This is a genomic window from Mesorhizobium sp. KACC 23794, assembly GCF_052180275.1.
In the GTDB taxonomy this organism is placed as follows: Bacteria; Pseudomonadota; Alphaproteobacteria; order Rhizobiales; family Rhizobiaceae; genus Kumtagia.
The window spans coordinates 169391-227061 of record NZ_CP197465.1 but is presented as its reverse complement, the minus strand read 5'-3'; the positions used below and the strand labels follow the sequence as shown (position 1 = coordinate 227061).

Below are 57671 nucleotides of genomic sequence, written 5' to 3'. Positions count from 1 at the left end.
AGGGCGATGGCGATAGCGTCTTCCCCGGCAAGCAACATCTTGTACGTTCTGTTATCGCGGGTTTCAGTGGCCGATGCTTGCGTTGGCGAGAGCAGGGCCGCCAATAAGCCTGCGGCCAGCAAGATTGCCGGCCGCAGGGCAGTTCCAAAAGGCGAGATCAGTATCAAGCAGACTTCTTCTTGTCGTCCTCGTCGATCTCCTCGAAGTCGGCGTCGACGACGTCGGACTCCTTGCCCATGTCGGCCTTGGCGTCGGCTTCCGCCGCGTCCTTCTGGGACGCTTCGTACATGGCCTGGCCGAGCTTCATCGAGACTTCGGCCAGCGTCTGCGACTTCGCCTGGATGGCGTCGGCGTCGTCGCCTTCGGCAGCCGTCTTCAGGGCGGCGATGGCGTCGGCGATCGCGGTGCGGTCGGCCTCCGAAACCTTCTCGCCATAGTCCTTCAGCGACTTCTCGGACGAATGCACCAGCGCCTCGGCCTGGTTCCTGGCCTCGACCAGCGCACGACGCTTCTTGTCGGCCTCGGCATTGGCCTCGGCGTCCTTCACCATCTTCTCGATGTCGGCATCGCTGAGACCGCCAGAAGCCTGGATGCGGATCTGGTGCTCCTTGCCGGTGCCCTTGTCCTTGGCCGTGACATTGACGATGCCGTTGGCGTCGATGTCGAACGAGACCTCGATCTGCGGTATACCGCGCGGCGCCGGCGGGATGCCGACCAGGTCGAACTGGCCGAGCGCCTTGTTGTCGGCCGCCATTTCGCGCTCGCCCTGGAAGACGCGGATGGTGACCGCGCCCTGGTTGTCCTCGGCGGTGGAGAAGGTCTGGCTCTTCTTGGTCGGGATCGTCGTGTTGCGCTCGATGAGGCGCGTGAACACGCCGCCCAGCGTCTCGATGCCCAGCGACAGCGGGGTCACGTCGAGCAGCAGCACGTCCTTGACGTCGCCCTGCAGAACACCGGCCTGGATCGCCGCACCTAGTGCCACCACCTCATCGGGGTTGACGCCCTTGTGCGGCTCCTTGCCGAAGAACTGCTTCACGATCTCCTGGATCTTCGGCATGCGGGTCATGCCGCCCACCAGAACCACTTCGTCGATCTCGCCGGCCTTCAAGCCGGCATCCTTGAGCGCCGCCTTGCAGGGATCGATCGTGCGCTGCACCAGATCGTCGACGAGCTGCTCGAACTTGGCGCGCGTCAGCTTCATCGTCAGGTGCTTCGGACCGGTCTGGTCGGCGGTGATGAAGGGCAGGTTGATCTCGGTCTGCGCAGACGAGGACAGCTCGATCTTGGCCTTTTCGGCGGCCTCCTTGAGGCGCTGCAAGGCGAGCTTGTCGTTCTTCAGGTCGATGCCCTGTTCCTTCTTGAACTCGTTGGCCAGGTACTCGACCAGGCGCATGTCGAAATCCTCGCCGCCGAGGAAGGTGTCGCCATTGGTCGACTTCACCTCGAACACGCCGTCGCCGATCTCCAGCACGGAAATGTCGAACGTGCCGCCGCCAAGGTCGTAGACGGCGATGGTCTTGCCGTCCTTCTTGTCGAGGCCGTAGGCGAGGGCGGCCGCCGTCGGCTCGTTGATGATGCGCAGCACTTCGAGGCCGGCGATCCTGCCGGCGTCCTTGGTGGCCTGGCGCTGGGCGTCGTTGAAATAGGCGGGAACGGTGATGACCGCCTTCTCGACCTTCTCGCCGAGATAGGCTTCCGCCGTCTCCTTCATCTTCTGCAGGATGGTCGCCGAAATCTGCGAGGGCGACTGCTTCTTGCCGGCGGCCTCGACCCAGGCGTCGCCATTGTCGCCCTTCACGATGTGATAGGGGACGAGCTTCTTGTCCTTCTCCGTCACCGGATCGTCGAAGCGGCGACCGATTAGGCGCTTTACCGCGAAGATGGTGTTTTCAGGGTTGGTCACCGCCTGGCGCTTTGCCGGCTGGCCGACCAGACGTTCGCCGTCGCCGGTGAAGGCGACGATGGAGGGCGTGGTGCGCGCGCCTTCCGCATTCTCGATGACCTTCGCGTCTTTTCCGTCCATGACGGCGACGCAGGAATTGGTCGTCCCCAAGTCGATGCCGATTACTTTTGCCATGTTCTAGTCTCTCCGTTTAGCAGGTTTTCAGGACCCATGAGGCGTTCCGACGAAAACCCCTGTCTTCAGGAAATTCGCCAGGCGGACCGTTGCAACGGCCGCCCGGCGGCTGTGGCGCGTATATAAGAAGAGCCATTTCGCCGCGCAAGCGTCGCAAAGGCGGCAACGAACGGGAAATATGGGCAAAAGGCCGGGCGTCCCCCATATTCAGCGTATGACCGACACGTCCACGATCGATCCGGCGGCGTTGCGCCGCCATCGCCTGGTGAACGCGCTGCATACGGGGCTGCTGGCCGCCGGCAGCCTGGCGCTGCTTGCCGTTACCGCCTGGGTTTTCGGCGGCTTTTTCGGCGTCGTGCTGGCGATAGCCTTCGGCGCGGCCTCGCTGGCGGCCATGCGCCGGGTCAGCCCTCAGATGGTGCTTTCCATGTACAAGGCAAAGCCGGTCTCGGAAGCGGAATTCCCGTCCGGCGTGCGCATCGTGCGCATGTTGGCCGAGCGCGCCAAGCTGCCGGCCCTGCCGCGCCTGCACATCATCCCTTCCCGCATGCTCAACGCCTTCGCCGTCGGCCGGCGCGAGGATTCCGTCATCGCCATCACGGATGCCTTGGCGCGGCGGCTGACGACCCGCGAGCTTGCCGCCGTGCTTGCGCATGAGATCAGCCATATCGCGCATGAGGACATCAAGGTAATGGCGCTGGCCGACATCGTCTCGCGCTTCACCTCGGTGATGTCGACCGTTGGCCTGTTCACGCTGTTCATCAATCTCGGCGGGATTTTCGGCGGCGTCGGCGAGCAGGTGCCGTGGCTGGCCGTGCTCGTGCTTCTCGCCGCTCCCACCGTCGGCGGGCTGCTGCAGATGGCACTGTCGCGCAGCCGCGAATTCGACGCCGATTTCGGCGCGGCGGTGCTGACCGGCGATCCCGATGCGCTGGCATCCGCGTTGCAGAAGCTGGAACACGCGCGAGGCCGGCTGTGGGAAGGCATCTTGCTTCCGGGCGGCCGCGTCCCCGACCCGTCGGTGCTGCGCACGCATCCGGCGACGAAAGACAGGCTGGAGCGGCTGGCGGCGCTGAAGGCCGAGATGGGCGCGCTGGCCGGCGAGGCGGCGATCGTGCTGCCCTCGACCTCGGTGCCCGCCCCGGTCATCCCCGTTCCGCGCCGTTCGATCGTGCCGCGCATCCATCGACATGGCGGCCGCCATGGGCCGCTCTACAGCGGGCTCATGGCGCCGCTGGCTGAGATCGACGACGATCCCGGCGGCAAGATTTTCCTGCACCAGCCGGACGGCGGGCCGCGCATCCGCCTGCTGCGCGGCCTCGTCTGGTGGTGACGGCGACAGGAACCGCAGGGGACAGTTTACTTAATTCCGCCTGCGTCAACCTTGCAACGCCGCGTCCTCCTGCGGAATTAAGTAAACTGTCCCCGGCACTTGCACCATCTCGGCCGCGAGCGTCCTCGAACCGATTTCGAGTTGTCCGGCGGATTGGATACTAAGCAGCGCCCGGTAAGGTGATCACGAAGCGTGCGCCCGAGGGGCTGTCGGCAAGCCCGATGGCGCCGTCATGCGCCTTCACCAGCGCCGCGACGATGCCCAGCCCCAACCCGGTGCCGCCGCTGTCGCGCCGGGTGGTGAAGAACGGCTCGAAGATGCGGCTCCGGTTGGCTGCCGGCACGCCGCTGCCGTCGTCATCGGCCAGGATCGTGACCGTACCCGCCCCGGACGCGGCCAGCCGGAAATGTTGTGCGCCATGGCGGGCCGAATTGTCGGCAAGGTTCCGCAGCAGGATCGCGGCATTCTCGGCCGACATGCGGAAGCGGATATTTTCGCCGGCCTCGATCTCGACGGCGAGCCTCGGCTCCGCGCCGAGCGCCGAAACCGCTTCGGCAAGCGAGGCGCTTTCGCCGCCGCTCACGGTGTTCTCGGCCCGTGCCAGCTCGATGAGGCGGCGCACTAGCCCGTTCAGCCGTTCCGTGTCGGCAACGATGTTGGCGTGAAACCGCCCCCGCGTCGCTTCGTCCATGCTGTCGCCGCCGTCGCGCAGCAGCTCGGCGGCGCCCTGGATGGCGGTCAGCGGCGATTTCAGCTCGTGCGAGACATGGGTGGCGAAGGTGCGGATCGTGTCGGAACGCGCTTGCAGCTTTCGCGCCATGTCGAGGAAGGCGCCGGCGAGCTCGGCCATCTCGCGCGTGCCGTGGTGGCTGAGCGGCCGGATCGCGTCGCGGTCGCCGGCGGCGATGCGCGCGGTCCGGTCCATCAGCTCGTACATCGGCCGGCTGACGGTGCGGATGAAGACGAAGGCGATGATCAGCGTGGCGGCGAGGATCGCGATGGCCGCCAGCGCCAGCTTGCCGCGCTCGCCGTAGAGATGTTTCACGACATTGCTCGGCGTGCGCGACATGTAGACGACGCCGGCGACGCGGTCGTCGACCACCACCGGCATCGCCACGAAGATGCGCAGCATGGTGCCGCGGCTCACCGAATAGAGTGGCGGCGTCGGCCTGTCGCGGATGCGCGAGCGCAGCCGGCTGGCATAACGGCCGGCAAGCGCGATGCGGACTTCCTCGGCCTCCGCCAGCGAGCGCCCGACCTCGCTGCCACCGGCGATCACCACGCCCGAGGGGTCGAGCAGCCGGAACCCGGCCAGCGTCGATTGCTGCGCAGTATCGAGTATTTCGGAGAATTTGGGACCGAGCGCGGCGAGGGCGGGGTCCGGAGTCCCAGGCGCCGAAGCAGGCCTTGGCGGCAGGATCGGATCGAGCGCCAGGTCCAGCCCCGGCTCGATCGGCCGCAGACGCTCCCCGCGTTCGGACGCCGATCTTTCCGGCACGGCGGCTCCCAGCGACGGAGCCGGCACGGCGGCCCGTACCTCTGCCGCGAAGGTGGCGGCGATGATCGCTCCTTGCCCGATCAACTCGCCCTCCGTCTGGCGGATCAGCTGATTCTCGTAGACCCGGAAGAAGAACAGGCCGGCCAGCGGCAGCGCCAGCACGGTCAGCAGGATGGCGAGCACCACGAAGCCAAGGCGCGGACGCCATTTGTCTCTCACGCGCCGCACCTGCCGAGCCGGAAGCCGACGCCATGCACGGTTTCCACCGCATCGCTACAGCCCGCAGCGGCGAATTTGGCGCGGATGTTGCGAATATGGCTGTCAACGGTGCGGTCGGAGATGTGGATGTTGGCGTGGCTGGCATCGACGATCTGGGACCGTGTCAGAACATAGGTCGGGCGGGCCAGCAACCGCTTGACGATGGAAAACTCGATCGCCGTGAAATCCAGGTCGATCTCGCCGAAACGCACGCTGCGCCGCGCCGGGCGCAGCGTCAGCCGGCCGAACACCATCGGCTCGTCGTCGTCGCCTTCCGGCTCCGGGCGGGCGCGCCGCAAGATGACGTTGACGCGGGCGATCAGCTCACGCGGGCTGAACGGCTTTGTCACATAGTCGTCGCCGCCCATTTCGAGGCCGAGGATACGGTCGATCTCCTCGTCGCGGGCCGACAGGAAAAGGATCGGCAGGCGCGACGTCTTGCGAAGTTCGCGGCAGACCTCCAGCCCGTCCATCTCCGGCATGCCGACATCGAGGATCATCAGGTCGGCAGGCGTCAGCTGGGCCTGGCGCAATGCCGCCGCGCCGTCGGCGACGGATTCGACGACCATGCCGGCCTTTTCCAGCGCGAAGCAGATGACCTCGCGGATATGCGGATCGTCGTCGGCGACAAGGATGCGATGAGCCATGGACGGTTTCTCAGCGGTCAGGACGAGGCAAAGGGTTCGCCGGGGCCGGTGGCGGCGGATTGCGTTCCAGATAGCGCGAAAGCCGCCAGCCGCGAAACGTCCATGCGCGCCATTCCGCGGTTTGCCTTGCGTGGTGCTTGGCCAGCCAGTCGCGATCCCGGCGTAGCGCCGCCAGGTCGAGGGTCCGCCACGGCGCCGCGCCGGCGATCAGAACATCGATCGCCGGCACCGCCGCCGGACCGAGCGAGACGAGATAGGACCGATCCAGCAACAATCCCCGACCGCTCAGTTCCAGGCTATGGCGGACGTTGTAGTCCGCGATCAGCCCTGCGAAATTGACGAAACAGCAGACATAAAGTGTCGATGAAAGCGTCAGAAGATTGGCGGTCATCAGCCATGAATTGGGCTTCTCCAGTGCGATGCGCGCCATGATCAGCACCAGGCCGGCTGCGACCAGCATCATCCAGACCAACGCCGCCACCCGCCAGTATGTCAGGGAGTAGATGCCGACATAGAGATCGAGCCGCAGGATCGACGAGAGCACGAGGACAACGTTCTGCGCGGTCCAGAGATAGACGAGGAGCCGGATCGGGCGGTCGGCGCTGGTCGTGCTGCCCGGATGCATCGAGACAAGCACGAAGCATGCGGCGAGCAGGGCGGTGGCGATCAGCGGATAGGCGCCGCGATGGGCGTACTCGGCATAGGTGAGCCCGTCGGGCAAGGCCACGCCGCCCCACAGATAGGCGCCGTCGAGAACGGTCTGCACCGCGAAGATCAGATTGAAGATGAGGAGCGCCCGCAGGATCGCGGCCCTGCCGAAAAGCGCCTCGCGCAATCGATCCAGCTGGGCGGCAGGCTTCGTCCGAGGTTGCACCGCCACAAGCGGACGAAAACGGATGTTCGGGGCGCGAGGCCGCAGGAAAGCCCAGACGCAGAGAGCGACAACGGTCCAGAAAAGCGCTCGCCAGACTCCGAGCAGTTCAAGCAACACCCAGGGATCGAGCAATGATAGCCAGTGCTCGACAACCGGATTGGCAATGCCGAACAGCGCGATAAAGACGGCGGCGAGCGAAAGCGGCATGATCCAGCCGATCACGCCGATCAGGCGAAGCGGGCTGCGGCCCAGCCGTTTCGACACTTTTCGCCAGCGGCGAACGTCCAAGGGAAAGCGGAACGGGGCGGCAAGCAGGAAAGCCGCGGCCTGCCGGGTCATGCTGGCCGAGCCGGTGCGCAGCCGCCGCGCCGATGCAAGCGCAAAGAGCGAGAGCGAGACCTGCGCCACCGATGCGGACAGCACGCTGACGGTCTCGGCCAGCGGCAGCAATCCGATGGGGATGAGCAGGCAGCAGGTGAACAGCGAGCGGTGGCGCGCCGGCGGGTTGGCCATGGCGATGCCTGCAAACAGCAGCGCGGCGAACAGCAGCAGTGATAATCCGGCAGGCTTGTCGAACAGCAGAAAATCGGCAGCCACCGTCAGCGCCATGGCCAGCCCGATCCGCGCGTGGAATCCGAGACCTGTTGCAGCCGTTCGCATCACGGCCGGCCGCCTGTTTCGGAGAGGCTGTCCAGCATGGTCGTGCGCCGCCGGGCGCATGGAGAAGAGGAAAATATGACCGCGTTTGGACCGAGCCTCGGCGAGGTTTCCAGCCACCAGCCGTCGGAGAGTATGGCTGCCGGCAGGCGGCGTTCGGGACGGATGGGTTGTGAACTGTTTTTCATGCCACGCTTGTGGCCACAGTTCATGGACAACCCGCGCCGCGCCCTCGCAGAGTTTCAGGCATTGCGTGCAGAAATCGTGCAGGGTCCGATGTCTGCAAAGACATGGCCCGCAGGCAAACGCCCGAGGATTCCACAGGTGCGAACGTTTGCAGCCGATCCTAAATCAGCACGTCAGTTCGACGGCCGGCTCGCGGGGTGGAGCGCATTGGGCCTGCGATTGATTTTCACCCTGGCGGGCAGGGATACTCCCCCGGGTCGCGACGGTCGAAGCCCTCGCAGGATATCCCCGGATTCGAGATATGCCATTGACAGAAGATGCGCGAGCAGGTCGCAGCGTTCAGCCTCTGCCAAGTCCTTCAATTCACGCAGAGCTGCGTGAATGCGAGCCAATTGCGTTCGTGTGTGATCCTTAAGATGAACATTCATCTGATACTCCCGCTTCTCCGTTCAGTTCCGCGGTCGCGCTAACCACATGGATACGCAGGACGCGGTTCCCTGGTTTCAGTTGCGAGGACAGGGCGTTCGCCGAACTTCTCCGATGGTGAAGATTGGCTTAACGTCGACAAGACCGAACGCCTTCCGGGGCGGCGTCAGCATGCAACGGGGCGACGGCAAAGGCTTTGGCTACTTCAGCGCAGCCCAGGTCAACGGGCTCCTACTGCCAGATGTTGATCGTCGCCAGCGTCCTCATCAGGTGATCCGAGACCAGTTCCTCGGCACGCTTGGCGTTGCGCGCGTCGATGGCGTCGACGATCGCCTTCAGGTCCTTGTGCGTCTGGCGACGCACGGCGTCCGGCGCCGGCTTGTCCGTATCATGGCCGTCGAACAGCACCGCGCGGCGGTCGTCCAGAATGCTGGCCATGATCTGCATCAGGAACTTGTTCCTGGTGCTGGCGAACATCTGCCGGTGCAGGGCGTAGATCTGCTCCTTGAAATCCTCCCATGTCGGGGCCGTGAGGATCAGCTCGAGGATGCGCCGCATCTCGGCGATCTCCTCGTCCTGCACCCGCGTCACCACCAGATGCATCATCGCCGGCTCGAACAGCAGGCGGCCCTCGACGATCTCGGCGAAGGAGGGCACCGCCTCGTGGTTGCCGATGCTGGTCTGGTCCATGCGGTCGAAGACGAGGTCGGCATCGTCTGTCAGATAGGTGCCGCTGCCGACGCGGCGCGACACCAGGCCTTGCCGCTCCATCATCGAAAGCGCGCTGCGCACCGCGGTGCGGCTGGTGTTGAGCTGCTGCGCCAGTTCGCGCTCGTTGGGCAGCTTGGCGCCCGGCACCATCAGCCCGTCGCGCATGCTGCGCAGCAGCGCCCGATAGACCAGCGACGGTGTCGCGCGCTCGTTGGTGGCGATAACAGTTAGTTGCGGCAGCTCTATATTCGAAGCCATGCGTGGGTTTCCCGGAGAGCGCCGCCTATGAGCAGAGTCGAGCCGATACTGTCAACCATTCGAGAGCAATCCGGATCGATCAGCGCACCACTTCGACAGGCATTCCGGTTTTCGCCGACTCCGCCAGCGCGTCGAGCACCGGAATGGCGTCGAAGGCTTCGCGGTAATCCTGCAGATAGGGCCTGCCCGTCAGGGTCGCCTTGATGAAGTGGTCGAGTTCGTCGGCGAGGTCGCCGACGATGCGGCCGTTGATCTCCGGCCACAGATGCGTATCGCCACCGGCGGTGCCGTGGTTTTCGACGGTGTAGAAACCCTGGTCCGCGCAATCGAGATAGGCTGCCGACTTCGTGCCGACGATCTCCAGCGACGAGCGGAACCCGTTCATCAGCCCGTCCGGCCACGCCCAGCTGTAGTCGATGCTGCCAATGGCGCCGTTCTCGAAATTGACCACGGCGTAGAGCGCATCTTCGTTGCCGGTACCGAGCATTTCAGTTTTCTGCGCATAGACGCGGGCGATCCGCGAGCGCGCGATCCACTGCATGGCGTCGATGTCGTGCACGCCCATGTAGAACAGGATCGAACTGGATGCGCCGAGGCGGCTTGCCGTCGAGCGGATGCCGTTGCGCTTGGCGCGGAGGTGGATCGGCGTGCCGAGCCGCTCCGGCGCGGCGGCGTGGAAGACCTGCACATAACGCGGGTCGAAGCGAAGGATGTGGCCGATCATCAGCCGCGAGCCGCTGGTTTCGACTGCCGCCACGATCCGCCTTGCCGTCGCCGTGTCATGCGCGAGCGGCTTCTCCAGCAGGATCGTCTTGCCGGCCCGCACGGCGGCGATGGCGGCTTGCTCATGCAGCCGGTCCGGCAGGCAGATGCTGACGGCATCGAGGCCAAGAGCGGCCAGCAGCGCCTCGATGTCTCCGAAACCTTGCGCGCCCGTCGACGCCGATACTGCGGCGATGCGCGCCGGATCGCGATCACAGACGCCGACCAGTTCGGCCGACAGGTGGTCGCTATAAATGCTGGCGTGGCGTGTCCCAAAAAAGCCGAGCCCGATGACGCCGATCTTGAGTACCTTGCTCATTTAGCCGGCTCCGGAATGGTCCAGCCGCGGAAATCCTCGATGAAGGCGGCAAGTTCGCTGGCCACTGCCTCGAAGAACGCTGCTCCCTTTTCAGGCGTGGCAAGCGTGGGATCGCCGAGCGTTCCGGTGGGCGAGAGATCGGCAAAATCGTGATAGACGCGGATCGCCGATCCGCCCAGCAGGTCGGTGGTCAGGTAGCGCGAGCCGGGGTCGGGATAGATTGTCTCCGCCCGGTCGATCTTCACCAGTTCGGGGCGGATGTGCTGCACCATTGCCGTCTCGAACTCGCAGGCATGGCCCATGCCGCCCGGCTCCGACTGCCGCAATTCCGCAATCGCCTCGCGCGCAAGCTGGAAATAGGTGAGCGCGGCGATGCGCGCCTCGCCGTAATGCTTGTGGCCGAGTGTGGAGGCCAGAACGTCGATGACGCCGCCGTTGCCGCCATGGCCGTTGACGATCAGGATTCGCCGGAAGCCGTGCCTGACCAGCGACGCGACGATATCCTCCGCCACCGCCATCAGCGTCTCGGCGCGCAAGGTGACGCTGCCGGGGAAGCGCATGTGATGCGCGGAAAACCCGTACCAGGGCGGCGGCAGCACGAGCGTGCCTGTGGCCTTCTCGGCCGCGGCCAGCGAGACCGCGTGCGCCAGCATCGTGTCGGTTCCCAGCGGCATATGGTTGCCATGCTGCTCGACCGAGCCCAGCGGCAGGATCAGCACCTTGCGGTCGCGGTCGAGCGCGTCCACTTCCGGAGAGGTCAGTTCCTCGAAGCGCATCATTTCACCGAAAAAGTTGCGGTCTTGAGATCGCACATCGCCATCAGGGCATGGCGGCCGCCGACCCGGCCGGTGCCGCTGTCCTTGCCCGACATGCCGCCGAACGGGATGTGCAATTCCCAGTAGTTCGACGTGTCGTTGATGTTGACGATGCCGGTGGGCATTTCCTCGATATAGCGGAAGGCGCGGTCGATATCCTGCGTGAACACGCTGGAGACCAGGCCGTAGCGGTTGTCGCCGGCGAGTTCGAAGGCTTGCTCGTCGCTGTCGATGACGATCAGCGGCGCCACCGGCCCGAACGTCTCTTCGGTGTTGATCAGCGCCTCGCGTGTCACGCCGGTTAGCACAGTGGGCTCGAAATAGAGGTCGGAGGGATGCCCGCCGGCCGGCTTGCCGCCGATCACCGGGCTTGCCCCGCGCCGAACGGCGTCCGCGACGTGGCTCGCCACCTTGGCCGCCACGCCGGCATTGTTGAGCGGCCCCATCGTCACGCCGTCCTTGCGCGGATCGCCCAGCACCACGCCGCGCGCTTCGGCGGCCATGCGCTCGGCGAATTCGTCATGCACCTTGCGATGCACCAGGATGCGCTCCGAGGACGAGCAGACCTGGCCGGCGTTGACGAAGCAGCCCGATGCTGTCGCCCTGGCCGCGCGGTCGAGGTCCGCGTCGTCGAGGATGACCACCGGTCCGTTGCCGCCGAGCTCCATAAGCTGCGGCTTGCCGGCGGCGCGCAGGCTGATCTGCTTGCCGGTCGCGGCACTTCCGGTGAAGCCGACGGCGTCCGTGCCGGGGTTGGAGACGATCTCGTCGCCGACGACCGCGCCGGCGCCCGTCACCAGATTGAGCACGCCCGGCGGCAGGTCCGCCTCCGCGATCGCCCGCATCAGAGCAACAGCCACCAGGGACGTGGTCGGCGCCGGCGTCCAGACGATGGTGTTGCCGGCAGCGAGGCCTGGCGCGATGTATTCGACCGGGATGTTCACCGGAAAATTCCAGGGCGTCACCACGGCATAGACGCCGCGCGGCCGGTAGAAGGTCATCACCCGCTTGCCCGGATCCTCGGTCGGGATCGTGTTGCCCTCCAAATATTTGACGAGGTCGGCGGCGAGGTTGAAGCCGTCCACCGATTTGCCGACTTCGAAGAACGCCTCGGCATAGGGTTTGCCCTGTTCCAGCGTCAGCAGCGCCGCTAGCTCCGCTTGCCGCCCGGCGATGGCCTCGCCGATCCGCCGCATCGTCTTGGCGCGGTCCCAGACGGACACTTTGCGCCAGCCGGCCTGCGCCTGGCGCGCCGCGGCTATGGCTTCGGTCGCCGCGCCGCGCGAACTCCAGGTCATGGCGCCGATCGCTGAGCCGTCGATCGGCGAATGCACCGTCTTGAACTCGCCATCGGCATCGCCCCGCCAGCGTCCGCCGATGAAATTCGTCTCGCTCATCAAATCGATCCGCTCATTCATAAAAAGGTTGCAAGTGATTTCGATTGGTTCGTATAGTTCGGCCCGGCAAGCCCAATGTCAACGATCAATTCGGGCGCCGCCGCATCGGTGGGGAACGCCGGGCGGCGGCTTCAAGAAGAGGATGGAACACAATGAGCATCAGGACATTTCTGGCCGCGTCCCTGCTGGCTTCGGGGGCTCTCGTCGCCCAGCCTGCTTTCGCGGAGGACATCAAGCTCGAATTCGTCGTCTGGAACTACTCGCTGGAGACGATCCAGGACAACATCAAGCTGTTCGAGCAGGCCAACCCCGGCATCAAGGTCAATGTCACCGACTATACATGGCCGGACTATCAGGACAGCATCGTCCTGCGCTTTCGCGGCAAGACACCCACGGATGTGATCTATGGTGGTCAGGATTGGTTGCCGGCCTGGGGCGCGGCTGGTTTCATCGCGCCGCTGGACTCGGTCGCGCCGGCGGCCGACCTCGATGCGCTGAAAGCCGACATCGCGGGTTTTGCCCTGACCGACGTGACCTACAAGGACAAGATCTACGGGCTGCCCTACTACGCCGACACCATCTCCTTCATCTACAACAAGAAAATCCTCGCCGACGCCGGCATCTCGGTGCCGTCGACGTGGGAGGAGGTGACTGCCGCCGCCGAGAAGCTGAAGGCAGGCGGCATGGAGCATCCGATCGTCTATGAGTACAATCAGGAGCTTCCGAATTTCTACGACGCCTTCGTCGCGCAAGCCTACGGCCGCGGCGCAGAATTGTTCGACAAGGACCTGAACCCGCTTTTCGCCGATCCGGACAACGAAGCCTACAAGCAATTGCAGTGGCTGGCCGACGCCTATGCCAAGGGTCTCGTGCAGTCCGAGACGCATGAGTCGAAGATCATCCCGGCGATGAACACCGGCAAGCACGCCTTCACCATCGTCTACACCTACGTGCTCGCCGCCCTCAACAACGCCGCCGACCAGCCGCGCGCCGGCGAATTCGCATTGGCGCCGATGCCGGGCTCGACGCATGCCACGCTGGGGTTCGCCAAGTCCTACGTGATCACCGCGCAAGCTGCCGCCGATCCGGCGCGGGCTGAGGCCGCCTGGAAATTCGTGAACTTCATGGCCGGCAAGCCCTACACCGTCGCCAAGCGCTGGGCGGTCGAGAAGGGCCTTGGCTTCGGCCAGTTGCCGCTGTTCCAGGACAAGGATGTTGTCGAGGCCTGGGGCAAATGGGCCGACGTGAAGGCGCTGGGCGACCAGGCGGCGATTGCCAAGGCCGGCACCTACACCGAATTCAGCTCCGTCTGGTCAGCCTATTTCCGCCCGCTGCTCGCCAAGGCGATGGTCGGCGAGGCGACGGTCGAGCAGACCATGAAGGACGGCGCCGAGCGCTGGAACCAGCTCAAGGAGCAGTTCGCCAATCGCTGACGATCGATGCAGTTTGGGAACTGGCGGCGCTTCGGCGTCGCCTGTACCTCCCTGCGAAGCTCGACAGATATCAGGACACAGCGGGCGGTATGTGGACCATAAATCGCTTTCCGGTCTTCTGGCTGCTTCCGGCGCTGCTGCCGGTGGCGCTGATGACGATCTATCCGGTCGCCTATGCGTTCTGGACCAGCCTGCATTCCGTCATGCTGCTTTTCCCGGACGAGCCGTTCGCCGGCCTCGACAATTACAAGCGGGTGATCACCAGCAACTATTTCCTCGATGCGCTCAGTAACTCTCTGGTCTTTACTCTCTTCACCGCGCCGATAGTGGTGGTCATCGGCACTCTGATCGCGCTGTTCCTGCAGCGCCGCTTCTTCGGGTCGCAGCTTGTGCGCTCGATCGTGCTGCTGCCCTGGGTGCTTCCGGGCGCCATCAGCGCGGTGCTGTGGATCTGGGTATTCCATCCAAGCTTCGGCGTGCTCAACGGCATCCTGCGCAACCTTCACCTGATCGACAGTTCGATCCCATGGCTGACCTCGCCGCGGCTGGCGTTGTTTGCGGTCGGCGTCGCCCATGTCTGGACACAGATCCCCTTCGCCGTCGTGCTGGTGATGGCCGCGCTGTCGGCGATCAATTCCGAGACGCTGGAAGCCGCGGCAATCGACTGCCGCAGCGCGCTGAAGCGTTTCCGCTACATCGTGTTTCCCGAGATCAAGTCGATGATCGTCGTGCTCACCGTCTACAACGCGCTGACCGCCTTCACGACCTACGACCTCGTCTACGCCATGACCGGCGGCGGGCCGGGAACGGCGACGACGCTGCTGTCCTTCCAGATCTGGCGCGAGAGCTTTTCCATGTATGATTTCGGCACCGGATCGGCGGTCGCATTCATCGTCGTCGCCATCTCGGCCTTGCTGATCGCCGCCATCACCCGCGCCCTGCCGTCCGACCTGTTCGCGAGCGAATGACATGCAGGGCCGGCTCAATCCGTTCGCGACCTTCCTTTTCGCCTCGCTGATCCTGCTCTTCACCGGTGGACCGGTCATCCTGTCGCTGATCGGCAGCGTGGTGCCGGACCGGGTGCTGCTCGATTCAAGCAAGCCGCTGTTCGGCGAGGGGCTGAATTTCGATACCTATCGCTACGTGTTCACCGGCCAGCTTCCGGATTCCTACCTGGCCGAGAATGCCAACCGCGCGATGATCTCGGATGCCGCGCGCCAGGTGCCGCAAAGCCTGCTCAACAGCGGCGTCATCGCTCTCTCATCGATGCTGCTCAACCTGCTGCTCGGCGCGCCGGCGGCCTTCATCTTCGCCCGTTATCTGTTCCCGGGCAAAAAACTCACCTTCATGTTCCTGATCCTCAGCCCGCTGGTTCCCGCCGTGGCGCTGGTCACCCCGATCTACATGATGCTCCAGGCGTTCGGCCTTGTCGGCACGCAGGCTGGCATCATCCTCGTGCATACGGCCAAGGCGCTGCCCTTCACGGTGCTTATCCTGTCGGTGTTCTTCCGAAAGATGCCGGCGGAGATTTTCGAGGCGGCGGTGCTGGACCATTGCAACCGGTTGCAGGCGTTCTTCCGCATCGCCCTGCCGCTGGCGTTGCCGTCGATCGGCGCGACCGGGCTGTTCGCCTTCATGCTCTCCTATTCGGAGTACATGTTCTCCATGGTGCTGTCCGGCGATGCGGCGACGCGGCCGGTGTCGGTGGTGATGGCGGCGCTCGCCCGCAACACCGACGTGTCCTGGAGCCTGCTCAACACCGCGATCTTCATCGCGATCGTGCCGACGCTGCTGCTGGTCGTCCTCGTCTGGCGGTTCGTCGTCGAAGGCCTGCTCAGCGGCGCCGTCAAGGGATAAAATCATGGCAGACGGCGACGGCGCCTATCATCCGCTGAAGACCCGCCCGCGGGGTGCGACGCAGCATGTCACCGCCGGCCCCTATTCGCCGGTGCTGGAGGTCGACGCGACAAAGCTGGTCGTCATCTCCGGCCAGGTGGCGATCGACATGGACGGCACGGTGCTAGGCGACACCATCGAGGAGCAGACGCGCGCCACGCTCGGCAATTGCGCCCGGCAACTGGCGACCGCCGGCTGCTCGCTGGCGGATGTGTTCAAGGTCAACATCTATCTTACGGACCTCAGCCAGTGGGCCTGTTTCAACGCCGTCTACGACGCGATGATGCCGGAGCCGCTTCCGGTGCGCACCGCGGTGCAGGCCGTCCTGCTACCGGGCTTCCTGGTCGAGATCGAGATGTGGGCCGTCAAGGCGAAGGATTGAGAATTGGCGTCTGTAGAACTCAGGAACCTCGTAAAATCCTTCGGCAGGGTCGAGGCCGTCCGCGACGTCTCGCTGACCGTCGAGGATCGCGAGCTGGTTGTTTTCGTCGGCCCATCCGGCTGCGGCAAGTCCACTTTGCTGCGCATGATCGCCGGCCTCGAGGAAATCACTTCCGGCGAGCTCTTCATCGGCGGCAAGCCGATGAGCAAGGTCGCGGCCGCCGATCGTGGCATCGCCATGGTGTTCCAGTCCTACGCGCTCTATCCGCACATGAGCGTCGCCGAGAACATGGGTTTCGCGCTGAAGATGCTTGGCACCGACAAGGCCGAGATCGACCGAAAGGTCGCCGAGGCAGCTGGCATCCTGCAGCTTGGCGAGCTGCTGGCCCGAAAGCCGAAGGAACTTTCCGGCGGCCAGCGTCAGCGCGTCGCCATCGGCCGTGCCATCGTGCGCAAACCGGATGTCTTCCTGTTCGACGAGCCGCTCTCCAATCTCGATGCCGGTCTTCGCGCCCAGATGCGGGTGGAGATCGCGAGGCTTCATGAACAGTTGCAGACGACGATGATCTACGTCACCCACGACCAGGTCGAGGCGATGACGCTGGCAGACCGCATCGTCATCCTCAACCAGGGCAGGATCGAGCAGCAGGGCTCGCCGCTCGAACTCTATGAGCGGCCGGCCAACCGCTTCGTCGCCGGCTTCCTCGGCCAGCCGAAGATGAATTTCATCCCCACCTCCGCCAGGCCTTCAGCCGCGGGAATGGCCTTGTCCGTCTTCTCGACCGACCGGATTGTTCTCACGCTCGACCGCAACGCCGCCATAACGCCCGGAGCGGCGATCGACCTGGGCGTTCGCCCCGACGCGATTTCCGTGTCCGCTGCCGAAGCTGCCGACGCGCTGCCTGGCCGGATTGTCGTTGTCGAACATCTCGGCGGCTCCAGCCTTCTCTATGTCCAGGCCGAGGGTGTGGACGGACTGATCACCGTCGAACAGCGCGGCAAGACGCTGTTCACGGTCGGCCAGGCGGTTCATCTGCGTTTCGACCTTGCCGGTGTTCACCTCTTCGATCAGGGGGGAACGCGCATTTCCTGACGAAGCATGCCTCGCGACATTGCGGCTGCGCCGCTCAGGGCGCCGCCATCAGGCGGATCGCCGCATAGAGCATCGCGACATAGGTCAGCTGGTGCAACATCTGGTCGCCGCCATGCATCGCCCAGTAGAGCCGTGTCGTCGGACCGCAATGGGTTTGCGCCGACAGCTTGGCCTTGCCGAAGTCGATGACGTAGTGGACCACGAATTCGGCTGCGGCGAGAACGATGATCGGGATGAGACCTAAACCTGCTATCGCCAGCACCGGCAGCGATCCGATCGCGTGCAGCCCGGCATGGGCATAGCCTCCAGGCGAGTGCATGTCGCCCTTGCCGCGCAGGATCCATGATGTCTGGAGCAGATAGTCGGCGACGAAATGCTTCACCTGGAAGCAGACCAGCACCGCGATCAGCGTATCGGTCGGCATGCCATCCCTCCATGGCCGCACGGCGTCAGGGAGGTGCGGGGATCGCAACCGGCATCGCCTTGCCACACGTCATCGTAATGCGAACTGCGCTTCTGTCCATCGTTCGTTGGTCGCCTGTTGGCAAGCGTTGATGGCGAGGCCGCCCGTCATATCCCGCAGAGCGGGAAACCGGTCGTGAAGATCGAGCAGCGCACACCCCGCGGGTTGGCGCAACCGGCGAGCGTCAGCACGAGGGCGATAGCGACAAGGGCGGAGACGGTTTTCACGGGTCGCTCTTTCTCCCGGACGGGCGCGCATCGCAGCCGGCCGCTGATCGTGTCTCTCCCCTTCGACTGTTTCAATCGGATGTCTTGCAGGAATCGCATTCCGTGCCCGAGCCAGCGTTCGCCTGTCCGGGCGGGTGGCGCGAAGCCGGCCGGCCTGTGCCAAGCCGCTTTGCCCATCGTCAACCAATCCGGCAGGGCCGTCATATCCCCGTAACATAGGCTCGGCATGTGCCCTGATGGGCACGTTTTGCGTGCGTGGGTGCTGGGGGGCGCTACCGGAACGCATCCGGCCGGGCACTCCACAAAATTCCTGGAAAATACATCGCAGACGGCCTGAGCGGGCAGTCGCGTTTGAAGAGGTCGAGACATGCCGAGCTTTAGCGTAGGACCGAACCAGACCAACACTTCGCGCCAGTCCATGTCGGGAGCCGATAGCGGCTTCGTCGATGTGCTCGGCATCCTTTCGGTCTCGGACAAAAACCAGACCATCCGCTTCAACGGCGTCACCAGCGACGCGGTCATCACCAATGACGGCCTGATCGAGAACACCGCCGCCGAAGGGCGCGCGATTCGTTTCGAGGCGGCCGTCGGCACCACGCCGGTCGCCACCATCAACAATTCTGCGACCGGCACGATCCAGTCGAATGACGATACGATCCAGGTCGAGGCCGGCACGGTCGACTCGGGAACCATCACGGTCAACAATGCCGGCAAGATCCTTTCCGTGTCCGGCCAGGGCCTGGACTTCGGCAACGTATCGGGCACCTTCAAGGCGATCGTCGACAACAAGGCCGGCGCGGCGATCGAATCCGGCTCCGAGGCGGGCGTGCGGTTCGGCGCCGTCGGTGAGCTGGTCAATCGCGGCACTATCAACGGCGGCGCAGACACGCTGACCAACAGCCAGGGTGTCGACGGCGTCGACTTCCAGGACGGTGCCTCCGGCACGGTCGAAAACTACGGCAAGGGCTCTATCAGCGCCGACCGCCATGGCATCAATGCCGGCGAGAATTCCACCATCACGGTCATCAACGGCGCGGTCGGCGACACCGAGGCCGCCATCACCGGCCGCAACGGGTCGGGCATCGGTTCCGACGGCACGGCGACGGTCACCAATTACGGGACGATCACCGGCGGCTACACGCCCGGCGTCGACGAGAACGGCAGCACTGTCGGCCAGGAAGATGGCGGCGGGCCGGACGGCACCTTCGACGGCGACGGCGACGGCATCGACGTGGATGGCGAACTGACGCTGGAGAATTTCGGCACCGTTCAGGGAATCGGCGCGAACGGCAACGGATCGGACGGTTTGAAGAACACCAGCGAGGGCATCGCAGCCGGCGGCGGCACCATCAACAACCATGCCGGCGCTTCAATCATCGGCGCGGGCCTCGGCATCCTCATCGACGACAGCTCGCAGGGCGACGCGCCGTTCCTGACCACCATCGACAATGACGGCACGATTTCCGCGGGTGCCGGCATCGCCATCCGCATCATCAGCGCCCATGACGATGTGATCCGCAACAGCGGCAAGATCGAGGGCGTCGGCACGGCCATAGAGTTCGGCACCGGCGACAACACGCTGTTCGTCGAGGACGGCTCCGACATCACCGGCGTCAGCAAGGGCGGCCTCGGCTCCGACACGCTGGATTACCGCAGCTATACGAGCGGCGGCGCCATCGTGGACCTTTCGACCGGCCTCGCGTCCGGCACCGGCGGCGTGACCGAATTCGAGAACGTCATCGGTTCAGCCGGTATCGACGTGGTCACGGGCAGCGCCGATGCCAACCTCATCGACGGCGGCAAGGGGGCCGACCAGATGGCCGGTCTCGGCGGTGACGACACCTATGTGGTCGACGATGCCGGCGACCTGGTGATCGAAGCCTCGGGCGGCGGCAGCGACCGCGTCAGCGCTCGGGTCGACTACAAGCTGTCGGCAGGCGCGGAAGTCGAGCTTCTGACGACGACCAGTTCGGCAGGGAAGGGCAGCATCGATCTTACGGGCAACACGCTTTCGCAGACCATCGTCGGCAACCAGGGCAACAATGTGCTGCATGACGGCGGCCACGGAAGCGCCGATATCCTGCGGGGCGGCGGCGGCAACGATGTCTACGTCGTCTATAACGCCGCCGATGTGGTCGTCGAAGGTTCCGCCCAAGGCGCCTTCGACCGCGTTCTGGCCGGCGTCGACTACAGACTGGGCGCGGACGTCCACGTCGAGGCGCTGCGGGCGACTTCGCTGCAGGCGAACTACGATCTGGATCTGACCGGCAACCGCTTCGCCCAGGAGATCATCGGCAACAACGGCGCCAATATCCTAAACGATGGTGGAAAGGGCGCCGCCGACACGCTGACTGGACTGAAGGGCGACGACACGTATTACGTGTACAATTCGGGCGACACGATCATCGAAGCTGCCGGGGATGGCGTCGACCGCGTCGTTGTCGGTACAAGCTTCGCGCTCACAGGCGGCGCCGAGATCGAGCAGATGAACACCAGCTCGGCCGGGAATATTTCGGCATTCGATCTCACCGGCAACGAGTTCGGCCAGTCGATCACCGGCAATGCCGGGGCCAACCGCATTGATGGTGGCGCGGGCGCCGACACGCTGCGCGGCCTTGGCGGAGCCGACATTTTTGCCTTCACGACCGCGCCGGGCGGCGGCAACAGCGACACCATCGTCGACTTCGCCAGCGGCGTCGACCATATCGAGCTGGACGCCACGGTCTTCGCCACGCTCGCTGTGGGCGTTCTCGGCGCGGGGATGTTCTCCGCCAATGCCTCGGGCCTGGCCCAGGACGCCGATGACCGCATCGTCTACGACACCGACAGCGGCGCGTTGTTCTACGATGCCGACGGCGTCGGCGGCAGCGCCGGCATCCAGTTCGCCACATTGCTTGGCGCGCCTGGGATCGACGCTTCGGACTTTGTCGTCGTCTGACCATGCCGACGAGCAACGATTTTATCGACACGGGCGCCTGACCGGCACCCGTGTCCCTGCCGGATGTTTTCGAACCCGGCTTTTCCGCTTTACGGCGCCACAATATCGACAGGGCGGCGCAGGGTTGCGGCCACTACATTCTATTTACTGCGCATTGAAATTTTTTTGCGGATCGGCTGTCGGTACACTGCCGAATCGCCTACAACTTTTCCGGGCAGCACCGGTTCGTTTGCGGAATTGGTGAGACGGGGCAGGCTCGGTAGGGCCGATCGGGCGGAGAAACCGGCGGCAGCCGGGCTTCTCGGATGACATAGCCAAGAAACCTCGCCGGATGTCCGAATGTCCGGACGCCGCGATGCAGGATTGTGCCGGCGTCCTGAAGCTGTTTTCGGGGAGGGATCGATGACTAGGCCATTCGCATTCGAGGCACGGACCGAAGCTTCCGTAACGGCATATCTGTTCGTCGATCCGCGCGTTGCCGACTGGCTGACACTGACGCGAGACGTGCCGTCGACCACCTGCATCGTGGTCCTCGACGTCGCGCTGGACGGCGTGGCGCAGATGGCGGCTGCGCTCCGCGAAGTCCGCGACCTTGCCGCGATCCACATCCTCTCGCATGGCGCGCCTGCCCACATCCGCATCGGTGCGAACGGGCTGAATGCACGAAATCTTGCCTACAATGCCGACGAACTCGCTTCGATCGGTGCGGCATTGCGCGACGGCGGCGACATCCTCGTCTATGGCTGCGAAGTCGGACAGGGCCTGGAAGGGCGCAACTTCATCGAACGCCTTGCCGATATGACCGGCGCCTCCGTCGCGGCGGCCGAAGGCCCTGTCGGCGCCGCGGCACTCGGCGGCAGCTGGGATCTGAGCGTCTCGAGCGGCTTGCCCTCCGCAGCGATGTTCGTTTCGCAGGAAGCGCGCGGCACCTATGCCCATGTCCTGCCGGTGAAGTTCGACGACGAGGATGAATCGACATTCCCGGCGCCGCTAGGGGGCGGGCGCATGACCGTCGGTGACTTCGACGGCGACGGCGATGCCGATATTCTTTACCAGACCGGCGCGGACGGCACCCCATTCCAGTACGGTGTCAACAACGGCGACGGCACCTTTACTCTCGTCGCCCAGGCGGCATCTCCGTTTGCGGGCCTTACCCTGCCGAATCGCACTGGCGAGAACTATTACTTTGTCGACTTCGACGGTGATGGCGACAAGGATCTCCTGGTGGGGACCAACGCCACGACCGGAAGCTATTTCCGCAATGACGGCGGAACCTTCACATCGCAATCCACCGCCACGTTTCCGGCTCCGGCCGGTGGCGCCCGAATGGCGGTTGGCGATTTCGACAACGATGGCGACGCCGACATTCTTTACCAGACCGGCGCGGACGGCACCCCCTTCCAGTACGGCATCAACAACGGCGACGGCACATTCACTCTCGTCGCCCAGTCGGCATCTCCCTTTACCGGCTTGACGCTGCCGAACAATGTTGGCGGACGATACTTTGTCCACGATTTCGATGGAGATGGCGACAGCGATGTGCTGGTCGGCGTCAACGGTTCGACGGGGAGCTATTTCCGCAACGACGGCGAGACCTTTTCGTCGCAATCCACGGCGACGTTCCCTGCCCCGCTCGGCGGAGCCCGCATGAGTTTCGCCGATTTCGACAGCGATGGCGATGTCGACATCCTGTACCAGACCGGCGCGGACGGCACCGCTTTCAAATATGCCAGCAACAATGGCGATGGCACGTTTGTCGATTACGATCTGGCCGATTCGCCCTTTGCCGACCTGACACTACCCAACAATATAGGAACGAACTACGAAGTCGCGGATTTCGACGGTGATGGCGACATCGACCTTCTCGTCGGCGTCAACGGCACCACGGGCAGCTATTTCGCGCAGAACGGTTTGGGCGACGGATCGCCACCCGAACTCATATCCTCCACCCCGGCTGACAACGCCACCGGCTTTCCTCCATCCGCCAATCTCACGCTCACCTTCGACGAAGCCGTCTTCGCCGGCGGTGGCAATATCTATCTGCGCCGCACCTCGGATGGCTCCGTGGTCGAGACCATTTCGACTTCCGACGTCGGCCAAGTTTCCGGATCCGGCACCGCGACGCTGACGATCAACCCCTCCACCACGCTCGCCGGATCGACCGGCTATTACCTGACCTTCGACCTCGACGCGATCGTCGATTCCGACGGCATCGGCTTCGGCCGGCTTGACGGCGTCGTGCGCGCCGGCATCACCGACAAGACGTTCCTGAATTTCACGACCGCGGCCGCCAACACGGCGCCGATGCTTGGAAACCTCAACGGCGATGCGCCAGGTTTTACCGAGGGTGGGACGCCCGTTTTCCTCGATGCTGGAGGCGATGCCACGGTCACGGACGCCGAATCGGTTAATTTCGACACCGGCACGGTGACGGTTGCAATCACCGGCAACCGTGTGGCGGCCGAAGATGTGCTTGGTATCGACAATCAGGGCTTCGGCCCCGGCCAGATCGGCGTTTCCGGCGCCGATGTCACTTACGGCGGCACAACGATCGGAACAGTCACAGGCGGGACGGGCACCAATAACCTCGTCGTCACGCTCAATGCCAATGCCACTCCATCGATCGTCCAGGCATTGGTCCGTGCCCTGACCTATTCTAACAGCGACGGCATCGATCCCACGACGGGCAACCGGACGATTTCCGTCACCGTCACCGATGGCGACGGCGGGACCAGCCCCACCGCGGTGGTCACGATGGGTGTCGACGGGGTCAACGATGCGCCTTCCCTCATCGCTGCCGGCGGCACACCGACCTTTACAGAAGGCGGGGCGGCAGTGGACCTGTTCTCCGGTGTATCCGCCTCCACCGGCGAAGCCGGACAGGAGATCGACCAGGTCACGCTGACGGTCGAGAACCTTGCCGACGGCGCCGACGAGATCCTAGGCGTCGACGGCACCAATGTAGCGCTGACCGACGGCGCGAATGGGACGACCTCCGCGAACGGCATTGGCTACAGCGTTGCCGTCACCGGCGGCGTTGCAACCGTCACGCTTTCCATGCCCGGTGGCATCTCGGCCGCCGACGCCCAGACATTGATCGACGGACTGACCTATTCGAATACGAGCGAAGGGCCGGAGACCACCGACCGTATCGTCACGCTGACCGGCATTCGTGACAATGGCGGTACGGACAATGGGGGTGTCGATTCCGCCACCGTTTTGGTCGGCGCCACCGTATCGATCACGGCGGTAAACGCCGCGCCGACGCTGTCGGGCGGGCCGGTCGAACTGCCCGCGACGGACGAGGATTTCCCGAACACCGAGGTGACTGTCGCTGAGCTGCTTGCCGGCACGACGCTTGGCGATGTCGACGGCGACGATGTCGGCATCGCGGTTACCGGGCTCTCCGGCAACGGCGAATGGGAGTATTCGACCGACGGCGGCTTCACCTGGCTCAGCTTCGGCGCGGTTTCCGATGGCCACGCGCTGCTTCTATCGCCGGATGCACTGGTCAGCTACATGCCGGACGGCATCGACGGCGAGACGGCGACGATAGACTTCCGCGCCTGGGACCAGACGGCCGGCACGCCTTCCGACGATACGACGCGCCAGTATGCCGACACGTCGGTCAACGGCAGCACATCCGCTTATTCGACCGGCACGGCGCAGGCCTCGGTCGAGGTCGAGGCGGTGAACGACGCGCCGATCTTCCGGTTGTCTCCCGGCCTCGACTTCGTCGTCACCTTGCCCGGCGACGATGCCGTCGACGTGATCAGTGGAGACGGCGACGGCGGCGCGCTGAGTGGATCCGCGGAAGGCGCCGGCACCGGTCCGACCAAGGTCGTGCTAGGCGATTTCGACAACGACGGCGATCTCGATGTCGCGGTTAACAATGCGGTGGTTGGTACCGTCACTGTTCTCGAAAACGACGGTTGCGGCTGCCTGGTCCCCTTCGAATCGTCACCGATTCCGATCACACCCGGCGCCGCTTCGATGGTGAGCGGCGATTTCAACGGCGACGGAAACCTCGATCTGGCTACTGCCGGCCCCTTGGGCACGATGAATGTGCTGCTTGGCGCGGGCGACGGGTCGTTTGCCAGCACCATGGTTCCCATGGCTTTCGGGTTCGGCCTGACCGAAATGGTTGTCGGCGACTTCAACAAGGACGGCAAGCTCGATATCGCCGCCGCCACATCCCTCGGCGCCCTTATTGGAACGGGCGATGGCAACGGCTCGTTTTTCTTCATGCCTCCGACTCCGATGGGAGCGCTGCCGGGCAGCATCGCAGTCGGCGACATCGACGGAATCAACGGGCTGGATCTGGTGGTCACCGACGCTGCGAGCAGTCTCGTTTCGGTCCTGCTGAACAATGGTTTCGGCGGCTTTAACCCCGCGATCCCCATGCTGACCCTCGCAGTTGCAGCGACCGATGTGCAACTGGGCGATCTCAACGGCGACGGCAAACTCGACATGGTCCTTTCCGAGACCGGGCTCGATACCGTCAACGTCATGCTGGGCACCGGCAGCGGGACTTTCTCTCCGCCGACGACGTATCAGGTCGGGTCGGATCCATCGAGCCTGACGCTCGCCGACATGAACGACGACGGCAGCCTCGACATCGTCGTCGTCAACAAGGGCAGCGAGGACATCCATGTCCTGCTCGGCAAGGGCGACGGCACCTTCAGCCCGGACCTGACGCCAATCCCCACCTACGGCGTGCCGCAGGACATCGCCGTCGGCCAGATGGATACCGAATTCGAGTGGCTTTATCCGCGCCTCGTCGAGTTCACCGAGGGCGACACGCTCACCCTCGCGCCCCGCCTCGAACTGGAGGACGTCGATCCCGATGGCGGGACGGCGGTCGGCGCGACCGTCTTCCTCGACGATTCGAGCGGCCCGGGTGGCCTGCCCGGCGACGTGCTGGCCGCCGACACGACCGGCACGGCGATCACCGCGGTCTATGATCCTGACACCTTCACGCTGACGCTCACCGGCAACGACACGCTGGCAAACTACGAGAAGGTGCTGCGCACCGTCACCTTCTCCTCCGGCGACGATCCGGACGGCTCGGTGGCCGACCCCGGCAACTATCTGCCGCTGCGCATTATCGGCATGACGATCGACGACGGCAAGGACTATGGCGAAGGGTATTCCGCGCCGATCATTATCGGCATCACCGCCACCGGCGCACAGGACGACGCCTTCAGCGTCCGCGAGGACCGCACGCTCGGCGCCGGCGAGAACCTCTTTGACGACAACGGCGACGGCTTCGACAGCGGTCCGGATTTCGTCATCGCCGAGGTGAACGGCAGCGCCGCCAATGTCGACACGCAGATCACACTGCCTTCCGGTGCGCTGCTGACGGTCAATTCGGACGGCACCTTCAGCTACGACCCGAACGGCAAGTTCGACAGCCTGCCCGGTCCGCTTTCGGGCGCCACCAACCTCACCGCCATCGAGAGCTTCACCTACATGATCGAGGGTGGCTACACGGCGACCGTCACGATCACGATCAAGGGCGTCGACAGCGACGGCGACGTTCTTGTCGGCAATGGCTCCGACAACACGCTCGACGGCGGCTTCGGCGCCGACACGATGGAGGGCAAGGGCGGCAACGACACCTACTACGTCAACAATGCGGGCGACGTGGTCGTCGAGCTGGCCGGCGAAGGAACCGCCGACCGCGTATCGGCCAACACCAGCTATGCGCTCGCCTCCGATGCCGATATCGAGTTCCTGACCACGACCAACTCCAAGGGCACGACGGCGATCGACCTGAAAGGCAATTCCCTGTCGCAGACCATCGTCGGCAATGACGGCGACAACCTCCTGAACGACGGCGGCGTCGCCGGCCCAGGGCTCGGTTCGTCTCCCGATATCATGAGCGGTCGTGGCGGCAACGACACCTATGCCGTCTACAATGCCGCTGACGTCATCATCGAGGGCAAGAACGACGGTTCAGCCGACCGTGTCACGGCCGGCGTCAGCTATGTGCTGGGCGCCGGCGTCTATGTCGAATACCTCAACACCACCTCGGGACTGGCCGCCACCGCGATCAATCTCACCGGCAATGAACTTTCCCAGGTCATCACCGGCAACGAGGGCAACAACATTCTGGATGGCGGCAAGGGCGCGGCCGACTATCTCAAGGGCCAGGGCGGCAATGACACCTATATCGTCCGCAGTGCCGGCGACATGATTTTCGAGGAGTTGGGCAAGGGCTACGATCGGGTGGCCGCGACGCTGAGCTACGTCCTGACGCCGGACGCCGAGATCGAACTGCTGAACACCACTTCGCGCACCGCCACCTATGCGATCGACCTGACAGGCAACCGTCTTGCGCAGACGATCACCGGCAACTATGGCGACAACATCCTCAACGACGGCGGCAAGGGCGCGGCAGACAGGCTGGAAGGCCTGTTCGGCAACGACACCTACTATATCTACAATGCCGGCGACGTGGTGGTCGAGAACGCCGGCGAGGGTACCGACCGCGTTGCCGCCGGCGTCAGCTACCAGCTCACGGCCGGCGCCGAGGTCGAATACCTGCAGACGACGTCCGTCAACGGCACGACGGCAATCGACCTGACCGGCAATACCCTCGCCCAGGTCATCACCGGCAATGCCGGCGACAATGTCTTTCATGACGGGGGCGTCGGCGCGGCCGACATCCTGCGCGGCTTCGGCGGCAACGATACATATCGCGTGTTCAATGCCGGCGACATCATCGTCGACGGTCTGCTCCAGGGAACCGATCGCGTCATGGCGGCGGTCGACTACACGCTCGGCAAGGGCGTCGAGATCGAGCTGTTCACCACCAATGGTGCCGCCGGCCTGTCCAGCATCGACCTGACCGGCAATGAATTCGGCCAAAACATCATCGGCAATGCAGGAGCCAACCGGCTCGACGGCAAGGGCGGCATCGACACGCTGCGCGGCTTCGGCGGCAAGGACATGTTCGTTTTCTCCTCGGCGCTTGGAGCCGGCAATGTCGATACCATCGTCGACTTCAACGCAGCGGAAGACCGGATCGAACTGCACAAGTCCGTCTTCTCGGCACTGTCCACGACCGGAGTGTTGCCCGGCGCGGCCTTCTGGGCCAGCGCCGGCGGTGCGGCCCAGGACGACAGCGACCGCATCCTCTACGACACCGCCACCGGCAATCTCTACTACGACGCCGACGGCAACGGTGCCGGCCTCGCCATCCACTTCGCGACGCTCACCGGTGCGCCGTCGCTGTCGGCGGCGGATTTCGTCGTGGTGTGAACCTGTGGGCCGCGTGCCGGGCGGGTCTTAAGGGGCCACCCGGCGCGAATCGACGGCGGAACGATTGCAGCATCCGGGCGAGGATGCCCTAGCGGAAGCCCGTGCCGAAGATGTTGGCGAAAACCATCGGCGGAGCCGGACTTTCCCGGCCTTGCGCCGGAATGCCGCACCGAAGCTTGACAGCGCTTTGCCTTTTTCACCATAACGCCCAGGGTTTGGGGTGCGAAAAGGCATCATGCGCAAGTTCGTGGGGGCACTGGCGGCGGGGTTGATGCTCGGCTGCGGTCACATGGTAAGCGCTGACCCGGTTGCACGCAATGCGCCCGCCGCCGGCTCCGTCATCGCCCGCAAGACCGGCGAGGAAGTGCGTTTCATCGACGTCAGCAACTGGCGCGGCGTCGACATCCACCAGGACCTGCTGGCCGGCGACGAGTTGCGCACCAACGCGCTGGGCAGCCTTGCCGTTCTGTTTGCCGACAACACCCAGGTCCGGCTCGGCCGCAACACCACCTTGGTGGTGAAGGAGATCAACCCCGGCGCCGATTCGCTGTTCAGCCTCGAGAGCGGCAGCATCTGGGCGCGCGCCGAACGTGGCGGCGAGGGCCTCGTCATCGAGACGCCGGCAGCCGCGGCCGCCATTCGCGGCACCGACTGGACGATGACGGTCGTCGGCGACCGCACCTCGCTGACCGTGCTCGAAGGCAAGGTCGAGCTTTCCAACCAGTTCGGCTCGGTCACGGTGGTGCCCGGCGAGGCAGCCTCGGCGGCGATCGGCCGCGCGCCGACCAAGACGGTCATCGTCGCGCCGGACGACCGCGAGCAGATGCTTTTTTACCTCTCGCTCCGCGACAGTTTTTTGATTCTTCCCGCCTCGCCGCTTTCCAGTCGCGAGATGCGGGAGGAGCGGGCGAAGATCGCTGAAATCCCCGAAGCGGCACGCACCGGCGAGCAATGGCTCACGCTGGCCGAGGTGGCGCTGTCCTATGACGGCCGCGCCGCCGCGAAAAAGGCTGCCGATCAGGCGCGCGCTTTCCGCCTCGCCCCCATACAACGCGCGCGGCTCGACCTCGTCGACGCCATGATCGCGGCTTCAGAAAAGCGCTACACCGACGCGATCCCGCTATTTTCCCGCGCCGCGCCGAGATTGTCCGGCAGCCGCAAGGCGATGGCGGACTATGGCGGCTATTTTTCCCGTGCGCTGGTCGATCCGAACCGTATCGAACAGCCGCCAGGCGGCGAGGCCAGCGGCCCGGCCGGCGCCATCGCCGCTGCCTGGACGGCGGGTTTTCTTCAGGACATTCCGGCGGCGATAAAAATTGTCCGCCGCGCCGAGCAGCGTTATCCGAATGATCCGACCCTGCCGGCGATCCGCGCCCAACTCGCTATCCTGGCCGACGACCGCCCGCAGGCTGAGGAAGCCATTGCGCGCTCGCTCAAGCTCGATCCAGATGATCCAACGGCGCTCGAAGCGCGCGCCCGCTATCGCGTCGTTGTGCAGAGCGACCTCGAGGGTGCGCTCGCCGACGCCACCCGCGCCTCCGAACTGATGCCGGGCTCGACCTCTGTCTGGAACCTGCTCGGGCTGGTGCTGAGCGCGCGCGAAGCCGATCGCGAAGCCGAAGCGGCCTTCTTGAAGGGCGTGGAACTCGATCCGCAGGACCCGCTCGCCCGCGCCAATCTCGCGCTGCTGTATCTCGACCAGGGCCGCGTCGCCGAGGCGAAAGCCGAGATCGACACCGCAATGGCGGAGGACCCATCCTTCGAAATCGGGCTGGTGGCGCGCGGGCGCTATTATATCGAGACGAACGAGATGGATAAGGCCGTGCAGGACCTGCTCGCCGCCTCGACTGCCAATCCGACCTATGCACAAGTGCTCTTGCTACTTGCCGCCGCCTACTACGAGAAGGGCGACAAGGAGCCAGCCGAACAAGCGCTGGAAAACGCCAACCGGCTCGACCCCAACGACCCGGTTACGGCGTCCGCCGAGGTTGCGATCGCGTCGAACGAATATGATTCCGATCGCGCCATCCGCGCCGCCCAGGAAGCGCTCAAGCGAGCGCGGGCGCGCGGTGGCGACTATGCGGCCCTCAGCGCCAGCCGGGACCAGGGATCGACGTTGAATTCGGCCTATCGGTTGCAAGGGCTCGATGCCTGGGGCCGATATTACGGCGAGGCGGTCTTCGACCCATTTTCCGCGAGCGCGCTTGTTGACCAGACTGTGGCTGGCAGCCCAAATCCATTCGCCGTGGAGGGGGACTATGGCGGCACGCCCATCCCCGAGCCGACACCGACCAGTCAGGTTCTCGGGTCATTCATACAAGCTCTGCTGCTGGACCCTCGAATGCTCGCGAGCCGCGAGCGCGGCGCCAATCTGGTGCATCGGCCCTTCTTCGAGGCGTCGGTGTCAGGGGGCGCAGTCGGCGGCGACGGCAGCGGCTGGAACGGCGAAGCCGAGGCGCGAGGCCACGCCACCTATCCGTTCCCCGTCAGTTTCTACGGCCAACTGACGGCGAGGGATACGGACGAATCTCGAATTGGCAGGTCTCCTGACGCAGCCGTGGACAACATGTCCCTGGATTTGTCTGACAAGACGTTGGGTGGATTTGGTTATTTTGCAGCCAGTCCTACCCCCAATGACAATGTCGTCGCCTTCGCGGCGGTTGAGGACTCGAAAAACGATCTGACGAACGGCGTAAAAATATTCTCCGATTTTGTAGGGCAGACATATACAAACTCTGTCGATGACCGCACCAGCAGCTTCGGTGCTGCCTGGAGCCATAGTTTTGGCTATCGCAATGTCGCAAGTGTAGGCGTTCTCGCGTCTGGATTCAATCGGAGCAGTCTTGAGCTTGGTACGACTGTATTCGCCACGGAGATAGGAAATTTCTATATCGATGAACTCCAGCAGGTAGAGTCAAAATCCACGTCTGTTGTCGGTGCCTTGAATCACAGCATCGGCATCGACGATTTTACCCTTCGGTACGGACTTGAAGCTGGGCAATTCGACCAGGATCGAAGTGTTCTCACCGGTTCGCAACTCAGAGGCAACGATCCTGTTTTCAATTTCAGCGAGTCGAACTTCGACCTTGCCGCTGGTCGCATCTATGCGGACCTGACGTACGACATCATGCCCTCCCTGAAGGCGGAAGCCGGCATGTTCGCCACGTATCTCGACGGCAGCGGGCTAAACGAGTTCACGCCGGAACCGCGGATTGGAATTGCCTGGTCGCCATTCGAAGATCATTGGTTGCGGGCTGCCTATCTTCGGGAAAGCAGTGCGATCAACGCCGCGACTTTGGCGCCGATCGGCGTCCTGGGATTGCAGTCGAATCAAGTTCCGTTGGATGTCGGGGGGACCGCCGAGACCTTTGCGGCGCGCTGGGATGCCGAATGGAACAACTACGTTTTCACCTCGGTCGACTACCAGCATCAGGATTTGGAGACATTAGCTATTCCGGTCCCCTTGTCCTTGGGGCAGGTCTCGGTCGGCGAGGGCCGTATCGATCGTGTCAGTGCGACGATGAACCTGTGGTTGACTCACGGCTTCGGCGCATTCGCCAGTTTTGCCTATATCGACTCGGAAAACCGCGACAGCGGAGGGCCGCTTCCATATGTGCCGGACAGAACGGCACGAATTGGTCTCACCTGGGTGAATACCTCGAACCTCAAGGTTACCGTGGCGGGGACCTACATCGGAGAACGTCTCGGGCAGGGTGCCGGACTGGGCGACGGCGGCTTCATCACCAGATCGATGGACGGTTACTGGAGCGCGGACGCCTCGTTGACATGGGAGCCGTTCGACAAGCGTTTCCAACTTGAGCTGGCGGCCTACAATCTCTTCGACGAAGACTTCGAGGTCGCGCCCTATACTCCCGGCTGGGGGCGGGTGTACACCGGCTCCCTGAAAATGCGGTTCTGAGATGGCGCGCGGCGCCGGCGGCACCAGGCGCCGCCTGTGGCAACTGGCCATCATCGTCCCGCTGGTCGCCGCAGCCGTCATCGCCGCTTCGATGACCTCGCCCTGGCGGCTGGTCGAGCTGAAAATCTTCGACTATTTTTCTACCTTCGCGCCGCCGTCTCCCACCGAAGATTCGCCCATTATCGTGGCCATCGATGAGCCGTCGCTGGCCGAGATCGGCCTTCGCTGGCCCTGGCCGCGCGACGTGCATGCCGAACTCGTTACCGCGTTGCGCGAGGCTGGCGCGAAGGCGGTCGGCCTGGACATCATCTTCGCCGAGCCCTCCGCCGGGCCCGGCGACGCGGCGCTGGCGGCAGCGCTCGGGCCGGGCGTGGTGCTGGCCGCCGACGAGACGGTCATCCGCACGCCGCAGGCCGACCAGCACATCCGCGTCGAGCCCCTTCCGGCCTTCACCGCTACAGGCGCGAAACCCGGCATCGCCTCGGTGGTGCTCGACGGCGACGGCGTGGTGCGGCGCATCCCGCCCTATGCCGACGGCTTCGCGCGGCGCCTGCTGGATGCGGCGGGCGAGAAGCCTTCGCCCGCCCAGCCCGACGCGCTGATCCAGGCCTTTGGACCGGCGCGCACCTTCCAGACGGTCTCCTATTACCAGGCGCTCGACCCGAAGAATTTCCTCCCCGAAGGCACGTTTCGCGGTCGCACCGTCATTGTCGGCCTGTCGATGCAGTCGGCCTCCGGCGTCGATACCGGCGGGGCCGACGTGTTCGCCACCTCCTACACGGTGCGCAGCCGCAACCTGCTCGCCGGCGCGGAGCTGCAGGCGACCGTGGCCGAGAATCTGGCGCGCGGCCTGTCCGTCGCGCCGGCCTCGATGCCGTTAGCCGGCTTTGCAACCATTGCCGCGGCCCTGCTCGCCGGCCTTTTCGTCTGGCGCGGCACCGGTTACGTCACCGGCCTGGTGTCGGTGGCGGTGATCGTCCTGTTCTTCGGGGCGAGTTTTCTGCTCCTGCACCTGGGTCGCCTCTATCTCGCGCCGCTCGCCCCGTCGCTCGCCTTCGCCTGCGTCGCCGCAATCCAGAGCGCCCGCGATTACGCCGCCGAGCGCCGCCGCCGCATGCGCATCACCCGCGCCTTCTCGCAATATCTGTCGCCGGTGCTGGTCGACCGCCTCGCCGAGGATGCCGGGCATCTCAGGCTGGGCGGCGAGCGGCGCGAACTCACCATCCTGTTCTGTGACGTTCGCGGCTTCACCACCATTTCGGAGCAGATGAAAGACGATCCGGAGGGGCTGACGCGGCTGATGAACCGGCTGCTCAATCCGTTGTCCGACGTCATCCTCAAGGCCGGTGGCACCATCGACAAATATATCGGCGACGCGATCATGGCGTTCTGGAACGCGCCGCTCGACGATCCGGACCACGCGCTCCATGCGATCGAGGCGGCGCTGGCCATGCTGGAGGCCGTGGAGGCGCTGAACATCGAGCGCGAGGTCGAGGCAGAGCTGTTTTCCGAGAAGCCGCATCCCTTGCGCATCGGCGTCGGCATCAACACCGGCGACTGCGTGGTCGGCAACATGGGCTCGGACTTCCGCTTCAACTATTCGGCGCTGGGCGATGCCGTGAACCTCGCGTCCCGGTTGGAAAGCGAGACGAAGGCGTTCGCCGTGTCGATCCTGGTCGGCGAGGAGACGGCGCGCCAGGCAGGCGGCCGGATCGCGCTGGCTGAACTCGATCGGGTGAGGGTGAAGGGCAAGACCGAGGCCGTCGCCGTTTCCACGCCCGCACCCGGCGCCGATGCCGGGATTTTGGCCGTGCATGCCGGCTTCATGGCCGACCTGCACGACGCGAAACTGACCGGCCGCGACCCACGTTTTGATAGCCTTTCCAAAGCCTTGCCCACTGTCGAGGGTTTCTACCGGCTGGTGAAGGCGCGCTTCTCGGACCGCGCCGATTGACCGCCTGAACGACGTCCTTTCCAACCGGTTGGTTATAGTGCGCTCGCAACGGCGTATGCGGCCGATTTTTCCATCCGGTGGTCAGAAAACGAAATCTCTTTCCTTATAAATCTATCGTTTTATAATCGGACGGCTACACGCTGCTCGGCACCAGCGACTCGCTGTCGATCAACCAGACGCTTTTCAAGGACCTGCCGTTCTACGGGTTCTGTCGCAAACCCACGCGAGAGATGCGCTCGGCGCAGACTTGGGCCGTTCAGGCGGCGAGGATTTCGAACTGTTCGGCGATCGACGGCCTGGGATTGTAGGCATACCTCGCCTGTCGTTTGCGCATCATGTGGATCATCTCGATGCCGGATAAAATCATGGCGGCGCTCGTCTGCGACTTGAAGCCGAGCATGGATCGGATGCGGCGCTTGATGCGCCGGTGATCCTGCTTGAGCCGGTTGTTGAGGTATCGGCTCCGGCGGATGCGGATCGGCTTGAGCCGCTGCGAGCGGTCCCGTAGCCGGCTTTCACCGTCGCAGGCAATGATTGCCTCGCGATTGGTCTGGCTGCCGTCTATGACGATGCGCTCGGGGCGGCCATGACGCTGAAACGCTTTGCGCAGGAAGCGTCTGGCAGCCACCAGGTCACGGTGTTCACTGAAGAAAAACTCGACCGTGTCGCCGACGCTGTCGATAGCACGGTAGAGATACATCCCTTGACCGCGGACCTTGATATAGGTCTCGTCCAGGCGCCACTTGCCGGTGACGGTCCGCTTGCGCCGGTTGAAGCGCTCCAGCAGTTGCGGCGCGAAGCACACGACCCAGCGATGCACGGTGGAGTGATCGAGGCTCAGGCCACGTTCAGCCATCATTTCTTCCAGATCACGCAGGCTCAGATTGCAGGCAAGGTACCAGCGTACGCAAAGCAGGATCACCGACTGGTCGAAATGACGGCCCTTGAACATGACGAACTCCCGAAAACAAAGAGCCTTCATGCCCTCGCCGTCATTACAGAAGAGTTTGCGACAGAACCGTCAACAGGACCGCAGCATCTTTTACAAAAAGATAGAAAAAATTGTCCGCCTGCGCAAAATCGCGCGAACGGCCTCAACGCCAAGACGACCGGCGTGGCTGGCCCTTGCGGCGTTCGATGCGGCGTGGATACTGGTCCTTGCAATCCAGGGGGGACAGCAGCGATGAATGTGGCGGTGACGGAGGCCTACGGGTCGCAGGCGATGGCCGCGCCGCTGAAACGAGTGCTGATGCGCCGGGCGTCTTCCGCCATGCGTGGCGCCGACCCGGCGCGCTGGCACTATGGGCCGGGTTTCGATCCCGCGAAGGCCGCACTCCAGCACGCGGCGCTTGCCGATCTGGTGGCCAATTCGGGCGCTGATATCGAGTGGTTGGACGACGCGGAAGATGGCCTCGCCGATTCCGTTTTCACTCACGATCCCTCGCTGGTGACCGACCATGGCGCCGTCATCCTGTCGATGGGCAAGGTTTTGCGCGAGCCGGAGCCCGATTTGCATGAGGCCGCCTATGCGCGGCTCGGCGTGCCGGTGCTCGGCCGCATCGAGGCGCCCGGCACGGTGGAGGGTGGCGATTGCGTGTGGGTGGACCGCACCACGCTGGCAATCGGCCGCGGCGTCCGCACCAACCAAGACGGCATCCAGCAGATGGCCAACCTGCTTTCGCCGCACGGGATTTCCGTCTTCGGCTTCGACCTGCCGCTGTGGCACGGCGAGGAAGCCTGCCTGCATCTGATGTCGGTGATCAGCCCGCTCGCCGACGATCTGTCGCTGGTCTACGCGCCGCTGCTGCCGGCGGCATTCTACCAGATGTTGAAGGCAAAAGGCATCAGGCTGGTCGAGGGCGATGCCGACGAGTTCTTCGCCTCCAACGGCCTCAGCCTCAACGTGCTGCCGACCGCGCCGCGCGAGGTGATCGCGGTGGCCGGTTTTCCCAAGACCAAGGCTGCGATGGAGGCTGCCGGCTGCACGGTCACGACTTTCGAGGCGGATGCGCTGTGCATCGCCTGCGAGGGCGGGCCGACATGCCTGACGCGACCGGTGCTGAGGGCATGAGGATGAGAGTTATTTCGGAACGATCCTGTTCCTTCGCACCCCCCTCTGTCCTGCCGGACTTCTCCCCCGCAAGGGGGGAGATCGCGCTGTCCGTCTGGCTTTCGCCAATCGCCAACGATGCGGAAAGGGTGGCAAACGCGACGCTGCCAATCTCCCCCCTTGCGGTGGAGATGTCCGGCAGGACAGAGGGGGGCAACGTAGAGCGCGGCTATATCGCCGCTATATCCTCGACGCTGCCATGACCACCATCGGCGAAGCCCTCGTCACGCTGCTCGAACATCACGGCGTCGACACCGTGTTCGGCATTCCGGGCGTGCATACGGTCGAGCTCTATCGCGGCTTGGCAAGTTCGAAGATCCGCCACGTCACGCCCCGCCACGAACAGGGCGCAGGTTTCATGGCCGATGGATACGCCCGCGCCAGCGGCCGGCCGGGAGTCGCCTTCGTCATCACCGGTCCGGGGCTGACCAACACCATCACCGCGATGGCGCAGGTACGCGCCGATTCCGTTCCCATGCTGGTGATATCCGGCGTCAACGCCCTCGCTTCGCTCGGCAAGGGTTTTGGTTACCTGCACGAATTGCCCGACCAGCGCGGCATGATGGAGAAGGTTGCGCTGTCGTCGACGCGCGTCGAAAACGCGGCGGAATTGCAGCCGGCGATCGACCGCGCCTTCGCGCTGTTCAAGACCGGCCGGCCGGGGCCGGTGCATATCGAAATCCCGCTCGATGTCATGGGCAAGCCTGCAATGGCGCTCAAGCCGATCGAAACGGCCGATCCGCCCGAGCCGGACCATGCGGCTGTGGTGGCCGGCGCACGGCTGATCGCGCAGGCGGTGCGCCCGGTCATCCTCGCCGGCGGCGGGGCCAGGCACGCCGGAGCCGCTTTGACGGCGCTCGCTGAGCGTCTCGACGCCCCCGTCGTGCTGACAGCCAACGGGCGCGGCCTGCTGCACCGGCATCCCCTCGTCGTCCCGGCCAGCCCCAGCCTCAAATCTGTTAGGGCGCTGATAGGCGCGGCCGATCTGGCGGTCGCCATAGGCACCGAGTTCGGGCCGACCGACTATGACATGTATGCCGATGGCGGCTTCGTCTTTCCTGCCAATCTTGTCCGCATCGACATCGACGCCGAACAACTCGACCGGCGTCCGGCGTCCGTCAAGATCGAGACCGACAGCAAGGCGGGACTGGAGGCGGTGCTCGCCGTCCTTTCGGATCGCGCCCGCGCCTCCGGCACCTCGCAAGGCGAAAAGCGCGCGGCCGAATGCCGCCAAGCGGCGCGTGCCGAACTTACCGGGCTGGGTCCAGCATTGCCCGCTCAGTTGGCGGCGGTCGAGGCCATCCGCGACGCGTTGCCCGGCGCGCTGATCGTTGGCGACTCGACCCAGCCGGTCTATGCCGCCAACCTCTACTACGACCACGACCGGCCGGGCGGCTGGTTCAATGCGGCAACCGGCTACGGCGCTCTGGGCTATGGTCCGCCCGCCGCGATCGGTGCGGCTCTTGCGATGCCGGATGTGCCCGTTGTCTGCCTCACCGGCGACGGCGGCTTCCAGTTCACGCTGCCGGAACTGGCGGCGGCGGTGGAGAGCAAGGCACGCGTGATTTTCGTGGTCTGGAACAATCGCGGCTATCGCGAGATCGAAGTGTCGATGCGCGATGTCGCCGTCGAGCCGGTCGGCGTTTCGCCGGCCCCGCCGGCTTTCCGCAAGATCGCCGAGGCCTATGATTTGCCTTACAGCAAGGTGGACTCATCAAGCGGACTGGCCAAAGCCCTTCGCGAATCCGCCGAACGGCCGGTGCTCATAGAGTATTCTGTAGCCTGACCGAAAAGGGCTTGGCCGCTTGATAGCCGAGAACTAGCAGCGACAACGCAAACAAAACCCGCCGGGTTTCCCCGGCGGGTCTGGACGACGAACCAATCTGTCTAATTGTTGCGGGACAGCCAGGTATCGATGTCCTTCTCGGCGGCGTCCTGGGCGTGGCCGTAACGCTCCTGCAGCCGGCCGGCGAGTTCGCGCCTGTTGCCCTTGATCACGTCCAGATCGTCATTGGTGAGCTTGCCCCACTGCTTCTGGACCTTGCCCTTGAACTGCTCCCAATTTCCTTCGACCTGATTCCAGTTCATATCGCATCTCCTGGGTTTGTTTCCTTGACGGCGCAAAGCGCCAGCCGGGGAAAGAACGTCCCGGCATGGACGAGGTTCCCAACGAAAAACCCCGCCGGATCGCTCCGGCGGGGCTTTTTCGTTTTTCAGCGGCGGCTCGAAAGCCTCCGTCGATCAGGTGCGGCTCTTGAGCGCCGCGCCAAGGATGTCGCCGAGCGAAGCGCCGGAGTCGGTCGAGCCGTACTGGGCGACCGCTTCCTTCTCCTCGGCGATTTCCAGCGCCTTGATCGAGACCTGCGCCTTGCGGGTCTTCTTGTCCCAGGCGATGACGCGGGCGTCGACCTTCTGGCCGACCGAGAAGCGCTCGGGGCGCTGCTCGTCACGGTCGCGGGAGAGATCCGCGCGGCGAATGAAGGACTCGACGCCGCTCTCGACCAGCCGCACCTCGATGCCGCCGTCCTTGATGCCGGTGACTTCACAGGTGACGACCGCGTTCTTGCGCAGGTCGCCGCCGGCCTCGCCGCCGGCCGACGAAGCAGCGGTGCGCTGCAGCTGCTTGATGCCCAGCGAGATGCGCTCCTTGTCGATGTCGACGTCGAGCACCTGCGCCTTGACCATCTGGCCGCGCTGATACTCCTCGATGACCTGCTCGCCCGGACGGTTCCAGTCGAGGTCGGAGAGGTGCACCATGCCGTCCACATCGCCGTCGAGGCCGATGAACAGGCCGAACTCGGTCTTGTTCTTGACTTCGCCCTCGACTTCGCTGCCGACCGGGTGGTTGGCTTGGAAGGCGTGCCACGGGTTCTCCAGCGTCTGCTTGAGGCCGAGCGAGATGCGGCGCTTGGCCGGATCGACCTCGAGCACCACCACGTCGACTTCCTGGGTCGTCGACAGGATCTTGCCGGGGTGCACGTTCTTCTTGGTCCAGCTCATCTCGGAGACGTGGATCAGGCCCTCGATGCCCGGCTCCAGCTCCACGAAGGCGCCGTAGTCGGTGATGTTGGTGACCGTACCGCGGATCTTGCGGCCGATCGGGAACTTCGAGCCGATGTCGGACCACGGATCGCTCTCGAGCTGCTTCATGCCGAGCGAGATGCGGTGGGTTTCCTGGTTGATGCGGATGATCTGCACCTTGACCGTCTGGCCGATGTTCAAAATCTCGGTCGGATGGTTGACGCGGCGCCATGCCATGTCGGTAACGTGCAGCAGGCCGTCGATGCCGCCGAGGTCGACGAACGCACCGTAGTCGGTGATGTTCTTGACCACGCCCTCGACCACCTGGCCCTCTTCGAGGTTCTGGACGATCTCGGAGCGCTGCTCGGCGCGGCTCTCTTCAAGCACGGTGCGGCGCGACACGACGATGTTGCCGCGGCGGCGATCCATCTTCAGGATCTCGAAGGGCTGCGGGTTGTGCATCAGCGGGGTGACGTCGCGGATCGGACGGATGTCGACCTGGCTGCGCGGCAGGAACGCAACGGCACCGTCGAGATCGACGGTGAAGCCGCCCTTGACCTGGTTGAAGATGACGCCTTCGACGCGCTCGCCCTTGTTGAATTTCTCTTCGAGCTTGACCCAGCTCTCTTCGCGGCGGGCCTTGTCGCGCGACAGCATGGCTTCGCCCAGCGCGTTCTCGATGCGCTCGACATAGACCTCGACGCGGTCGCCGACCTTCATCTGGCCGTCCTTGGCCTTGGCGCCGAATTCCTTCAGCGGCACGCGGCCTTCGACCTTCAGGCCGACGTCGATGATGGCCATGTCTTTTTCGATGGCCGTGACGATACCGCGAACGACCTGGCCTTCGCCGGAATGGCCGCTGGAAAACGACTCGTCGAGAAGGGCGGCGAAATCGTCGCGGGATGGGTTGAATTCAGACATTGGTTCTCCTGGATGGCCTCGCATTTTCCGCGAGGCGGCGCCGTGGGTTCGTGTTGCGTTGACCTGCCGGCGTTCCGGTCTTCCTGAAGACCTCAGGCCGCTACGCGAGCGGCAATCCGGCGCATGTGGAATGCTGGCAGGTTGGTTCGTGCCCGATGTCGGACCAGTGGGATTTCCCTCGGACGGGAAAGACGCCGGCGCGTGTCAGGCTTCGTTCCGCTCGGCAAGGACGCCGTCAATGATCGACCTGGCTGCGCGGAACGCGGCTTCTATAGACATTTCCGACGTGTCGAGCAAGTGTGCGTCGGCGGCCGGCTTCAACGGCGAGTCGGCGCGGCCCATGTCGCGTTCGTCGCGGCGCTGGATGTCGGACAGGATCTCCGCCGGATCGGCCGAGCCGCCGCGCCCTTCGATGTCGCGCAGGCGGCGCATGGCGCGCACTTCGGCGCTCGCGGTCACGTAGAGTTTTACGGGAGCGTCGGGGCACACGACCGTGCCGATGTCGCGGCCGTCGAGCACGGCGCCCCCGGGTTGCGCGGCGAAGGCGCGCTGCTTGTCGACCAGGATGCGCCGCACCTCAGGCATGACTGCCACCTTCGACGCGGCGTCGGCAACGGCGTGGGCGGACAGCGCGTGCTTGTCGAGCTGGCCGAGATCGACCAGCCGGGCGGCCTCGATCGCATGCGCCGCGTCGTCGAGCGGCCAGCCCTTGCTGATCAGCATATGCGCCACGGCGCGATAGGTGAGGCCGGTGTCGAGATGCGCCAGATGGTAATAGTCGGCGATGCGGCGGCCGAGCGTTCCCTTGCCGGAAGCGGCCGGGCCGTCGATGGCGATCGTCATAGATGATGTCATTACTTCCCTCGAATTATCGCCACGCCGGTAACCCGCCGGCAGCGGGCGGCCGATGTGTTCATCTCTCCGCCGATTGGCCAGGACAATGCCGGCACCATAGCCGGCGATCAGGCCGAAGCATGGCGGCAATAGCAGGAACATCACCTGTGTCCAGTCGTCCTCCGCTGCGATGCCGGACGGATCGGCGGTCCCGGCCTGCCCGCTGCTGTTCCAGAAATAGAACGCAACGAGCAGGATCGGCAGGATGACGCAGAAGAACGTCCTCGCGTGGCTGGGTCGCGCCGGGCGATTTTTAGCGTAGTTGGCAAGCGATGACGAATAGGCGCCCATGCCCGCCCAGACGGCAAAGGGGAATCCGCCCATGAAATACAGGAGATAGGTCGTTGCCGCCGAAAACAGCGCGTCGAGCACCGTCATTCGCCAGACCGGGACGAAACATCCGTCCGCGTTCCCGCGGCAAGTCCCACCGGCATTGGAATGTCGCCAACAGTCATCGACGGCTGCCGTACTCGCGCACCAGGCCCGCCATTTCCGCATTGGCGTGAGGCTGGCCCGGCTCGTCCAGCCCTTCGATGACCTTGGCGATATCGGCGGCCGGCCGGTTCTGGCTGACCTTCCATTTGCCGACGATCTCGGTGATCTCGATCTCGACGCCGACGATGCCCTTGATCTGCGCGGCAATGAAAGCGTCCGGTGCGTCGCCGACCGCCCAAGGGGCGTCGCGCCTGCCTTCATGCACGCCGGTCAGCGCGCCGATCTGCCGGCGCAGCCAATCCGCATCCTCGATAACGGCCGCCTTCCCCTTCACCTGCACCGTCGCATAATTCCAGGTCGGCACGACCTTTCCGGTTTCCTGCTTGGTCGCGTACCAGGACGGCGTGATGTAGTTTTCCGTGCCCTGGAAGACGATGAGCGGCACGGCGCCGGCAAGCAGTTCCTTCCACTGGCCGTTCGCCCGCGCCATATGCACCTGCAGCGTGCCCCTGTCTCCGCGCCCCGCCTCGAGATGGCACGGTAGGGGGTTGGCGGTCGGACCATCAGGACCGGCAGTGATCAGCAGGCCAAGCGGATGCGCGCGGATCAGCGCATGCTGGACGGCGAGGTCTTCCTCGCGGAAATGCGGCGGTTGGTACATGTCGACGATCCTGTCTCAAATCTCCGACGCGGGCGGCTTTGCTGAAGGCCTGTCACGCGTTTCGATACGCCGGCGGCGATGTTCATTTCGAAATAACGAGAAAATCAGCGATGAACCACCCGCGATCAATAGCAGCGGCATTGAATGCAATTTGCCGCTCGAGTCAAAGTTCCCCAAATTGACTACCTTCGCAACGACACCAAAAGCCGCTGACAATGCGACGAAGCCTGCCATCCACATTCCGATCGAAAGGTGAAAATCGTCGGTGGCACGCCAAATCGACCTGACCGCGAGCGGGACGGGAATCTTGGGCGGCGTCTCCGCCTCAAAGGGGGCTTCGCGCAATATATCCTCGATGCAGCGCGTGGATCGGATGAACGAGGCCAAGCACACACATGCGCCAAACAGAAAAAAGCACAGGGTTATAAGGATGGGAACCTGTGCTTTCAGCGATAGGAAGCAGAGGGCTCCGCCGAACAGCAGAAATCCGTAGGGGAGTACCCATCTCTTCGCATTCAGACGCTGAATCTCGGTCAACTGGTCTTGCGTCAAGATCGAAGCCGGGCTTTGCGGCCCACGCCCATAGGCGACCCTGCCGTCTGGCAATTTCTTCACCTTGCTGAGTTTGCCATCCACCATGAACATTCTTGGTTCCTCGCGCCCGGTCGCCGCGATGGATAATGCGCTCACGAGCTCAAGATTTTCTTTTCACTTCAGAGCAAAGTTTCCGAACTCAGCTGCCCTCCGCACACAACCGCACGATTTCTGAATCGCCGGTGAAACGCGGTAGCCGACGGATATGACCATGTCCAAGCTATGGACCGCCACAGGCTTGGCCGATCCAGCAATATGCATTTTCTGCATATTGCCCCCTTCGTCCAATTCACCTTCCTCAAGCACACTCGCTATGTGGCGAGAGATGACGGACTGGTCCCGTCCAAAAAGCTCGGCAATCTGTGCCTGCGTCATCCAAAGCGTTTTGCCCTGGCAGCGAATGTCGAGGCGAAGACCCTTATCGGTGCCATAGACAAGGAAGCGATCCCCACTGGCTGGGTCCTCGATCAGATGAACTGGATCATCCTCGCCGTCTTTCATTCGAGAATGCTAATCATGGGCGCTTATGCCTTTGACAAACCCAGATGACGAAGAGAGGCATTCCTGCTAGTTTTTGCAAAAACGCATGGAGTGGACGAAGTGGAGAGCAGATATTCTTGGATGATTGCCTCGGCGCTACTTTTCGGGGCAGTTTTTTGGATTATCGGTTGGTTCAGTCAAAGGCGATATTTTGCGTTCATGAACGAGCAGCGCAAAATCTACGACGCGAAGGGCGAGGCTCACGAAGCCACAGGCGACGCGAACACCAAAGCCATTGAAGAGAACACTGCCGCGATCCGCGACCTTATACGCAAGCTTGATGAGCGGACACCCTAACTGCCGCCCTAGACTAAGCGATCTCCGCCCCCAACCCCGCCATCAGCCCCATGAATTCCGGGAAGCTGGTGGCGATCATCGCCTGGTCGTCGACCGTCACCGGCTTCTCGGTGGCGAGGCCGAGGACCAGAAAAGCCATCGCGATGCGGTGGTCGAGATGTGTCGTGACGGTGCCGCCGCCAAAACCCTTGCCGCCCGGTTTTCCGCGCACCAGCAGGGTCTCCTTGCCCTCGTCGCAGTCGATGCCGTTGGCTTTCAGACCATCGGCCACAGCCGACAGCCGGTCGGACTCCTTCACCCGCAACTCCTCCAGCCCCTGCATCAGGGTATCGCCCTCGGCGAAGGACGCGGCCACCGCCAGCACCGGATATTCGTCGATCATCGACGGCGCGCGCTCCGGCGGCACGGTCACGCCCTTCAGCTCGGACGATCGCACGCGCAAATCGGCGACGTCCTCGCCGCCGGCATTGCGGCGGTCGATCAGTTCGATGTCGGCGCCCATTTCGAGCAGCGTGGCGATCAGGCCGGTGCGCGTCGGGTTCATCAGCACGTTTTCGATCAAAATGTCGGACCCCGGCACGATCAGGGCGGCGACCAGCGGGAAGCTGGCCGAGGACGGATCGCCGGGAACGGCGATGACCTGGCCCGAAAGCTTGCCCTGACCTTCGATGCGGATGTGGCGCACGCCTTCCTTGTCGGTCTCGACCTCCAGCCTTGCGCCAAATCCCTTCAGCATCTTTTCGGTATGGTCGCGGGTCATCACCGGCTCGATCACCGTGGTGATGCCCGGCGTGTTGAGGCCGGCGAGCAGGACTGCCGACTTGACCTGCGCGGAGGCCATGGGCACGCGATAGGCGATGGGTGCTGCATGGCGCGGTCCGCGCAAGGTGATCGGCATCCGGTCGCCGGCCGCCGATTCCAGAACCTGCACGCCCATCTGGCGGAGCGGATCGAGCACCCGGCCCATCGGCCGCTTCGACAAGGAGGCGTCGCCGACGAAGGTCGTCTTCATGTCGTAGGTGCCCACCAGCCCCATGGTGAGCCTGGAACCAGTGCCGGCATTGCCGAAATCGAGAGGCGCCACGGGCTCGAGCAGGCAGCCATTGCCGACGCCCTTGATGATCCATTCGCCGCCGCGCTTGTCGATGACGGCGCCCATCGCCTTCATCGCCTCGCCGGTGCGCATCACGTCCTCGCCTTCCAGCAGCCCGGTGATGCGGGTCTCGCCAGACGCCAGGCCACCGAACATGAAGGAGCGGTGCGAGATCGACTTGTCGCCGGGGATGCGAATGGTACCCTTGAGCGCGGGGGATTTCCTGGCCGTCGCCGGCCGCGCGCCGCCTTGATGGGACATTTCCTGACCTCGTCGCTGACGCCGGGAGTGCGGCGGTCGGTGTTTCATCGTTCGCGGCGGTCTCCTATCATGGAGTTCCGAGGCGGTCATCCCCTGGCGCGAGGGCCTGAAAGCCGCATTTTTCAAGAGAAAACGGCGCAGCTTTGGCTTTGACAGGGCAGTGAACTGCGGTTATGGGGACCGTTCTTTCAGGACGAGGCTAAGACGTGGCAAAAGAAGAACTCGGCACCAAACGGATAGACCCGGAAACGGGCCGGAAATTCTACGATCTGAACAAGGATCCGATCGTCTCCCCCTATACCGGCAAAACATATCCCCGCACCTATTTCGATTCGGCAAGCGTCAAGCCTGTCGACGATGAGGAGGCCGAGGAGCGCGAAGTCGACACCGAAGAGGAAACGCCGGACGTCGTTTCGCTCGAAGAGGCCGACGACGAGGCCAAGGGCGGCGACGACTTGCCGGATCTCGGCGATGACGATGTCGATCTCGGCGAAGTGGAAGAAGACGTGTTCCTCGAAGACGAAGAGGAAGACGGCGACGACGTGACCGGCATTGTCGGCGTCGGCGAGGACGACGAGATCTGATCTAGCTCCCGTTGCCAGGACGGCGGCGGGAAAATTGCCTTCACGAGAGGCTTGATATTGCGGAAAGGCGGGTTTAGAAGCCGCCTTCTGCGACGGACCTTCGGGGCCGTCTCCTACACCCGCCAGGGTGCCGGCATCGCCGGAAAGATGGGGCCATAGCTCAGCTGGGAGAGCGCCTGCATGGCATGCAGGAGGTCAGCGGTTCGATCCCGCTTGGCTCCACCAACTACCAGACCTATCTAGATGATTTTGCATCGCTTTTTACAGAGCGACTCTTTCATCCCCACTCCTTTCCCCACTTTTAGTTCGCGCACATTCGCGGCTGATGTTGGACATCTGTGGAGTCCAGTCGAGTACGGTAGCCGCCGGCCGGCATGAAGCTGACGGGGGATCGAAACTTCAAAAGGGGTCGATTCGCATCTAGCCTCGCTGTCCTTAAGCGCCTGTGCTTTGGAAGTGGCAACCAAGAAAGCGCGCTATGATCGAAGGGCCGCCGGCCTGGCTACAATTTCACGTTCGCCAAGAGACCTAACCGACAAAACCCCCGAAACCTGCTCTCACGGCGAGATGATCTGCTGTCGCCTTTAAACTGTTCCGGCAACCGGCTATGGCCTGAGGGGCGCAAAGCCGGCAAGGCGTATCGTCGAAACGCATTGGGTAAGCGTTGAAGGCCGGATTGAGGCGTTGGATAACACAGTGCGATCCTCGCCGAGAAACTAACGAGCGGGGCGCGCGCGACGGAGCGCAATCTGGCAAACAAGATAAGCCGGTGGAGCTTCACCGCCGCGTTTTTCATGATGTGCATGGACGCGATGGGCGTCCGGCAGATCAGCTTGGAGACGTAATTTGGGGGCTTGACAACGCTTTGGCCGCTCGGCCCGAGCCTACCTGCCGAAAGAAAGAATTAATATCCCTGTTAAGATCACAATTCGAGAATCAGATTCTTGTTTATGTCAAGTCTTTTTTGCGTTACACTACTTTTCGCCGAATCGGGAGCAGCAGCGATGGCATATGTCCAAATAGCAGGGGCATTAATAGCGGCGGGGATTGGGTTGGCCCTGCTGAGGTTCGCTATCAGAATCATGACGTACGACCGTCTGGAGTACGAAAAATCCCGCGCGCGTTATCCGTCTATCAAGGCCGCCATTTCAGGCAAGGCAAAGGTGAAGCGCGGGGAGTTCCCTGATGGGAGAGTGCGCGCCGGCGTGGTCTACAACAAGAAATATCACCGTATCGAGGCGAACGGAAAATTGCGAAACGACGTGGTCGACCACGTCGTTTGATGGCGAAGCTTGTTTCTTATCGTGGGTGGATACCAACGGTTAACGGACGGCTATCGTTCAAAATCATTGGTGAGTGCCGGCATCCAAGCGCGGCACAGTACGCCAACTTAGGGACAGCGTCTTATCAATATGTGATTGCATTGCAGCGGCGGCAAACGACCGACGTTCTCTTTCCCCGCCTTCTTTCCCGGTTTTTTCAAGTAAGTGGTGACTTTAAGTTTGTGTTTTGCGCGAGGTCCAGGCGTGGCGCGCGTTCTGTTGATGATCCTCTTATCGGTCGAATCTATGTGATGCGACCAGGATCGGAAGGATACCTAAAAATTGATGGCCTTTTCTCTGCCTGGCTTCCAGTATTTCGAACGGCCGAAGATTCTCCAGACGAATACACGATTGCTAACTATAAGATAATCCATGATGAACTATCAGCGCTAACTGACTTCAGCGCTAACGCCGTAATTCACAGAAACGGTATGACCACAATAAGCCGAGTTGCGTTTTCAGATGACGAAATCTATGACAACTCAGAACGATTTGCTGCCGCAGAGAAGGTTAACATAGATGCCATCTGGGCAGATCAGCTATATTTCTTTCTTAGGGATATATCACATCAGCATCAACATCATAGTCCAGACGCGGACACTATGATTACGACTTACCGCGTTGAGGGCAGGACGCTGGAGTGGTGCAGCCGTGTTGTATATGCACTTTATTTCTATATCATAAATTCAAAACGGAGGCTAGAACCGACCGAGCAAGTCCGTGTCCTTGGGGTTTTGGCCTATCTGAGCTCCTTTAAAACTATTGCGGAAGAACAATCAAAGCGGCAAGGCTTGCCACTCGACATACCACAATTCAATGATCAAGCAACAAAGGACTCAATTAACGCGACTAAGGGGTATCTGGACTTAAAGTTCTCGGAAAGAAAGCAAAATTCGGATAAGTTTAGGACAGTTTTATTTACTGTAACGGCAACTCTTTTAACATTGATAAATTTCGTCAACGGCTTTGCTGATCCTAATGTCGAGACCGAGGAATGGATAAAATCTTTTGCCAATCTTATAAAGGAGAACGCTTGGGTTTGTGTGTTTCCGCCACTGATAATAGGCGTGTGGTGGATTAGCGACCTGATTTTGATCCCGAATTACGAAGCCAAGCGCGATGCTGTGCGGCTGACTTTCTCCAACCGATGGTTATTCGGGACGTTGATCGTGGTTCTAGCGGCAGGCGCCTTCTTCGTGGCTTGGTGGTTGACATACTTGTCGGTGTTTTAGACAGGTTCCGAAAGGGATCATCGCCATGTCCGGCTACGACAAATCCCCTGACTACGGCGGACCACCTGTTAGGTGGTGGACGGTGCCGGTTTGGGCGGTGGCCACGGCGGCAGTGTCAGGCGGGTTTGTGTGGCTGCTAGGAGATTAGCGACTATTGCGGCGCCGGAACCGGCGCGATTAGTCCAACGGCACTTATGCTCCTGACCTTATAGCCATGCAGTGCGCTGTTGACTTGTTCGCGGCGCAATCCCGATGCTTGCAATCTCACGGCCATCGCCTCACTAGCCGGGAAGGCCCAAAGCGCATTGTTGTAGATGACCGCACCGAAGACTTCGCCTGGCTCTACCAAGCCCATGCTAGCTATCATTTTGGTGGGATCGGTAGCGTCTTCGTCGAACGTCGTTTTGAGATTCTCAAAATTGGTGTCGGCCTTCAAGAAGCCCTGGTCCACCGCCTGGCTTAGCGTCACGATGTTGGCGCCTGTGGTGGCTACCCCGTCCTCAATTGTCTTAAGGCGCGCGCCATATTCTCCTAACGTTCCAGCTTGTGTAAGCATTTGCGAGACGAGCACGCCCAATAGCGTGAGACTCACAGCCGAGGCCACACCGATAAAAAGGTGATATAGGGAAAACTTTGCTGCGGCGGCCATGAACTGAGGTCCTTTGAGGCGGCCTATCTGAAGGCTTGCAATTATGACCCTTTCACGTCGGGTGTCAAATTCTAGCCCTAGGCGACATAACGGATGGTTTACAGATTCCGTTCCCCGATCACCAAAGCGGCTTGGCGTCCTTGATCTTCTCCCCGCTATCGCGCTCCATGAACGCCTTCGCGAATGCACGCGTCGCCGCCACCGGGTTGCGCACCATCATGTAGTATGCAATCTCGGCGTAACTCTCTGGCTCAATGACACATTGTACATCCGTCGCCCCGCCGCCGGCTGACGATAGCTGGAAGGATATGCAAACTCCGGCCGGTCCATTCATCACACTAGCAGCTCCGGTTCCCGTCCATCCGCTCCTTGTTGAGCCGCCGCGTTTTACCAAAATCGCCATTTGCCCCTCCCTGATCCAAACGCGAGGAGCTTAATCAAAAATGCTCAGCAGCGAAAAAGTATTAGCAGCGCTTGAACGTGATACCGGTTCCGGGGTGAATGAACGTTTTGCCGCCGTCCGGGCTGTTAAGACGAGTGCCGTCGTCGAGGTACGCCGTCTTCATGCCCGAAACGCCACCGTCATGCCATTCTTGGACAATCTCGACCTGACGGTAGTTGCCATCACTCCCGAGTACCGAGAACGTTCCAGATTCTCGGTATCGCGCGCTAGCAAGCATTGTGACTCTCCATAGGTTAGAAGTCCTACGATAAACCGAGTCGGGGGTAGCGTCTAACACTATTGCGCGGTCCGTGCACCCATGCTGCCAACGGCCTGCTACCATCTCAAACGACGGCAAACACATCACATTTGGTGAGTTAGCTCCATAATACCGACACTACACCATCAGGCGACGGCTCAATCGCCACGCATTCCAATATGCTGGCTCTCCCATTCGAGTTCGGTGAATAGCTCCGCATCGACGGTCGTAGTCTCGTCGAACTTTGGCGCATGCTCGACCAGCAGCCGCCGTGCGGCCGCGACCGCAGCTTTCCGGCTCTCGCACCGTTCAAAGTGCGAACCGACCTCTTCGCCAATGTGATCCGTGCCCCACATCGTAATAGATAGACGGGCATACCAGATGCCTTTGTTGCGGCGGCGGCGCCTCATGATTTCTAGCCGCAATTCGGCCATTTCAGCCACAGCCCGGTAGATCGGGCCGAAGTCAGGATCATCCTCAGATCTGCTCCTTGCCTCGAACGCGAAGCCGGGAAGGCTCCGTTCGGGAAGCCGGTCGACAGCATGGTCGATCTCGAAGAACTGGCTTTGGACTTTCCTCATTGCCTCCGTTGCCTGCCAGGTCATTGCGGGACGAACCGGCTTCTCGCCCTTCTCCATCTTGAATTGCTTGTCGTCCTTGGCAGGCCAGATGTCTTTCAGCACTCGGTCGATATCATGGGCAGTGGGCTCCCAGCGGTACTGTCTTTCGAGCCTTTTACGCTGGAGCTTCCCTGTGATGTTCACGACGGTTGCGTCGTCTTTTTCAGGGAGCGGCATTGAATCCATCGCGAGCCGGAGCGCTTCCAACAGGCCTTCCCGAATTTTCCCCTCATCATCAAATACCCAGACGGAGCCGTCGGCGCCACGAACCTGTTGCGGCTTGCCCTCTTCGTTGTCGATGTAGACGGTCAAAATTTTCTGCCGTGTCCCCGCGTACTCGGGGATGGCGTCCTCCCCGAAGATAAGGCCGTTGGCCAGCCTGTTCGAGATTCGACGTGGCTCTGCTGTTTCCGGAAGCAGATAACGACGTACGCTGATACCCATTTACCCCACCCTGTTTTGAACGTGACTCTCGATCAAAACGGATGGGATTCGCTGACGCAATGGCATTTTGGGAGGTCGCTCAATTTTGCAATGCGACCTGCATCAGCCTCTACGTTTGGGAATCTGTCAGTGGGTCGACCGATCGTCACTCGATCGTTATGGCCGTTCGTCGTGCGTCGGCGATCAGTTTGGCAATCTGCCTGCGTGCATCGATCGCCTCGCAGGTGAACCTACCGTGTTTGTACATGCCGTGTGAGGGTCCGCGCGGGGCTCCCGCGTAGGCACCGTGCATCCTGCATACGTTCTTGCCACGCACAGCCGCACATTTGCAGCGCTCACCACTGCGTTTGCTCTTGGCGCGGCAGCGAGGCGCTGCATGTGCCTTATCCATGAGATTTCCGGCTGATTTTTCGGTCATCCCTCCCCCCTCTCGACGACGCCGACAACGGCCTGGCCGCCCTCATGCACGGTCACGCGCTCGACGATGACCCGCTGCTCGCCCTTGCTACGATACCGCTTCAAAGCCTCAACCTGGGTTGCGAACGTGCGGGCGAGCTTGTTGAAGGTGCGCTCTGCGCTGTCCTGTTGCGGGATCGTCTGCACATGCGCGAGCCGGCGCGCGAAGGTCATTGTTGCCATGTGGACCGCAGCCATCTGGGCAGCCAGCATGGATTCAACCTCGTCACGCGGCTGGACGCCTTTGACGAACGCCAGACCGTGGTTAAGAACTTGCTCTTCCACCGCGCCGTCCTTGGTAGCCTGGATGCTGGCGATCTGGGCAATGATCGAGGACGCGAAATCCGAACTCGACGTGCCAAGCGATTCCATTATCAGCGTGAAGCCGGTTTCCGGGTCGGGATGGTCAGCAGCAATGGCGCGTCCGCTGTGGCCTCCACCAACCTTCATGCGCGGCGAAGGCTGGCGTTTCTGATGTCGGTTTTCCTGAGCCGACAGTGCCCGCAATTCCCGAGGCGTGGGCTCGTAGGGCTTTGCGATTTCCTTGGCAGAGGATCGGCTCATCAGTGCTTGACCCCACCGAACTCGCTTATGCTCTGGGCTGCCAGGTGAGAGATCATGTTCACCGTCTTTGACAGCATGTCCTGCCCCATGGCGTGCAACAGGTTAGCTGTATCGATGTGCCCGTGGGTTTGGAATGCTTGCGCACCGCTGTGGCAGGCCCGTCCGAAGATGAGCAGGTCAATTATGTTGTTGGGCTGGACGCCCTGGCAGGCGAAGACGCGCACCAGGGTTTCGATAAGATCGCTGTCGATCTTGCCTTCAGCGACATTCAAGCTGAGACGGGCCTCTATGGCCGCCATATGGTCGAGCAACGTGGGGAGATTGGATTCTTGTGACTGTTTCACGTCGAGACTTTCCGAACTTCGTCTTCACGGGTAGATTTCGGCAGTGAGCTACGATCATTTTCGACCACCTGAGCATTTCTCCCGGACAGGACGGTTCCTGTTTCGAGCAGGGTGCTGGGTGGTATTTCTCGCGGCCATGTGGGCTTTCGTCTATTTTTGCTTCCCGCTAATCGACACCTTCGCCAAACCGTTCGGGCAATGGATTGGCGACACTGTTTTCGGCCCTATCGAGCCATCCGCCCCGCAGTGATTTCCAGAGGCCGGCGTGGCTCTTGACCAATCACCAAAGGGATCGATCCGCCGCGGACAACGGCGCCGCCGGCACCCGACGGATTGATAGGACTAGGCATCCGCGTCGCGGCAGAGGCCCTGCTGGCATTTGCGATTGCCCCACCACCCTTCAGAACCCCAGAGGTCAGCGCGCCAACTCCTAGGGCTTCCAGTGGCCCTAGACCGCCGGCGATGCTGCCACCGCCGGCAAGTGCGCCCATGATGGCCATTCCGTAGCGCGGGAGCGACGGCATCAGCCTGTTGGCGGTATTGCTGAAGTTCAGCCCTTCCCTGGCCGGCGAGAGATTGCGCATAACACCGGCGTACTTGCGCATCAGATCCAACTCGATCTGGGTGTATAGGCTCTGGGCAACCGCCTTGCCGTTTCCGTCAAGCAGGCCTTCGAGATTCTTGGCGATCTGGACAGGGCTGAGCACTTCGTCACTTGCTCTTGTAGCACGCAGCCAGAAGGATTGGCGGATTGCCGACCACTCCGGGCTGTCAGCACCAAGCGTCTTGCGAAGGAGTTGCGCGGTCATGAACGATGCATTCTTCGGGGTGGCAACAGACGATCCCCAGAGATAGCGTCCGATCTCTTCCGGCGACATATCCTTGTCCATGATCGACCGGATGCGCGCCTGTGCCTCGTACTGAGGGTTGAGCTTGCCGCCGATCTTTGCCCGAGGGTCGGACATCGCCTTGTATTCCGACCATTTTGCACGCGCGGCCTTCAGCTCGTCGAGAACGTCGTCACTGGCGTTCACAAGGCCCTTGTCGAATATCTCGTCGGTCCAGTCGTCGATCGCGGAACTGATTGCCTTGAGTGCCGGCGCGTCCTGCCCAAGCGGCGGAAAGTTCTTGCGAAGTCCGGCGCGGAGGTTCTCGACCCAGCGCAACTGTGCCTGCACGCCCTTAATGTTGCCGCCAGGAACAGGCATGCGCGATATGTAATCGTCGATAAAGGACATCGCGCGAGCGGCGCCCTGATGGTACATCGGATCGATCAGGATTTGGTCCGAAGTCAGCCTGTTGCGGATGAAGTCGGGAATGTTCCGAACAGCCTGACCCGAGACGAGGACATTCGGGTTATTGACGGAGGCGTCGTAAGCCTGCTGGCTCGCCGCCTTCAAGGTGTCGCGTGTTTGACGCAACGCAGCCGGAACATTGTCGTAGGCGGATGCCTGGCTGGCAATCACGGGAGTGCTGCCCGCCAGTTTGGACTGGACGCTGCCTACCGACGTTCGGACCGCTTGGCGCTGCGCATCGTCAAATCCTGTCATCGCTCCCTGACTGCGAAGCTGGTTCTCGATGTTGGCCTGCGGTACGGACCGCGTTGCCTGAGCGCGCGAGAGAGGGATGCCGAAGCCAGCTGCGTCGGAAACGTTGGCTGCGGCACTGATACCTGGGGCTGCCCGCGTTACGCCCTGAAACACGCGACGGCCTATCGCGCCGAGCCCTGACGCAAGACCCTCGCCGGCAGCGCCGACGGCGAGCCCATAGGGCACACTGGTTGCGGCATTAACGAGCCTATCTCGACCACCCTCGCCACTGCCGGCGCCATACAGGCCAGCAGCAATGCCGCCATCGGCAGCGCCGCCAAGCATTCGCGCAAACCAGCCCTTTCCTGCCTGTGCGGCATTGGCAGCGAGCGAGAGGCCGCCCTTTGCAAGGCCAACCGCGCCGCCAACGCCTCCCGTCACCTTTCCCGATAGATTGGCGTAGGGATGGGCTTCGGCATCGGCGGCGCTCTGACCGCGGATTTCCTCAAGAAGTTGGCTGTAGCCCTTGCCGTGTCCTCCGGGCAGCATTCCACCGAGTGTGCCGACTGCGGCAGCCGCTTCATCGGCGAGCCCAAAGGTCGTGAGATCGGCAAATCCTTGAGCGAAGGAACGCGAACGGCGAAGCGCGTCACTTTCGTGGGCAGGAGGCGCCGCATCAAGCACGAAACCGGGCGGGGGCGGAGGAATCGCGCCCTCGCCTGCACCCTCGATAACGAAGCCAGGTGGCGGGGGAGGGATGGTCGAAACTCTTCGCTGATCCGTCATCGTACCGGGCTCCAGTTCGTGCCATCCCATTCCAGTGTCTCGCCGGTCTGAGGATTTCTCGCACGCTGCCGGCCAGTCGCACCCCCGGCTCCACGCGCGGCACCAGACCCAACGGGCTTGTTCGGGAACAGTGGGTTCTGCTCCGCCCATTGCGCGAGGAAGTCATCGAAGCCGGCATCGATACGTCCATCATTGCGCGCGGCATACTCCCGCGCGAGAGCGCCGATCTGTTGTTTGCGGGTGTTCAGCTTGCGCTGGACATCGATCAGGTCCTTGTTGCCCTGAGGCGTGTTTCTCAGGTTGGGAACTTGATCTATGACGAAGTCACGGTCGGCATTGGAGAAGCCTGTCCCAAGCGAGCCGCCCATGCTGTCCAAGGCAGCCTGCTTGGTCATCGCATTGAAGGTTTCGATGCTGTCGATACCATCTGCCCCGGGTAGCCCAAGAGCGGCGCCATATCGCTTTAAGCTACTGACCGAACCTGATGCTGCACCCGAGTAGAAGCCGGGATCGGACATCGCCTGGTCCATCACATCCAGCGCGTTCAAGGCACGACCTGCGGACTGAACCCCTTCCTGCAATTCCAGGAACCGCTTCCCGTAACCCTCGCCCACTGTCTTGTCATAGCCGCGCTCGCCACCGACATTTACATTGACGCCTGCGCCGCCAAGCGCATGCGGCTTGCCCGCATCCATATAATAGGGGCGCCTGTCGTCGGCCGGGATGCCCCAGCTTTCGCGCTGCTCTGGCGTCATTGGCGACGCGTCCGGGCCGTCGTAGACAACCTCGGAGGGGCCGTTGCCGCGCTCGTCATAGCGCACCACGTTGCCGTCGACGGTCGAAAACCCATACTTGGGCTGGCGGCTTTCATGGATCTGTTTGATGGCGGCGGTCAGCGCTTGGCCGTCGCTTGCGATGGCCTTGGCCGCTTGCTCGTCGTAACCATTCTTCGTCAGATATTCGACATTGGCCGCAGTCTGGGCCTTGCCTTTGCGACGCTCGTTGCCGATCGCCATCATCCTGCCGCCTTGAGCTAGGCTGTCGGAGATGTTGCCGCCCATTGCCCAGCCCGCTGCCATATCGCCGAGCTTTTGACCGAACGGCGACTGGCTGAACTGCTGGAGGCCACCCAACATGCCGGACTTCCCAGATTGCAAGGTGGGTATCCAGCCTGAATCACCTGTGGCGCCCTGCATGCCGCGTGTTTCGGCATACTGGTAATTGCCGCCATCACCACCGCGCCGAATTTCGTCCTGCTTTCCTGCGCCTTGCGGCGGCGCTCTTCCACTCAGGCCAGCCTCGAAGGGGCCATTTGCAACGCCATGACTATTCTGGAAACCCGTCTGAGCTGGCTTGGAAGCAGAGCGCGGCGTCACTCCGTCCGGATAGCCGGCCTGCCCGTCGCCATGCTTGACCAACGGCCCCTTGTAGGCCGGCCCGGATGATGCGGAGGCTGTCTTGGTCTGGTCGATCTGGATTGCGTCGCGAAGTCCGGCCCAAGGGTCAGGCCGGGACGACGGGATGGGCATACCTGCCGACGCCAGCATGTTGCCGGTCGGTCCTGCTACGGGGCTATTCAGGAGATTGTCGGCTCCAGGCGTCAGGAACGGCTGCATCAGCCGGTTGACGGCTGGCTGCCGGAACATGCTCATCACGTCAAACATCAAACGCCGCCTTTCCCTTGTTTCAGGATGGCAGTCACAAAATCACTGAGGGTTCCGCCATTGCCGGGGCCACCGAACTGGACCGGGCTGAACGAAGCCGGCTGTTGCCCGGAGTTTGCCATCATCGAAAATAGTTCATGACGCCTCTTCTCAGCCGGAGTCATGCTTGCCTGCCGGGAATTGTTGTATTGCGCCTGTTGCTGCATGAGGCCGAGGAAGCCGGGTTTCTGCCCACCGAACATATCCGTTTCGCCAGCCCCCGTGATGCGCTGTCCGATGGGAGAATTTACGAACCCGGAGAACGGGCCGGTGCTGTTCCCAGGTGGTGGCGCTGGGAAGTTTCCCCCCGCAAACCCAGACGACCACGCTGGCGCCGAGGTTCCAGCAGTGGTGGTGGTACCTTTGCCGGGGACGCTCATGCCGCTGCCTGCTGAGCGGCATTGGCCGCCGCGATGCGCAACAGGTCTGACAACGTCATGCCCCGCTGGCGGGCGAACTCGGCAAGCCGCCGCTTTTCGTCCCTGGCGACACGTACCCTGATCTGATCAACCATCGGCGCTTCGAAGCGCATGGCCACCTCCGTTTCTTTCAGAGGATTCTAATCGAGACACGAACTTGTTGCAACGAAATACCATTTAAAATCAGTAGCTTGATATAATATCCGCCATTGTCCGCGAGCGTCTGCCATTGTCCGAAATCCGAAAATCGCGACGTGGTTGACGCAAATTTCATCGATCTCGGAGACCGAGGCGCGGGCGACGCCGGTTCGCGTCTGCTCCATGTGTACCGCTGACATCCTGTTCGAGATCATCGTGCAGTGGACCAGGCCGAAGACAACCTCAGAGTACGTGCCCGCCAGTTAAAACAGGAACCAATGGCGACGGGGCTCGTTGGCTCGCCGAGGATATCGGTCTTGAAGGAGACAATCATGAAAAAGCTCTTGTCCGGCGTTTGCGCCGCCAGCCTGGCGCTGGCGATCAGCGTCAGCGGTATGGCGCCGTCCTATGCGTCCCCTTTCACCCCAACCCAACCCACGGGTTCGCCATCTGATGTAATCAAGGTTCAAAGCAACAACGACGTGATAAAGCTGCGCCAGCGGGCGGGCAAAGATGGGAACCGGCGCGATCATCGCGAGGTGAGCAGGACGCATCGACGCGACGCCAACGATAATCGCCGTGATCGGCGAGAGGTGCGGCGCGACGACAATGACCGCGGCGGCTATTACCGGGGGCACCGCGGCTATCGCGATTACCGGCCGGGTTACAAGCGCCATGGCGATTATTGGTACCCTGCGGCGGCTTTCGTCGCTGGAGCGCTGATCACCGGCGCGATTGCCAATTCCCAACAGCGCGTCATCGAGCGGAATGTCGGTGGTTCGCATGAGGAATGGTGCGCAAATCGCTATCGTTCGTATCGCGCCTACGACGACACGTTCCAACCCAACAACGGACCGCGTCGAGAATGCATCTCGCCTTTTAGCTGAGCGGCGCTCCCCGCCAGGAATGAGCAGAATGATGCCCCGCAGCTTCGGCTGCGGGGCTTTTTGCATTTTAGGGGCTGCATGGAACTTGCTACCGCAACATTCGTTGCGCCACCGGGGGGACCAGGCAGTGCCGAAATGTCAGCCGACCATGACGACCAGAAACGCGCGGAAGCGCGGGCACTGTCGCGCGTCTCGTGAACGACGTGAACGAAACGGGCATCACGGAATCTCAGACCAAGGATCCCAAAGTCAAGGCACAGGACGCCGCCAATATGGCAACGAAGGGGCTGCGACCTTCGTGCTGGTCGACGCCATGTCGCTGCTCATAGGAGCCTTCATCGTCGCGCTACGGCGGCAGCCCTCGGCGGCAAGCAGCGCGACGATGAAGAGGCAGTCTACCTTACTCCGCGCCGCTAAGTCTGGAAGCTCAGCCGGTCCTTCATGGACCGGCCGAGCTTCATCGTCGCAAGCCGCTCCCTTGTTATTGTGCAGTGCAGCAACGATATGGCTGCGAACGCGTTGCGCAACACTGCCGTCCGATCCGGGCGTCAAAACAAGGACGGCCCCATGCGAAAGATGTCCGATACCATTGCGCGCCTGACTGCATTGCGCGCTCAACAGAACGTTCATGCTCCCACCTTAGGCTCATCCAACCGTCTCTCGACATTGACCGGTTTT

47 protein-coding genes and 1 tRNA gene (2 of these 48 running past the window's edge) are annotated in these 57671 nt (G+C 62.9%); 21 read left to right on the top strand and 27 right to left on the bottom strand.

The genetic code is table 11. The features are described 5' to 3' along the window. Window positions 1–167, bottom strand: partial view of a hypothetical protein gene (locus tag ACSBOB_RS01130; RefSeq protein ID WP_442580636.1) — the 5' end (the start) only. 310 nt of this gene lie to the left of the window's left edge; 167 of the gene's 477 nt are visible here — the first part of the coding sequence; its start codon is at window positions 165–167; its stop codon lies off the left edge, out of view. After that, entirely contained in the window at window positions 164–2077 is a 1914-nt protein-coding gene (dnaK, locus tag ACSBOB_RS01125) for a molecular chaperone DnaK (protein ID WP_442580635.1), read from the bottom strand. The genes ACSBOB_RS01130 and dnaK overlap by 4 nt, the downstream gene beginning before the upstream one ends. Before the next feature lie 214 nt (window positions 2078–2291). On the opposite strand from dnaK, the gene ACSBOB_RS01120 reads away from it, so the two are divergent. After that, the gene (locus ACSBOB_RS01120) at window positions 2292–3410 is read left to right on the top strand and encodes a zinc metalloprotease HtpX (protein ID WP_442580634.1); all 1119 of its coding nucleotides are present in this window, start codon (window positions 2292–2294) and stop codon (window positions 3408–3410) included. Window positions 3411–3570: 160 nt separating this feature from the next. On the opposite strand, the gene ACSBOB_RS01115 is transcribed toward ACSBOB_RS01120, so the two are convergent. From ACSBOB_RS01115 to ACSBOB_RS01085, 7 genes are all read right to left on the bottom strand, one after another. Beyond that, window positions 3571–5127, bottom strand: a complete 1557-nt coding sequence (locus ACSBOB_RS01115) for a HAMP domain-containing sensor histidine kinase (RefSeq protein WP_442580633.1) — start codon at window positions 5125–5127, stop codon at window positions 3571–3573. After that, the gene (locus tag ACSBOB_RS01110) at window positions 5124–5813 is read right to left on the bottom strand and encodes a response regulator transcription factor (RefSeq protein ID WP_442580632.1); all 690 of its coding nucleotides are present in this window, start codon (window positions 5811–5813) and stop codon (window positions 5124–5126) included. Before ACSBOB_RS01110 ends, ACSBOB_RS01115 begins: the two co-directional genes overlap by 4 nt. A gap of 10 nt (window positions 5814–5823) precedes the next feature. Next, window positions 5824–7347, bottom strand: a complete 1524-nt coding sequence (locus tag ACSBOB_RS01105; protein ID WP_442580631.1) for a DUF4153 domain-containing protein — start codon at window positions 7345–7347, stop codon at window positions 5824–5826. 840 nt (window positions 7348–8187) lie between these two features. After that, window positions 8188–8925: a FadR/GntR family transcriptional regulator gene (locus ACSBOB_RS01100; protein ID WP_442580630.1), complete on the bottom strand. Its 738-nt coding sequence runs from the start codon at window positions 8923–8925 to the stop codon at window positions 8188–8190. 79 nt (window positions 8926–9004) lie between these two features. Further along, on the bottom strand, window positions 9005–10006 hold the full coding sequence (locus tag ACSBOB_RS01095) for a Gfo/Idh/MocA family protein (RefSeq protein ID WP_442580629.1): 1002 nt from the start codon (window positions 10004–10006) through the stop codon (window positions 9005–9007). Continuing rightward, entirely contained in the window at window positions 10003–10785 is a 783-nt protein-coding gene (locus ACSBOB_RS01090) for a creatininase family protein (protein ID WP_442580628.1), read from the bottom strand. Before ACSBOB_RS01090 ends, ACSBOB_RS01095 begins: the two co-directional genes overlap by 4 nt. Next, entirely contained in the window at window positions 10782–12218 is a 1437-nt protein-coding gene (locus tag ACSBOB_RS01085; protein WP_442580627.1) for an aldehyde dehydrogenase family protein, read from the bottom strand. The genes ACSBOB_RS01090 and ACSBOB_RS01085 overlap by 4 nt, the downstream gene beginning before the upstream one ends. A 152-nt stretch (window positions 12219–12370) precedes the next feature. On the opposite strand from ACSBOB_RS01085, the gene ACSBOB_RS01080 reads away from it, so the two are divergent. From ACSBOB_RS01080 to ACSBOB_RS01060, 5 genes are all read left to right on the top strand, one after another. Beyond that, a complete protein-coding gene (locus ACSBOB_RS01080) occupies window positions 12371–13651 on the top strand; it encodes an ABC transporter substrate-binding protein (protein WP_442580626.1) in 1281 nt (426 codons plus the stop codon). 89 nt (window positions 13652–13740) lie between these two features. After that, window positions 13741–14619 carry a carbohydrate ABC transporter permease gene (locus tag ACSBOB_RS01075; RefSeq protein WP_442580625.1) on the top strand — a complete coding sequence of 293 codons (879 nt, stop codon included), beginning with the start codon at window positions 13741–13743 and terminating at the stop codon, window positions 14617–14619. Window position 14620: 1 nt separating this feature from the next. Then, window positions 14621–15508 carry a carbohydrate ABC transporter permease gene (locus tag ACSBOB_RS01070; protein WP_442580624.1) on the top strand — a complete coding sequence of 296 codons (888 nt, stop codon included), beginning with the start codon at window positions 14621–14623 and terminating at the stop codon, window positions 15506–15508. Window positions 15509–15512: 4 nt separating this feature from the next. Then, window positions 15513–15929, top strand: a complete 417-nt coding sequence (locus tag ACSBOB_RS01065; protein ID WP_442580623.1) for a RidA family protein — start codon at window positions 15513–15515, stop codon at window positions 15927–15929. Between the two features lie 3 nt (window positions 15930–15932). After that, window positions 15933–17021: an ABC transporter ATP-binding protein gene (locus tag ACSBOB_RS01060; RefSeq protein ID WP_442580622.1), complete on the top strand. Its 1089-nt coding sequence runs from the start codon at window positions 15933–15935 to the stop codon at window positions 17019–17021. 34 nt (window positions 17022–17055) lie between these two features. Here the strand turns inward: ACSBOB_RS01060 and ACSBOB_RS01055 are convergent, their stop codons facing one another. Beyond that, window positions 17056–17445: a DUF3307 domain-containing protein gene (locus ACSBOB_RS01055; RefSeq protein ID WP_442580621.1), complete on the bottom strand. Its 390-nt coding sequence runs from the start codon at window positions 17443–17445 to the stop codon at window positions 17056–17058. Window positions 17446–18078: 633 nt separating this feature from the next. Here ACSBOB_RS01055 and ACSBOB_RS01050 point away from each other — a divergent pair. The 4 genes from ACSBOB_RS01050 to ACSBOB_RS01035 all read left to right on the top strand — a co-directional run bounded on the left by ACSBOB_RS01050 (window position 18079) and on the right by ACSBOB_RS01035 (window position 33788). Beyond that, on the top strand, window positions 18079–20649 hold the full coding sequence (locus ACSBOB_RS01050; RefSeq protein WP_442580620.1) for a beta strand repeat-containing protein: 2571 nt from the start codon (window positions 18079–18081) through the stop codon (window positions 20647–20649). 402 nt (window positions 20650–21051) lie between these two features. Then, a complete protein-coding gene (locus tag ACSBOB_RS01045) occupies window positions 21052–27915 on the top strand; it encodes an FG-GAP-like repeat-containing protein (RefSeq protein ID WP_442580619.1) in 6864 nt (2287 codons plus the stop codon). Window positions 27916–28150: 235 nt separating this feature from the next. Further along, window positions 28151–31834 (top strand): FecR domain-containing protein, encoded by a 3684-nt coding sequence (locus tag ACSBOB_RS01040; RefSeq protein ID WP_442580618.1) that lies wholly within the window; start codon window positions 28151–28153, stop codon window positions 31832–31834. Window position 31835: 1 nt separating this feature from the next. Beyond that, window positions 31836–33788, top strand: a complete 1953-nt coding sequence (locus tag ACSBOB_RS01035) for a CHASE2 domain-containing protein (protein ID WP_442580617.1) — start codon at window positions 31836–31838, stop codon at window positions 33786–33788. A 256-nt stretch (window positions 33789–34044) separates the two neighbouring features. On the opposite strand, the gene ACSBOB_RS01030 is transcribed toward ACSBOB_RS01035, so the two are convergent. Continuing rightward, complete coding sequence (locus ACSBOB_RS01030) at window positions 34045–34740, bottom strand: IS6 family transposase (protein WP_442580616.1); 696 nt, start codon at window positions 34738–34740, stop codon at window positions 34045–34047. 270 nt (window positions 34741–35010) lie between these two features. On the opposite strand from ACSBOB_RS01030, the gene ACSBOB_RS01025 reads away from it, so the two are divergent. Then, complete coding sequence (locus ACSBOB_RS01025) at window positions 35011–35859, top strand: dimethylarginine dimethylaminohydrolase family protein (RefSeq protein ID WP_442583938.1); 849 nt, start codon at window positions 35011–35013, stop codon at window positions 35857–35859. Between the two features lie 238 nt (window positions 35860–36097). Further along, the gene (locus ACSBOB_RS01020; protein ID WP_442580615.1) at window positions 36098–37684 is read left to right on the top strand and encodes a 5-guanidino-2-oxopentanoate decarboxylase; all 1587 of its coding nucleotides are present in this window, start codon (window positions 36098–36100) and stop codon (window positions 37682–37684) included. Window positions 37685–37785: 101 nt separating this feature from the next. Here ACSBOB_RS01020 and ACSBOB_RS01015 read toward each other — a convergent pair whose 3' ends face one another. The 6 genes from ACSBOB_RS01015 to ACSBOB_RS00990 all read right to left on the bottom strand — a co-directional run bounded on the left by ACSBOB_RS01015 (window position 37786) and on the right by ACSBOB_RS00990 (window position 42925). After that, window positions 37786–37986 carry a CsbD family protein gene (locus tag ACSBOB_RS01015; RefSeq protein WP_442580614.1) on the bottom strand — a complete coding sequence of 67 codons (201 nt, stop codon included), beginning with the start codon at window positions 37984–37986 and terminating at the stop codon, window positions 37786–37788. Between the two features lie 153 nt (window positions 37987–38139). Then, window positions 38140–39840 (bottom strand): 30S ribosomal protein S1, encoded by a 1701-nt coding sequence (gene rpsA, locus ACSBOB_RS01010; protein ID WP_442580613.1) that lies wholly within the window; start codon window positions 39838–39840, stop codon window positions 38140–38142. A 204-nt stretch (window positions 39841–40044) separates the two neighbouring features. Then, complete coding sequence (cmk, locus tag ACSBOB_RS01005) at window positions 40045–40695, bottom strand: (d)CMP kinase (protein WP_442583937.1); 651 nt, start codon at window positions 40693–40695, stop codon at window positions 40045–40047. A 490-nt stretch (window positions 40696–41185) separates the two neighbouring features. After that, window positions 41186–41830 carry an FMN-binding negative transcriptional regulator gene (locus ACSBOB_RS01000; RefSeq protein ID WP_442580612.1) on the bottom strand — a complete coding sequence of 215 codons (645 nt, stop codon included), beginning with the start codon at window positions 41828–41830 and terminating at the stop codon, window positions 41186–41188. Window positions 41831–41845: 15 nt separating this feature from the next. After that, window positions 41846–42475, bottom strand: coding sequence for a hypothetical protein (locus ACSBOB_RS00995; protein WP_442580611.1), 630 nt, complete (start codon window positions 42473–42475; stop codon window positions 41846–41848). Between the two features lie 63 nt (window positions 42476–42538). Further along, window positions 42539–42925: a hypothetical protein gene (locus ACSBOB_RS00990; protein ID WP_442580610.1), complete on the bottom strand. Its 387-nt coding sequence runs from the start codon at window positions 42923–42925 to the stop codon at window positions 42539–42541. A 198-nt stretch (window positions 42926–43123) separates the two neighbouring features. Between ACSBOB_RS00990 and ACSBOB_RS00985 the strand changes: the two genes are divergently transcribed. Beyond that, complete coding sequence (locus ACSBOB_RS00985; protein ID WP_442580609.1) at window positions 43124–43261, top strand: hypothetical protein; 138 nt, start codon at window positions 43124–43126, stop codon at window positions 43259–43261. 13 nt (window positions 43262–43274) lie between these two features. Here the strand turns inward: ACSBOB_RS00985 and aroA are convergent, their stop codons facing one another. Then, complete coding sequence (gene aroA / locus ACSBOB_RS00980) at window positions 43275–44615, bottom strand: 3-phosphoshikimate 1-carboxyvinyltransferase (protein ID WP_442580608.1); 1341 nt, start codon at window positions 44613–44615, stop codon at window positions 43275–43277. Window positions 44616–44821: 206 nt separating this feature from the next. Here aroA and ACSBOB_RS00975 point away from each other — a divergent pair, with 206 nt between their 5' ends. The 5 genes from ACSBOB_RS00975 (at window position 44822) to ACSBOB_RS00955 (ending at window position 47753) form a co-directional block, all read left to right on the top strand. Beyond that, a complete protein-coding gene (locus ACSBOB_RS00975) occupies window positions 44822–45199 on the top strand; it encodes a TIGR02300 family protein (protein WP_442580607.1) in 378 nt (125 codons plus the stop codon). Window positions 45200–45348: 149 nt separating this feature from the next. Further along, window positions 45349–45424: transfer RNA gene (locus ACSBOB_RS00970), tRNA-Ala, on the top strand. A 476-nt stretch (window positions 45425–45900) separates the two neighbouring features. Next, window positions 45901–46044 carry a DUF6471 domain-containing protein gene (locus ACSBOB_RS00965; RefSeq protein ID WP_442583936.1) on the top strand — a complete coding sequence of 48 codons (144 nt, stop codon included), beginning with the start codon at window positions 45901–45903 and terminating at the stop codon, window positions 46042–46044. Between the two features lie 159 nt (window positions 46045–46203). Further along, window positions 46204–46482 carry a hypothetical protein gene (locus tag ACSBOB_RS00960; RefSeq protein ID WP_442580606.1) on the top strand — a complete coding sequence of 93 codons (279 nt, stop codon included), beginning with the start codon at window positions 46204–46206 and terminating at the stop codon, window positions 46480–46482. Next, the gene (locus ACSBOB_RS00955; protein ID WP_442580605.1) at window positions 46482–47753 is read left to right on the top strand and encodes a hypothetical protein; all 1272 of its coding nucleotides are present in this window, start codon (window positions 46482–46484) and stop codon (window positions 47751–47753) included. Before ACSBOB_RS00960 ends, ACSBOB_RS00955 begins: the two co-directional genes overlap by 1 nt. Window positions 47754–47904: 151 nt before the next feature. Here ACSBOB_RS00955 and ACSBOB_RS00950 read toward each other — a convergent pair whose 3' ends face one another. Both ACSBOB_RS00950 and ACSBOB_RS00945 read right to left on the bottom strand, forming a co-directional pair. Next, complete coding sequence (locus ACSBOB_RS00950; RefSeq protein ID WP_442580604.1) at window positions 47905–48402, bottom strand: hypothetical protein; 498 nt, start codon at window positions 48400–48402, stop codon at window positions 47905–47907. Between the two features lie 118 nt (window positions 48403–48520). Further along, window positions 48521–48805: a hypothetical protein gene (locus ACSBOB_RS00945; protein ID WP_442580603.1), complete on the bottom strand. Its 285-nt coding sequence runs from the start codon at window positions 48803–48805 to the stop codon at window positions 48521–48523. Window positions 48806–48845: 40 nt separating this feature from the next. Here ACSBOB_RS00945 and ACSBOB_RS00940 point away from each other — a divergent pair, with 40 nt between their 5' ends. Continuing rightward, window positions 48846–49097: a hypothetical protein gene (locus ACSBOB_RS00940; RefSeq protein ID WP_442580602.1), complete on the top strand. Its 252-nt coding sequence runs from the start codon at window positions 48846–48848 to the stop codon at window positions 49095–49097. Window positions 49098–49261: 164 nt separating this feature from the next. On the opposite strand, the gene ACSBOB_RS00935 is transcribed toward ACSBOB_RS00940, so the two are convergent. The 7 genes from ACSBOB_RS00935 to ACSBOB_RS00905 all read right to left on the bottom strand — a co-directional run bounded on the left by ACSBOB_RS00935 (window position 49262) and on the right by ACSBOB_RS00905 (window position 56081). Further along, window positions 49262–50167: a hypothetical protein gene (locus ACSBOB_RS00935; RefSeq protein WP_442580601.1), complete on the bottom strand. Its 906-nt coding sequence runs from the start codon at window positions 50165–50167 to the stop codon at window positions 49262–49264. A 414-nt stretch (window positions 50168–50581) separates the two neighbouring features. Continuing rightward, a complete protein-coding gene (locus ACSBOB_RS00930) occupies window positions 50582–51130 on the bottom strand; it encodes a hypothetical protein (protein WP_442580600.1) in 549 nt (182 codons plus the stop codon). A gap of 56 nt (window positions 51131–51186) precedes the next feature. After that, window positions 51187–51531, bottom strand: a complete 345-nt coding sequence (locus ACSBOB_RS00925) for a hypothetical protein (protein ID WP_442580599.1) — start codon at window positions 51529–51531, stop codon at window positions 51187–51189. Between the two features lie 224 nt (window positions 51532–51755). After that, the gene (locus tag ACSBOB_RS00920; RefSeq protein WP_442580598.1) at window positions 51756–53846 is read right to left on the bottom strand and encodes a hypothetical protein; all 2091 of its coding nucleotides are present in this window, start codon (window positions 53844–53846) and stop codon (window positions 51756–51758) included. Further along, window positions 53843–55510 (bottom strand): hypothetical protein, encoded by a 1668-nt coding sequence (locus ACSBOB_RS00915; protein WP_442580597.1) that lies wholly within the window; start codon window positions 55508–55510, stop codon window positions 53843–53845. The genes ACSBOB_RS00920 and ACSBOB_RS00915 overlap by 4 nt, the downstream gene beginning before the upstream one ends. Next, window positions 55510–55752, bottom strand: coding sequence for a hypothetical protein (locus tag ACSBOB_RS00910; RefSeq protein WP_442580596.1), 243 nt, complete (start codon window positions 55750–55752; stop codon window positions 55510–55512). The genes ACSBOB_RS00915 and ACSBOB_RS00910 overlap by 1 nt, the downstream gene beginning before the upstream one ends. Window positions 55753–55925: 173 nt before the next feature. Next, window positions 55926–56081 carry a plasmid mobilization protein gene (locus ACSBOB_RS00905; protein ID WP_442580595.1) on the bottom strand — a complete coding sequence of 52 codons (156 nt, stop codon included), beginning with the start codon at window positions 56079–56081 and terminating at the stop codon, window positions 55926–55928. Window positions 56082–56438: 357 nt separating this feature from the next. Between ACSBOB_RS00905 and ACSBOB_RS00900 the strand changes: the two genes are divergently transcribed. Both ACSBOB_RS00900 and ACSBOB_RS00895 read left to right on the top strand, forming a co-directional pair. Continuing rightward, complete coding sequence (locus ACSBOB_RS00900; RefSeq protein ID WP_442580594.1) at window positions 56439–56993, top strand: BA14K family protein; 555 nt, start codon at window positions 56439–56441, stop codon at window positions 56991–56993. A gap of 567 nt (window positions 56994–57560) precedes the next feature. Then, a protein-coding gene (locus ACSBOB_RS00895; RefSeq protein WP_442583935.1) for an extracellular catalytic domain type 1 short-chain-length polyhydroxyalkanoate depolymerase crosses the window boundary here: on the top strand, window positions 57561–57671 show its 5' portion. Its footprint extends 1068 nt past the window's final position; the window shows 111 of its 1179 coding nt (coding positions 1–111); the start codon lies at window positions 57561–57563; the stop codon falls past the right edge of the window.

What these genes read in the sequence shown, in the direction of transcription:
- dnaK (WP_442580635.1), bottom strand. Translation starts at nt 2,077, where the DNA reads ATGGCAAAAGTAATCGGCATCGACTTGGGGACGACCAATTCCTGCGTC.
- ACSBOB_RS01120 (WP_442580634.1), top strand. Translation starts at nt 2,292, where the DNA reads ATGACCGACACGTCCACGATCGATCCGGCGGCGTTGCGCCGCCATCGC.
- ACSBOB_RS01110 (WP_442580632.1), bottom strand. Translation starts at nt 5,813, where the DNA reads ATGGCTCATCGCATCCTTGTCGCCGACGACGATCCGCATATCCGCGAG.
- ACSBOB_RS01105 (WP_442580631.1), bottom strand. Translation starts at nt 7,347, where the DNA reads ATGCGAACGGCTGCAACAGGTCTCGGATTCCACGCGCGGATCGGGCTG.
- ACSBOB_RS01100 (WP_442580630.1), bottom strand. Translation starts at nt 8,925, where the DNA reads ATGGCTTCGAATATAGAGCTGCCGCAACTAACTGTTATCGCCACCAAC.
- ACSBOB_RS01095 (WP_442580629.1), bottom strand. Translation starts at nt 10,006, where the DNA reads ATGAGCAAGGTACTCAAGATCGGCGTCATCGGGCTCGGCTTTTTTGGG.
- ACSBOB_RS01090 (WP_442580628.1), bottom strand. Translation starts at nt 10,785, where the DNA reads ATGATGCGCTTCGAGGAACTGACCTCTCCGGAAGTGGACGCGCTCGAC.
- ACSBOB_RS01085 (WP_442580627.1), bottom strand. Translation starts at nt 12,218, where the DNA reads ATGAGCGAGACGAATTTCATCGGCGGACGCTGGCGGGGCGATGCCGAT.
- ACSBOB_RS01080 (WP_442580626.1), top strand. Translation starts at nt 12,371, where the DNA reads ATGAGCATCAGGACATTTCTGGCCGCGTCCCTGCTGGCTTCGGGGGCT.
- ACSBOB_RS01075 (WP_442580625.1), top strand. Translation starts at nt 13,741, where the DNA reads ATGTGGACCATAAATCGCTTTCCGGTCTTCTGGCTGCTTCCGGCGCTG.
- ACSBOB_RS01070 (WP_442580624.1), top strand. Translation starts at nt 14,621, where the DNA reads ATGCAGGGCCGGCTCAATCCGTTCGCGACCTTCCTTTTCGCCTCGCTG.
- ACSBOB_RS01065 (WP_442580623.1), top strand. Translation starts at nt 15,513, where the DNA reads ATGGCAGACGGCGACGGCGCCTATCATCCGCTGAAGACCCGCCCGCGG.
- ACSBOB_RS01055 (WP_442580621.1), bottom strand. Translation starts at nt 17,445, where the DNA reads ATGCCGACCGATACGCTGATCGCGGTGCTGGTCTGCTTCCAGGTGAAG.
- ACSBOB_RS01050 (WP_442580620.1), top strand. Translation starts at nt 18,079, where the DNA reads ATGCCGAGCTTTAGCGTAGGACCGAACCAGACCAACACTTCGCGCCAG.
- ACSBOB_RS01045 (WP_442580619.1), top strand. Translation starts at nt 21,052, where the DNA reads ATGACTAGGCCATTCGCATTCGAGGCACGGACCGAAGCTTCCGTAACG.
- ACSBOB_RS01040 (WP_442580618.1), top strand. Translation starts at nt 28,151, where the DNA reads ATGCGCAAGTTCGTGGGGGCACTGGCGGCGGGGTTGATGCTCGGCTGC.
- ACSBOB_RS01035 (WP_442580617.1), top strand. Translation starts at nt 31,836, where the DNA reads ATGGCGCGCGGCGCCGGCGGCACCAGGCGCCGCCTGTGGCAACTGGCC.
- ACSBOB_RS01030 (WP_442580616.1), bottom strand. Translation starts at nt 34,740, where the DNA reads ATGTTCAAGGGCCGTCATTTCGACCAGTCGGTGATCCTGCTTTGCGTA.
- ACSBOB_RS01025 (WP_442583938.1), top strand. Translation starts at nt 35,011, where the DNA reads ATGGCCGCGCCGCTGAAACGAGTGCTGATGCGCCGGGCGTCTTCCGCC.
- ACSBOB_RS01020 (WP_442580615.1), top strand. Translation starts at nt 36,098, where the DNA reads ATGACCACCATCGGCGAAGCCCTCGTCACGCTGCTCGAACATCACGGC.
- ACSBOB_RS01015 (WP_442580614.1), bottom strand. Translation starts at nt 37,986, where the DNA reads ATGAACTGGAATCAGGTCGAAGGAAATTGGGAGCAGTTCAAGGGCAAG.
- rpsA (WP_442580613.1), bottom strand. Translation starts at nt 39,840, where the DNA reads ATGTCTGAATTCAACCCATCCCGCGACGATTTCGCCGCCCTTCTCGAC.
- cmk (WP_442583937.1), bottom strand. Translation starts at nt 40,695, where the DNA reads ATGACATCATCTATGACGATCGCCATCGACGGCCCGGCCGCTTCCGGC.
- ACSBOB_RS01000 (WP_442580612.1), bottom strand. Translation starts at nt 41,830, where the DNA reads ATGTACCAACCGCCGCATTTCCGCGAGGAAGACCTCGCCGTCCAGCAT.
- ACSBOB_RS00995 (WP_442580611.1), bottom strand. Translation starts at nt 42,475, where the DNA reads ATGTTCATGGTGGATGGCAAACTCAGCAAGGTGAAGAAATTGCCAGAC.
- ACSBOB_RS00990 (WP_442580610.1), bottom strand. Translation starts at nt 42,925, where the DNA reads ATGAAAGACGGCGAGGATGATCCAGTTCATCTGATCGAGGACCCAGCC.
- ACSBOB_RS00985 (WP_442580609.1), top strand. Translation starts at nt 43,124, where the DNA reads ATGAACGAGCAGCGCAAAATCTACGACGCGAAGGGCGAGGCTCACGAA.
- aroA (WP_442580608.1), bottom strand. Translation starts at nt 44,615, where the DNA reads ATGTCCCATCAAGGCGGCGCGCGGCCGGCGACGGCCAGGAAATCCCCC.
- ACSBOB_RS00960 (WP_442580606.1), top strand. Translation starts at nt 46,204, where the DNA reads ATGGCATATGTCCAAATAGCAGGGGCATTAATAGCGGCGGGGATTGGG.
- ACSBOB_RS00955 (WP_442580605.1), top strand. Translation starts at nt 46,482, where the DNA reads ATGGCGAAGCTTGTTTCTTATCGTGGGTGGATACCAACGGTTAACGGA.
- ACSBOB_RS00950 (WP_442580604.1), bottom strand. Translation starts at nt 48,402, where the DNA reads ATGGCCGCCGCAGCAAAGTTTTCCCTATATCACCTTTTTATCGGTGTG.
- ACSBOB_RS00945 (WP_442580603.1), bottom strand. Translation starts at nt 48,805, where the DNA reads ATGGCGATTTTGGTAAAACGCGGCGGCTCAACAAGGAGCGGATGGACG.
- ACSBOB_RS00940 (WP_442580602.1), top strand. Translation starts at nt 48,846, where the DNA reads ATGCTCAGCAGCGAAAAAGTATTAGCAGCGCTTGAACGTGATACCGGT.
- ACSBOB_RS00935 (WP_442580601.1), bottom strand. Translation starts at nt 50,167, where the DNA reads ATGGGTATCAGCGTACGTCGTTATCTGCTTCCGGAAACAGCAGAGCCA.
- ACSBOB_RS00920 (WP_442580598.1), bottom strand. Translation starts at nt 53,846, where the DNA reads ATGACGGATCAGCGAAGAGTTTCGACCATCCCTCCCCCGCCACCTGGC.
- ACSBOB_RS00915 (WP_442580597.1), bottom strand. Translation starts at nt 55,510, where the DNA reads ATGTTTGACGTGATGAGCATGTTCCGGCAGCCAGCCGTCAACCGGCTG.
- ACSBOB_RS00910 (WP_442580596.1), bottom strand. Translation starts at nt 55,752, where the DNA reads ATGTTCGGTGGGCAGAAACCCGGCTTCCTCGGCCTCATGCAGCAACAG.
- ACSBOB_RS00905 (WP_442580595.1), bottom strand. Translation starts at nt 56,081, where the DNA reads ATGCGCTTCGAAGCGCCGATGGTTGATCAGATCAGGGTACGTGTCGCC.
- ACSBOB_RS00900 (WP_442580594.1), top strand. Translation starts at nt 56,439, where the DNA reads ATGAAAAAGCTCTTGTCCGGCGTTTGCGCCGCCAGCCTGGCGCTGGCG.